This window comes from Candidatus Nitrospira salsa (assembly GCF_965152625.1).
Genome location: NZ_CBCUCO010000002.1, coordinates 574498 through 632168 on the forward strand (window position 1 = coordinate 574498; position 57671 = coordinate 632168).

Here is a 57671-nt window from a genome sequence, read left to right on the forward strand (position 1 = left end):
CGAGAATGAAATAGTTGGTCATCACCACGAGTGCGATGACGCCAATGGCACCGAGCATTGGGATGAACAATGTCAGAACAGTCAGGAACATCACGACGGTTTTGGGACTCTGTCGATATTTGAGGGGAAGACTGTCTTTGCCCAGTAATCCGACTGCTAGACTCACCATGATGTGGAGAATCAGGAGACCCATCGAATCGTTCTGGTAACGATTCGTGAAAAGGAGGTAAGGAAGCGCACCTCCCTCAAGCAACGCCGCTAAGCACAGGAATATTTTTGCGATCATAGTTCCCTACAACAAGATCTTGAACAATGGTAGATGGATCATGTTCATGCAGCCCACGAATACTCACTTGAATCTCAGTCTCCTGAAATCCTTTGCCGAATCGTTCTCGAAGTAGCTGTTGAATACGGCTAAGGTAGCCTTCGATTGCCGCGTCATCGGTAAATGGAAGCAAAATGCAGAGCCGGCGTAATTCATCTTGTCGGATATCCCAGGTGACATCCAATCCTCGAGTGTGGTGAAGAATATGAAAGACGATTTCTTCTCGCATCGATGGGGTGCCGACATCAAAAATCACCACACGGCTATCGAGTCCCAATTCATATTGCAAGCGAACTAAGCGTGGTAATTCTCGAGCAAAGGCCACCGGACATTCCGGAAATTGTTCCAGAATCGGGCGTGCAAGAACTGCGGCCTGATGTCCATCGGCGAAATAATGTAAAAAGATTTTCAACATATGCAGGCTGTCTTCGTGAAGGTTGAGAAAGCGCATTCGCTCAACGACAAACCATCCCGCAATGGCGCCGTTGCTGGCCATGGCTGGAGCCACAATTAAATACTGGGTATTCGCCACCGATACCGATCGGGACATCATGACATGCGAAAATTCTTTTGTGGTTCGCGCATGGTGGACCAATGGATCATCGTTCTGGAGGCTTTCCATCGATCCGACTGAGGCTAATGGCGACTCTATGAGATGTGGCGGTAGAGCCCGATAGAATGCTGCGACTTCTAATTGAAAGAATTGCGTTAAGAGTTCGAGAAAGCGTTCGGCTGCAGCAGCCGGAATCTCATCGTCTTCATCAATGAGCATCCCGCGTAATCGCTTGAGCGCATCACGAAGTGTGAGCGGTTGACTGATTAAATGTTCTTCCAAGCTATGATGAGACATGCCGAGTAAATGGTAGGCGCGTGCGGTTTCCTGTAATCGTTGATCCAGGTAATCGTTGCGTTCTTCCATCTGTTGTAAATACATATTCCATCGGCTTCCAAATTCACCACAGATGGCAATAAACAATACGCCTCCAATAACATAGGCTTTGAGTACAGTTTCGTCGCTCAATAGACCGAATTGGATTTCAAGAAACAGACTACTGAGAAGGATTCCGACCGAGAGAAGACCTGCCCAGGTTCCATACCGCAACCCCAACAGGAGGGAGCCGATCCACAACCAGGGGAATGCCATGTTCGTTAAATACGGATCGCCTGGCACCATCCAATGACTGAATCCCAAGATTGCACACGTCAGCAGGCAGGTTTCCACCCACTGCCAGGGTTTGGGTACGGCGCGTAAGTGAACGGGCAATCGCATTTAGGAGACCCTCACTTCCTCAAGTAAACGTTTAATCAGCTTTTGTGCCACGGCGCTCACCGCTTCGCGGCTCCAGCCAGTTTGACCTCCAACTGCAGTCCACACGACTTGATTCGTATTGAGGTCGAGAAGCTGTAGACTGACGCCAACGGCCGGCTCCCCGTCGATCCCCACTTTATAGCGCCATTCGTCGACGGTCCCCGTCATGGCATAGCGGATCTTCTGATCTTTGGCCCAGCTCAATGCCGAGTCATACAATTTATGATCCGAACCCAATAACAACGACTCGTCCTGGAGAGTCGACGGATAGCGGAGTAAATGGGTAATGCCTTGACTGTAGAGCAAAGCTTCGGTAATCGCCTCAGCGCGGCGACCGGCTTGTGGAGTTTCGGTATGATTTACGATCGGCAGTAAGGCCCATGAAGCATGCGGCTCGATGAGCGGATCGCGAGAATGATCAATGACCGTGCAGCCATATGTCATGAACAGGCTTATTCCAAACATCACCAAGAAAAGTTTTTTCATTGTGTCACCTATTGAATTAAAACCAACGTTGATATTGAAGATTGATTCGCGTGGTTGTGGCATTCTGCCCAAATCCACCTCGGATATTGCTGCCAGACAGTGAAAGTCGATCCTGACCGAATAATCGTGCGGCCAGACCTGCCTCAAGGCTATGCCCAATTCCCGTCGCGCTGTTGTAATTCAAGCCAAGGAGGCCGAAGGGACGGATGCCTTTAGTGTAGATGTCGCGTATGGAATCCCCTAGACTCAGATTGATCCCGCCTTGCATGAAATTTTGAGGAATCACTTGAAGAGGAGTCGGCACTTCCTCCGTATGCGGAATAAGGCGGCTCATACTTCCCGGTAAGGTATTGACACGCCAGTAGCGTTGTACGATTCCGACCAGACGAACCGTCACATCTGGATATTCTCGTCGAACATGATGACCAATGACGCCTTCTACGCCAACTCCACGGCCAAGATCGTCACGCGTTTGGCTAAAAAACCAAGGAGCATCTAATTGAAGAGACATGAACTGACGTTTTGAGAAATAGTAGAGACCTTGTCCTCTGACAAAATCTTTCACGCCTCCGATCTGCAGTACAATAGAATCGTCAGCCTTTTGATTACGTCCCATGGTGACCGTCGTTGAGAAATGTTCGTTCCAGGTTTGTTCATAGTCGATGTTCAATCCAAAGACATTTGAGAGTGCGTTTCGATGAAACCCTGTTAAACGTACCGTTCCTGTCGGCCATTGATAGCCCAGCGATAGTCCGAATTGACGGTCGACTCGTGGGACTCCGGTTAACGCTCTTGAATCGACACTTTTCTGCCAGGCGATAGAAGCTTCTGGTTTGACTTCAACGCGTCCTAATTGAATCGGCATTGCGGTTTTTGAGACATAGCTCGAAAGAGGTCGCCGTTGTTCAAACATCACGCGTGAAGTGACTTCATCTGCGGCGTTCATGACGGCTTCTTGGAATTGAACATGTGCGGCATTCTGATCTGGGTGGCGTGTCAATGAATCAAAGGCTAGCTCTTGCGCCATCGTCTTCCGGTCAAGTCTGTTCGCGGCTTCAATATGATCGGATGTCGATAACGTGTCTGTATAATTATGAGCGATAGCTTCGATCTCCACCCAGTCATTTTCTGCAAGTGCAATGGCAAGTTTGGCCCAACCCGGTTCATGAAATTGCTGGGCATACGCATTCCAGAGCCAACGTTTGGCAGCGTCAAAGGCTTCTTGAGAGAGAAACCATGCGACGACGAGTTCTTTCATGACTGGTGCTGTCAACTGAGTTCGTGCATTTCGCAACAGGGAAAGGAGTGTATCCCCGGGGTCTTTTCTCTGTGTCAATATGGCGAGCGCCTCAATTGTTTCAGAAGAAGGGGCTTCAGATGGGTGAGACAAGAGCGACTGGCGAATGACCGTCCATGCATGTTGGCGAACTTGCCATGCCAACACGGTTTGGGAGGATGCCTCAAGAGCTGACGCGTAGTTCAAGAGCCAAAGATAATCCTGTTGTCGAGTCTTCAGTTGCCGAACGAAGTATGGGAGGGCTTGTCGATGCTGATCGAGGACGACATATGCAGCTGCGACGGGACCCCATAGTCTCGAATCAGACTCAATGGCAGCCTGCCATGTATCAAGATAGTATTTCAGTGCCGTTCGATTCTGGCGTTCGACCAAAAACCACAACACCGCTTCTTTCGTTTCGTTCGATTCCGGATTGATAGTCAGGGCTTGTTCATAGGCGCGAAGGGCTTGAGATGGTTGGCCGATTTTCCACATGATTTCTGCACGAATGATCCAATACCGTTCCTGATGAACAACGAGATCCTCTTCCCATGGCAAGAGCCCTTCTAAGGTCGATTGCACCTGTTCAAATTGTTGTTCTTGGAGTTGGAGATCCAATGCGTGCATCAAAAACTTTGGGCTATGAAATGTCTTCCATCCTGCAAGACTGACTTGAATAGCTTCTGATGGTTGTGTGTGACGTAAAAGTAGAATGAGGCGTTCCTGAGCTTCACCTGTAAGTTGCTGCCGAGCGCGTAATTGCTGATAAGCGTGTTCAGCTTCTTGATCATCTTCGAATATCCACGCTAAATGTCCAATAAATTTCCAATATTCGTCATCGTCTTCTTTCGCGTGACTTTTCACGCTCCGCAATAAGGCATAGGCATTCTGTAAATCACCACGAGCCGACAAGAGCCGTGCTTGCTGGGTTGCCCAGGTGAGCTGTGACCCGTATTGTTCTTCGAGCTCTCGATAGTAGCGATAGGCTTTTGTGACTTGGCCCATTCGTTGGTAGAGGTTGGCAATATGTTCAAGATAGGCCTGATTCGGTCGACGTTGATAAAGGTGAGTCAAATAGGCGACAGCCTCTTCCGGTTTTCCTATCCGCTCGAATCCATCCGATAGTGCACGCCATTCCGACTCCGATAAGGCTCGCAATTTCCCCAACCCCAAGAGGGCGAACACAATATTCTCGTCATCATAGGCACCTGGGGCTAATCGCAGTATTTGTTCAAAAGACTTTCGGCTCGGTTTCTTCTCCGCAATCGTTCGCCATTGTGTAAGTGCAACCTGTTGACGGCCTGTCCACTCAGCGACTTGAGCGAGTTTTTTTCTCCATGCTAATCGATGAGGAGCTTGTTCGACGGCGGCTTTGGCTAATTGATAGGCATCGTGTAAGTTCTGATTTTCTAAGAAGACCGCATATCCAAGCTGATACATCTGATCATCAAACTTCCGAAATTTTCTCTGCCTTTCCGGAAGTGTGTTCTTGGACGATTGGGTTTGAGTGGCAAGAGTCCGGTAGCGGGAGAAGTTGTTCGTTGAAGACCAACTTGGGGCATATTCAAAATCTGTGATCTTCGCAAGTACCGGAGCGAAGACGAATGCGTACTCATCTTCGTGATCTTCAAAATCTGCACGGACTTGAAGGTTTCGAAAGATAAGGCTAATCGAAGCAACCTGCAATAAATCCTTTACATATTTTTGAGCAAAGTCGCCATCTCCTGCGGCACGGCCAAGTGACACCAAAAATAACAAGGTTGTTTCATCATGTCGTAAGTCGCCCAGATGTTGTTCAGCTTGTATGATGGCTTGTGTGAGTAAATTTCCAAACTGTAACGCTTTCAGTGCTGCGAGATAATAGTCACGCTTATGCACTTGACGAGTTTCCTGACTCTGAGCAGAAAAATACAAGGTTGCAGCTTTTTGATACGCCCCCTGCCCTAACGCCAATTCGGCAGCTTTCGCATACCACTGTGCAGTCTGAGGGGTTGATTGCTGTCCGAGTTGTTCATACATGGATTGTGCGAGACGCTGATCGCCAACCATCAGCGCAAATTCTGCAAATTGGGAGAGTGTTTCACTGTCATATTCCTGGGATGTTTCTGCTAGCCGTGTAAGATATTGTCCAATTTGCCGTATGCCCTGACGACGGGCTGATGATGTTTCTGGGAATGAAAAGGTTTGAGTTTTGAGCATCTGGAGATTGAATAGCTGCGCATTCATCCGCACATGTGGGTTGTCGCTCGTGAGTAATGGAGTGACAGTTTCTTGGGCATGTGTCATGTTGCCGATCGCAAACTGATGTTGAGCAAGCATAAAACGAAGGTCAGTATCCTCGGGTTTGGCTTTCAGAAGATTGAGGAGAAAAAATGTACTGACCGTCGATGCTTGGCTGGCTTGAGCGACTTGATTAAAGATCCGTTGCTTCGGAAACAACACCATCAACACTAAAACGATCCCAACAGCAAATAACGAGATCGACCAGAGAGAGAACAATCGTTCCCTGGTTTGACGATCCGAGCGTCTAAGAACATGTGATGCTGATGGGTTTTTCACGTTGTTGTGTGACAAAAAGGTTCAATAGCTTCCCTTCTTGTCGGTTCTCAACGTGTCCAACATTAGCCGTTACCGCACACTTTGTTGCATTTCCCACCGAAACGATAAGCGGTTGGTAGCTTTTCAGCGTTAGCTGCAAGGTGTTCTCCTTCTGTACCCAATTCAGTAATTGCCCATTCGTGTTATGTAAATATGGAAGAGTTGGCCTCGTCGGCTTCAATTGCAGAGTGACTTCAGACTGGTCAGCGACATGGAGATACCGATGCGTTTCATGATCAGAAAATCCGGCAATTCCTTGACTCTTTTGCAAATCTGGATACCCCAATGTCTGCGGGATTCGAAGTTCTTTTAAGGAGGTCGTTCCACGAATGTTCCAAGAAGTACCGGCTTTTGCGATGACAATCTGATTGAAATTATGGACTTTTTGAATGTATTCAGAGACGTAGATCGGATTGACGCCTTGCTGTAATGCCCATGAATAGACTCGATGGAGCGCTGTTAGAGAGGCTTTTTTACTTGCAGAGTAGGTGTGATAATAAATATTGATGGGTTTGAGTCGTCTTGGACGATCGGTGAGTTGAAAGGTTTCAATCACACGCTCAAATCCGTAGTAGGGACCGGTCCATTCATTCGTATAAATATTTTCGTTTTGATTCGGTGCATAGATTTGGTAATGCTTACCCTTTTGAATTCCGAATGCGGCTACCGCTGTCAAAGAGTTATGTTGTTTCGTCATGATGGTATCCCCGCCGTTCATATTTCCGACCTGAATCTCGTAGGTTAAATCTACGGCTTCCGCGGCAGGGTTACAGTCACCTGTCCATAAAAAAACTTGAACCCGTTTATCTGGCGGGGCTAACGTCGAATTGATGTAATCAATCGAACCTTTGATTTCTCGCGTGAGACTTTCAGGACCGTATACATAATCTGGTATGTTCAAATTGTAATCGCCGGGACTATTAGGACCAGAAATCACAAACTCCCGCCACACGAGTGGGTGAGAGTACGAATGGCTGGCCATTTCGACATGCTTTAAGGCAAACATCGCTCGGGCTGTTTTTTCAAATCGTGGAGTCAGTTTCGGATAGAGCCCTTGAGCACCAATCTCCCCTTCTATGACTGAGAGCGTTGTTGGGACTTGGTACTTTTTCAGGATATTTCGATACAGCACTTCTCCGGCATACCGTTTCCCAGGAAATTCGGCTAAACTCGGAAATCCATCCCCATCAATATGTGTCAAGAGTAGTCGACGTCCATTCTGAGTTGTCGTATCGGGAACAGGCATAGGCGCTAACCGAAGCGTGTCTTGTAGAAAACGAATCGGGTCAAAAACCCAACGAGAATGTTCTAGGTTGGGAAGCTGGATCACGGCATACGGAAAGAGGGCATAGCCTCCCCAAGGCGTAATCGCAACAACATCCTGGCGTTGCCCATCAAGTGATTCCACCTGTAACAGCGATTCCCCGAGTTCAAGCGTTAGTGAAACAAATCCACGTCGCTTGGGAATCGGGTCGATCTCGTAACCCATTCGAGGGTCTTTAATTGAAAAATGCACGTTCGTTACTGGTTTACCAAGGGGATCGACGGATAAATCTAGTGGAGTAAGATATGGCTCTTCTAAGGGAAATCCAAATGAATCGAAGAAGACAATTCGGATGCCTTGATGAATTTGCTTCTGCACCCATAGGTGGAATTCCTGGCTCCAGGGATGTTGGTCTCCTGATACCCACACCACAATCCCTGCGTACCGACCAGTTAATGGATAGTCCGGTAATGGTGATCTGACATCATGATGTGTTGACACATAGCCCAGGTGATTTAACGGAAAATCAATGAAGCGATGCAGGTCGCTATGCACAGGTTGAGGATCACGGGCACTATCATATACCGCCAAAATTTTTCGCGGCATGACCTCAACGGCTCCAATGCCTAACAAATTCAATTCAGGTGTGCTCACCCAGGGAATCATGCCGAGGTCCTGAATCTTTCGGGCCACGTCTCGTGCGTCTTTTCGGCTCTGTGGTGGGAGGTAATCGATGACAATGGCTGGTATATCATGGGATTGTTGTATCGTCTGTAATTGTTGTACAAGCCATTGTCGATCGTTTTGTGATACTTCGACGTAGCGACTCCTCTGTTGATCCCATCCTCGAAACACTGATTCTGCGGCCACCGCAAAAACATGGTCAGCTACGGTAGGAATGATTTCAAACCCTCGATTGAAAATCAGCTTTGCGTCAGGATAGGTCCGTTTGATGGCACGTATCACTCGACTCAACCCCTGTTCTTGATGCTGTTTTTCTTCTGCCGTGCTTGCGACGAGGTGATAAGAGTCGAGCGTATCAAGGAAAAAGCCTCGAAAACCTTGCTTCCAGAGCGGCCCGATAATGTGTTCGATCACGAAGGTTGGCCAGGCCTCCTGACTTTGATCAATGATCTGCGAATCCCAAATGGAGTTTTTCCCTAACACCCATTGTTTGGGAACCGTCTGTGCGTAGGCGCGAGACGAGGCAAATTCCCCTAAGCTCACGTATGCGAATAATTCACTTTGTGATGTGCGATAGGCATTGGGATCATAGTGATGATCAGGCTCAATAACGACGACATCGAAAGCGTGTAATTCATCAAGAGGGGCATGTTCGCCATAAAAAAATGCCACACTGAAATTGGCGCTCCATCCTTGAGCCGCCTGGGCCATGACGATGCATGCCAGGCAGAGAACAACACGGATACGTTTATGGATTGAACGACGATCCACCCCTAGCCTTTCGATCCTAAGACTTCTTTCAATAAAATCCGCAAGCCATCTTCAAAGCGAGTGGAGCATTGAACGCCTAAGGCTTGAGCGAGCTTTTCAACATGCGCAGCGGAATGCGGAATATCTCCTGCTTGCGCATCCTGATGAATCACCTGGAGTTCACGGCCGATGCAGGTCGAAAGGACTTGAATCATGTCTAATAAACTTCGACTCGTTCCAGTGGCCACATGACAGACTCCTGTGGCATCAGATCTGAGAGCTGCGACATTAGCTTTGGCCACATCAGACACAAAGACAAAATCTCGAGTTTGACTTCCATCCCCAAAGACGGTCAGCGGTTGTTGCTGTTCAATGAAATGTATAAACTTACTGATGACGCCGGCATATGGGGATTTCGGATCCTGTCGTGGTCCATACACGTTAAAATAGCGTACGCCAAGCATGGAACAGTTAAACAACGAATGAAATAAGTCAGCGTATTGATCATTGACACTTTTTTCTAACCCATAGGGTGAAATGGGATGAACGGCATCGTCTTCTGCAATGGGTAGTTGTTGAGGATATCCATAAACGGCTGCACTTGAGGCGTAGACCATTCGGTCAACCTGATGTTTTCGTGCAGCTTCGAGTACATTGACAAACCCTTGGATATTGATACTGCATGATTTGGTTGGATGGACCAGAGAGTCCTGAACGGAAACTTGCGCCGCTAAATGCAGGATATGCGTGACATTTGCAACGGCATGGCTGATGTCTTTGACATCTTGAATATCTCCAGACAAGATCTCTAAATTGGGATGACTAGGTAAATTTTGCCGTTTTCCGGTGGAGAAATTATCTAGAACACGAACTCGCGCCCCAATCTTTAATAGCGCTTCTACTGAATGGGAGCCAATAAAACCGGCTCCACCTGTGACAAGTACATACATAAGTCAATTTCCTTCCTAGAGTGAAATGAGCAAGTGGAATGCCAAAGTGGATACTGGAAACCTGTCGATCCACGATGTTCGAATGAACGTATTTCACGTAATTATATTTCTTTTCCTTGAAATCAGGCATGTGGTTGTTCATCAGAAAGTTGATTCTCTATAATACGGTTGACACTTTGTCATATGAGATCTGGTTCAAATGTTTATTACTTACATTATGAGGAGACGATAGGTATGGAAATGTATACTCGCGAAGAGAACGCAACAACTGTTCAAGACGATCCCAAGGCCAAAGATTTACTGCGAGGCGCGTTTGAACGGACCGCGCGTTGGCAACCAGATTTTAACGGGTTTCAGGCCGATCTTCGAATCAATGTCGACGGGAAAGAAACGAAGGGCACCGTTACTGTCAAAAATTCGAAAGATGTGACCGTAGATATTGCCGATGAAGACTTGAAAAAATGGGCACAAAACCAAATTGGGATGATTGCGACTCATCGCGGACCACGAAGCTTTGAAGAATCCGATGGCAAATATGCCTTAACCTTAGAAGGCGACGACAGTCATCCGATGGGACAACGCGTCACCATTAATGGAGATGGCATGGGTTCATGGTATCGTGTTAAAGACAATCGCATTACTCAAATTAATCGAAAGATGCCCTATGTAGCGTTTACGATCAATGTTGAAGATAGTGCGATTACTCAAGATCAAAAAAATCTGACGACCCGATATACGGTGTATTACTTCTCTCCCAAAGATGGATCGTTAACGAATGTTGAAAGTTTCTCCGATACTCACACTCGGATTGGGGCATCCGATTTGCCGGCAACCCGACGGATTATTTCTTACGAAAATAATGCGATTGTGACGAAGACTTTAACCTTTGATAACCATAAAATGCTGTAGGCTTACACGCAGAAGCGAGAAAAGTCGTCTATAGGACTTTTCTCGCTTCTGTTTTCTTTCATTGTTTTTCTCTCCTATGGATCTTCGCACTCAGTATCCCAGAAGTCTAAAAGAACGATTAGGACCGTACGTTCACTTACCACGTATCATAGATAAATGTCGCGCCAAGTGTGCCGGAACACTTGGCGAGTACATCTATCCTTGTCCGCTGGACGCGCGGTTTCTCGATTTCACTGGAATTTCAGGGGATGATCTGCTTGCTGCTGTAGAAATGCGAACAGATGATGAGATCGTTCAGTGGATCTCGCAACATGCGACGCCTCGGACCGCACAAGAAATTCAAGACTGGAATGTCATGATGTTGAACCGGGGTCCGGACTCTGAAGAAAAGTGGGTGTTCTTTCGAGAAGTCAGAGACTCGCTTGATCCAGGACGCCAGGATATTAACGCATGGGCTGACTTGCTGGATTTAGAGGAAGGAAGAAACGTACCTCAGAAACACGGCAAGACATGACTATTCAGATTTTTTCCTTGACAGTTTCTCGAACGTTCGATCCGCTTTCTTTTCTCCGCGCAGTGTCCTGATGAAATGCTGTGACGGAACGATTCTGCTTCATATGCTCATCGCGGTCTGATTGACAATTACCGATGAACTTCTTTTCGTTTTCTTTCAAACAACATGTCCGCCGAATCGCCGATAGGTTAACGTTCACACACAAGATTGCGGATGCTAAACGTCATATCCTTTTCGGCGTGCCCGTCTTTCTTTTGCTAATCGTGAGCGGAGCACTGTCCGGTTGTGGCGCTGAGCATGTCAATTCATCGGATATTATCGACAATCCAACATCTGCCATTATTGTCGTTCCTGGGTACTACGGCACGCGCTTGCTAAGAAGTTCAGATGAACACCTAATTTGGATATCGGCAAGCGAAGCCTTGTTCGGCAATCAACCGTTGACGCTTCCTGTTCCAGGTCTCGAATTAACCAATGCCATTGATTTGCGTCCCGACCTCATACTGGATCAGGTTCCAATCGTTCCGTATATCTATGAAGTTGACGTTTACGGTCCCTTGATCGACATCCTTCGTTCGGAGACTGATCGTGACATGGAAGTCATCGCCTTCTCCTATGATTGGCGAAAAGACTTGATGGATTCTGTGATACGTCTGGATGCCATGATCCAACAGCTCCAAGCAAAAGGGACGCACGATATTGCACTGGTTGCACATAGCCTTGGCGGATTGATTGTCAGTTACTACCTGCGTTACGGCACCCAGGAGATGGGCACAGCTGTTGAAACATGGGAAGGCACAGGTAATATTACAAGAGTGATCATGGCTGGAGTCCCGTTTCTTGGAGTCATGAACTCGTTGCGTAACATGAATTTTGGCGTGACGGTGAAGTTCAATACGTCGATGCTCACGGCAGAAGCCTACTCTTCATTTCCTTCTAGCTACTATACATTACCGTTTCTTGATACCGATCAACTTCTCTCCCCTACCCTAGAACCGTTAACACAGATGATTCGAAATCCAGAGAATTGGAAGCAGTCTGGATGGGGGTTACTGAGCAAGCCTCAAAACATGTCTGCTGAAATCATGAGGCGTCGTGCTGACTACACTTCGTTTTGGCTTCGTCGCTCACAGCAGTTCCTTGGGTTGCTTCGTACTCCGAGGCAATCTTCAACCCCAAACCGCCTCCCTCTGTTGTATTTGTATGCGAAGGGTCGACCGACCTTAGCGAATGGAGTATGGATGAAAAAGAATGGGCAAGGTCCTAACTCACTGTATTTTGATAATGGAAACCCAGAAAAACTTCCTCGGGCGATCGATCCGGCTATATTATATGAGGATGGTGACGAGACGGTCACGGTCCGTTCAGCGTTGCTCCCCGCGGCCTATCAGGAATCATTTAGTACAACAGTTCGAGAATACGATGTTGGTCATACCGAATTCGTGACCGATACTCAGACTTTACAAGATATGATTTCATTTCTTAACAATCCTTAGTGCTGTCAGTCCTGATGTGCTGTTCCTGATAGGGCTTTTGGCTTAAGGATCTACGTATTGTTTTTCTGCTAGAGTGCGCTTCTTATGGAAATTGGTATCGTTGGTCTTCCAAATGTGGGTAAATCCACAATTTTTAATGCCCTGACATCCGGCACCGCCGCTGCGTCGAATTACCCCTTCACCACCATCGAACCAAATGTTGGAGTCGTCGGTGTTCCCGATGCTCGTTTAACCCGTCTCACCGAGATCTTTCATCCCAAAAAGACGATTCCTGCTTCGTGTCGCTTTGTCGACATCGCCGGATTAGTGAAAGGGGCGGCTCAAGGGGAAGGTCTTGGGAATAAGTTTCTTGCGAACATTCGAGAAGTGGACGCGATACTTCATATGGTGCGTCTTTTTGAAGATAAGGAAGTCGTCCATACCATGGGGAGCGTGGATCCGAAGCGCGATATTGAAGTCATCGAAACTGAGCTAATGCTTGCAGACCTCGACAGTATCTCTCGGCAATATGACAAAGTGTCAGGGAAAGCCCGTGCTGGAGACAAACTTTCAAAAGACACACTTGAAATTCTGGATACGCTCAAAAACGGGCTTGAAGCCGGGACGCCCGCGCGTCAGCTTGGCCTTGACCCTGAATTGCTGAAACCCTACTTCCTCTTAACCACACACCCAATTTTGTATGTTGGCAATACTGATGAAAGCCCAGATGCGGCTGTTATTGCTGACTTTCAAGCATTTGCAGAGGCACGCGGCTCAAAATCTGTGGTCTTGTGTGGGAAGCTGGAAAGTGAAATTGCTGAGCTTTCCGGTGAGGATCGAGAAATGTTTATGAACGACTTGGGGATGGAACACAGCGGCCTCGAAAAAGTTATTGTTGCCGCCTATGTGACGCTGGGACTCTGCTCGTACTTTACGGGAGGTCCCCAAGAGGTTCGCGGGTGGACGATTCCTGTTGGAACGAAAGCACCACAAGCCGCCGGTGTTATCCATTCAGATTTTGAGAAAGGGTTTATCAAGGCGGATATCTACCACTATTCCGATATCGATCAACATGGCTTGGAAGTGACGCTTCGTGAAAAAGGATTGATCCGTTCGGAAGGCAAAGAATACGTGGTCAAAGATGGAGATGTCTGTCACTTTAAGTTCAATGTGTAAATCGTCTTTGTCGAGGCTGCAACTTCTACATTGTCGATCCCAAATCGGTCAATCCGTCGATTCTCTCTACATTACAAATCAAGCATGTCGCAGATGTTTTGGGCTCAATCTTCAAAATAGTCTCAGGTTTTATTCAATAAGAGGACTTTGGGTTGGCGCATTGAGATCATGACGGGCTTGATCTTCGAGCCAATTGGCTTCGGCCACCCGATTCAGATGCCGTAGGAGTTCCGCGTACTGCATCCGTATTGATTGTGTTTGATGATGCGCGACAGGCAATTCAGTTTTCCCAATCTTCAAGGCACGCTTATAATATTTTTCTGAACGCTCAAACTCTTTTTGTGCTTGACTGACATGTGCTAAATCCAAGAGTGCTGGAATGAGATGGGGATGGCTGTCTCCTAAGACCTGTTCCATAATTGTCAGACTTCGTTGGTACAGACGTTCAGCCTGAGCAAAGCGCCCACGCTTTCGATGAAAGATTCCCAGGTTCGTGAGACCGAGAACCAAATCTGGATGATTGGGACCTTGTATCTGCTCGACAATCGTTAGAGATTGGAGATAATGCAATTCCGCTTCATCGTATCGGTTGAGTCCTTCATAGGCGGCTGCCAGATTATTTAAGGTGATGGCTTCTTGTGCGCGAGGCTGGGTGTCGGTCTCTAGACTTGAAATGGCATCGTGGAAAAGCTGAATGGCTTGTTCGTAGTGTTGTTGTCGATAGGCTTTGAGGCCTTCTGCATTTTTGGTCGTCCAAACATCGTGACTTGATCCAACCGCACTGTGACCATCTGCCACACTCATAAATACGATTAGAAACGAGACTAGCAATACTAAGTTTGGATGAACTCTCATCTCGTCCTTTCAGACAAATCGTCATCATCATGAGCATGCATGGGTCATACAGACAATAGGCACTCGTCAATTGTAACAGATCGTGAATGAGGTGAGCTAAGTCAAGGGTGCAGGTGAGGACAGTTGAAACATCCATTTCCACATCCCGACCCCTATTGAGGCACCAATACCGTCAGCCAACACATCCCACGCATCGGCTTGACGCAATGGCACGAAGGCTTGATGGATTTCATCAGTGATGCCGAACATCGCTGATGCCATAATTGCTAGGAACGGGGCATAGCGCATCCAATCGGCGGTCGCAGTGTGGAGAAGGGCTCGATAACAGAGAATAGCGAGAATGGCATATTCGATGGCATGGATGATTTTATCATCAAATCCGGGAAAGATGGTAATGAAGTCAACTCCAGGGGAGGATAATGACGAGAGAAAGACGATCAAGCCTGCATAAAGGATGATCGGAAGCCAGTATGTCCAGAAATGTGTCCGTGATTTTTTTTTAGTTATAACGGTCATTAAGGAAATCTTAATTATAAACAACGAGTACGTGTATCAAGTGATCATTTGAAAGAGAATTGTATTCTTGTTCATGCAGCTGACGTAAACTGTCTCGTGAACATGTGGGAGATAAAAAGATTGAGCAAAGTCAATGCATATAATTTACCACTTGACTGGAAGCAGTGTTTTCGCTAGCTTGAAATACGTAACACAGCAATCGTCTAGTATTCAAGGTCGAAGGCGCTCCAAAAGGATCGTGCGGGTTCACTCGCAGCCTCTTTCCAACTCATGCTACCTAAACTGAATCCAGGTGTTCGTCTTGACGAACTTGCCCAATGCATTCAAGGCCACGTACATGGGGATGGAGACGTGCTATTGACCGGCGTGGCAAGTCTTGAACAAGCTGAAGCAGGAGATTTGGTGTTTGTCACTGACTCGAGTCTTTCTTCGTTAGCTCGTCAATCCCATGCATCAGCTTTTATCATTTCTCAAGCCGTTGAAGACGAATCTCGTCCCCAACTGATCACGCCTAATCCGCTCTATGCCTTTGCCCTCCTCACTCAGCGGTATTTTCTTCCCTCCATAGCTCGCCACGGAATTGCTGATACGGTGGTGAAAGGTCACGATGTTCGTATTGGTCCAGACACATCCATCGGCGCGTTTGTCACGCTTGGAGATCGCGTTCAACTTGGGGCACGTGTGACGCTCTACCCAGGCGTGGTGATAGGACATGATGTGGTCATTGGTGATGATTCGATTCTGTATCCGAACGTGATCGTCTTAGATGGTTGTCAGATTGGCGCACGCGTCATTGTGCAGTGTGGCTCTGTTATCGGTAGTGATGGATTTGGATATGTGGAACACCAAGGACGACATCAAAAAATTCCACAACTAGGCAGTGTCGTGATTGAGGATGATGTTGAGCTGGGAGCCAATGTCACGGTTGATCGCGCAACATTTGGCTTTACCACTATTAAGCGTGGCACGAAGGTCGACAATCAAGTTCAAATTGCCCATAACGTACATATTGGTGAAGATTGCATTCTTGTGGCACAGGTTGGAATTGCTGGAAGTACGACGGTGGGACACCATGTGCTCATCGGTGGACAAGCGGGTCTTACTGACCATTTGACGATTGGAGATCAAGCCAAAATTGCAGCTGGTTCTGGAGTCAGCCGATCAGTCAAAGCAGGGAAAGCCGTTGGTGGCTCTATGGCCTTTGACTATACATCATGGCTGAAAGTTCAAGCGCTCATTCAACGATTGCCGGAGATGCGCAAAGAAATTCAAGAACTCAAAGCCAAACTGGCTGATCGTGAGGCAACTCAGTAACAAGCCTCTTCGATACTTATATTTTACTCTTCTTCCCCTTTTTCCCGGGAGGAAGAATAATGCCTTTCCAAAAAAACATTTTAGCCCAAAAGTATCCAGCCCAGGGTAAGGCAAATGCCGGAACCGGGTCGACCAGACCGGCCAATACGGTCACGATGGATAGACCAATAAACAGAATAATTCCTAATATGTACCAGAGCGGAATGAGACCGCGTCCCCGGTGTTCAACCGGTGCCTCAACTGTTGCTCGTCTGGCTTTTTGAACAGACCGCTGTGTGGCCGTTTTCATTCGACTGGCAAAGAAAGCCGGAAACTCACGCAACAGAAATTGGTGATACTTGGTTTGCGCCAATCCCACCAGCACTCCAATCACCAATAGGCCTGAACTTGAGGTGAAGGTTTCCCATGAATAGCCTCCATTCCAAAGTTGCACAAGAAGTCCAATAACTCCTACGACCATCGTGATCAAACCGGTCATGCCTGCAGGAAAGAGAATGTGGGTTCGCACATAATCGTGGGCCCTTTCGACTTCGCCTTGCACTTTTCGTGTGGTAATGACTTTGGCCATGACTCCTAGATCCTTCTAGCCTGAATGCCTAATTGTGTGAGCGTGATGCACATTGTACCCAATCGGTATGGATAAACAGATTTCTTGGGTGTTCTCTTGAGATGAATGTGTGCAAAGAGGCATGTCATGAATCTGAGTGTTTTCCATTGTTCAAGTCAGATTCATCGATCAGTGAATCCTCTTCCGGAATCCGGTATTGCTCAGTCAACCATCCGTTCAAGTCAAGAAAACGGCATCGTTCTGAGCAAAATGGACGAAAAGGATTGCCGTTCCAGGTTATTGGATTGTGACAAGTTGGACAACGCATCGTTCACCCGTTCGTGCTTTTTGTTCTCTGAATGATCAGACATGAAACTGCGCTTCATATAAATCTGTATACATTCCACCTTGCTCAAGAAGCTGTACATGATTCCCCTCTTCGACAATTTGACCATGCTGTAAGACCACAATGCGATCAACATTGTGCAAAGTCGACAATCGATGGGCAATCACAAAGGTCGTTCGTCCTTGGATGAGGTGCGTTAAGGCTTCTCGGATTTTGACTTCCGTCTCAGTATCAATATTGCTAGTGGCTTCATCAAATATCACAAGAGGCGGATCTTTCAGGAGCACTCGTGCGATAGAGACCCGCTGTTTTTGACCGACCGACAGTTTGACGCCGCGTTCGCCTATCCAGGTGTCGTAGCCTTCCGGAAGCTCGATGATAAATTCATGCGCTCGTGCGGCCTTCGCAACCGCTTCAATCTGCTCCTGTGTCGCATGCAGATCGCCATAGGCAATATTCTGTCGAACCGTCCCATTAAATAAGAATGGCTCTTGTTGAACCAATCCAATTTGGTTTCGTAGATACGCAAGCGGAAGATCCCGAATGTCATGTCCGTCCATCGTAATGGCCCCTGCCTTGACATCATAAAACCGCATGAGCAATTTAATGATGGTACTTTTTCCTGCGCCACTGTGGCCAACCAAGGCCACTTGCTGACCGGCGGCCACCGTTAAAGAAATATCTCGCAAGACCGGAACATCCTCACGGTAAAAAAAAGAGACGCGTTGAAGGGCCACAGTTCCTTGCAACCGAGTGGTCGTGGGGTGAACGGATGGTTGGTCAATCACCTCCGGTTTAAAGTCTAAGACTTCAAACACTCGCTCACTGGCGGCCAAGGCATGCTGCAATAAATGATTGACTGAATGAATTTGATTTACGGGAGTATAAAATAATACCAAGTACGATAAAAACATGACCAATTCACCCAAGGTCAGTTGCCCCTGCATCACTTGTTGAGAGCCATACCATAAAATGAGGACCGTTCCGAGACTCCCAACAAAGATCATACTCGGAGAATACACCGACCAGAGATACATGGCCTTCAGGTTTGAACGACTGTAGTCATAACTTCGTTTGGTGAACCGTTCCTGTTCATAGGTGTGACGGTTAAATCCCATCGTTTCTCGAATGCCTGATAAGGCATCTTGCAAATACGCATTGAGGTCAGCGGCATCTCGACGGATATCGTGGTAATAGCCATGAACCCGTTTCGTAAACCAGATCCCCGCCATAATAAGGATTGGCACAGGCACGAGCACTAAGCATGCCAACTTCCAATTGAGAGTAAAGAGAATGATGGTGATGCCAATTAACGTGAGTGAGGCTGTCAACATTCCTTCAAGTCCATCAATGAAAATACGTTCAACGTGTTCGGTGTCATTGGTCACTCGCGACATAATTTCCCCTGTTGACCGATTTTCAAAGTAATTTAATGAGAGACGTTGTAGGGCAGAAAACACTTGCCCGCGTAATTCAAAGACTACTTGTTGTTCTAATTTATTATTGAACCTGATTCGTAGCGAATTAAAGAGGTTTTTGAAGGTATAGGCCAAAAATAATCCAACGAGGACTTGCGGAAGCAAATCAATATCATGATTGGGAATGACCTCGTCAATCACAATTTTTATGAGCCAGGGAGGAAGAAGGTCAAGAGCTGTCGCGAGCGTGGCACAGAGAAATGTTCCAAAAACCAGTGATCGGTGCGGAGCGAGGTAGGAAAGAATTCGGGCTAAGGGTTTCACAAAGACTCAACTATTCTTTCCAGCATACGCGGTTCGTTTACGGTCGGGACAACAGGTACAACAGAGTGATTGGGTGTTCGTTCGTACGAACTGAGGTGTTTAAATGATTGTGGCAGGCTCTTTTTGCCAATAGGTTTCAAACTCTTGCAATTGCGTCAATGTTGACATGTCGGCCATGCGATCGATAAACAGTTTGCCGAGCAAGTGATCCATTTCATGCTGTATACACACCGCATAGAGGCCATGAGCTTCCCAATCCTGTAAGTTGCCATGTTGATCGAGGGCTTGTACGCGGATCATGGAAGGACGAGTCACCTGGCCCTGAAGCCCATCAATGCTCAGGCAGCCTTCCCACATTTCTGTTTGTTGTGGTCCATAAAAGACAATTTTCGGATTGATTAACACGGTCCTGGGAAAACCATTGTCCCCCCCACATTCCATGACGACCACCTGCTCTGATCGTGAGACTTGGGGGGCGGCCAATCCAATGCCATTATTCTCAACCATGGTCTCAAACATGTCAGCAATAAATTCCTGAAATTCCACACTTTTAATGCGATTGGTCTCTACGGGTTCTGCAATCCTCCTCAAAATCGGATTTCCGACCTTGGCTATCGGTAGTAAGCCCATTCTCTTCTCCCTATGGTGTGGTCATTTGTTTACTTGCACGTCTCTATTGGATCACGTGTTAGATGAGTATATCAACTTGACGGTGAAGCAAATGGATGTTTTTGAGATTTCGATGGCTCCAATCGATTTTCATTCTCTTTTAACCACGCTGACCATTCCTTGCTCCATGCCTTCCGGTCCTTTTCAGTAGACATTTCCCAATCATGAGAGGTTCCAGAAAATCCTGTGAGTCTCCAAAAGGATTCTAGCGCCGTGATTGAGACAAACTTTTCAGGGTCTCCAATGGTTTCAATTAAAATTGGAAGTACTTCTTTTTGTCTCACGTTTCTGGCTTCAAACGCGGCCGTCCTGCGAATAGTCGAATTATCATCTTTGACCATTTTCTTGAGGGCCGGATGAACTTTTTGAGAATCTAGGCGAGTCGCAACCCGTATCGCGTGGCTTCGCACACGAGAAATATCCTCTGAGTTTGTTGCAACGTCCAGAAGCGCTGGTACCGCTGAAGGATCTTTGATCATTGAAAGAGTTTCAATCGCATTATATCGTATACGTGGCCCAGGCATCTTTAAGGCTTTGACGACAAATGGCACTGAATGTTTGGCATAATGCACAAATTCGCCCATCACCCAGAGTTCCTGCTTCCCGGCTAACAGCGGAACGAGCGAATCCAAACGGTCACGATCCTTCTGGGTTAATACCTCGGGGGCCGGGGTCGCTTTCGGGATGTCTGGAAATTCCGCTTTGGGAGGTGGGGCATAGCCCTGGATAAGAATGCTTCGTGCAGACTGTTGTTCTGTTTCCGCGCTCGCCCAACCGCAAAAGGTTGCAACACTGGCCATGAGGAGTATGAGTATTGGCCATGTTGTCCACTTAGTCCTTATCAACATCGTGCGTCCCCACTTGAAGTCTCATAATTTGAAAGAAATTCATCTTTAATGATAATTAGGCCAGTCTAGTAGGTTCGACCTAAAGTGGTCAAGATTGAACGAAACACCAACGATAAGGCACACCTCCGATGCTTCCCCACAAACTCGGACACGGGGTTCAGCTGCCTTCTCAAAGACTATCAAGATTCGATGTCTCTAGCCGATTGTCCTAGGTTTCAATGTACTCAAAGAGACTGAATTTGGCCATGCGCCATGACATGTATCGTTCGTATGGACGAATGTGACTTTTGGGGAGTGCCAGAAGCTCTTTGTGACGGCAATATCTTAGCAATTTGTTTTATGACCCATAACCACAGCGTAGCCTATGATTTCTCAGCAATCTCTGATAGCGTTTTGCCCAGAACTGACTGCCACGATCAGAGGGGAGGATCGTGGTTTCTGGGAAGAAGTGGTGCCGAAACAATCCCATCATCAGGACGTCACACATCAGTTGGTGTGTCATCCGACGGTTCATTGCCCACCCCACGATGGCTCGTGAGTAGGGCTTTATTCCCAACCCCACGACCTTTTGCTTCAACTCCTGACTGGGATGTCTGCATGTTTATTTCATGTAACACTTCGTTGCGAATCGATATATATTTCTTAATTCGGTATTCGATATCGTGAGGGGAAAATCAAATTGATTGCACTCAACTCCCTAATACATACCGACGCCTGCATCGGGTCCACAGGTGTTGTGATGTACATTGGAATTAGCGATATGTTTTTATTGCAAATTTGCTTACTGAATAAGCAGGAAGCCTGAGCTTGCCCACCTTATAGTATTGGTGTTCGTCTTTCGGAAGCCTAGCAATGCCCGTTTACACAATTGACGTTTGATGTCATCACAACTATGCTGAAAAAGTCAGCAAGATTTTAAAAGCGAGTAAACGATGACCTTCTCATCCTTTTGAATATTTGAACATGAATCGCCAATATACACACTCAACCGTATCTTTACGCGTGCGTACGGTTCGTTTCACATCACAAGTTATTCGTTTTGTAACGAGCGTAGGCTCGCACGACCAATGAAAATTCACGATGAAAGGGTTGCTCACGAATGATTGCGGGACTCATTATCACTCTTATTTTCTTCTTAGCTGCCTGTTCGCCAAGTGTTGTCGTGAAAAGTCCAACATCGGTTGGCTCACCAGGGACAACGGTTGGTCAAGTTGGACCAACGCTTATGAAGGAGTACATTATTCAACCAGGCGATGAATTAGACATAAAATTCTTCTACAACCCTGATTTAAATGAACTTGTGACAGTGCGGCCAGACGGTCGTATTTCCTTACAATTAGTTGGAGAAACCATTGCTGCGGGACGTACACCTTATTCACTGACGGAACTCTTAAAAAAAGAGTATGATCGAGAGCTGAAACAACCTGAAATTACTGTCATTGTCCGTTCCTTCGGTGCGAGAATTTTCGTTGATGGGGAAGTGGAAAAGCCTGGAGAGCTCGAGCTCACGGGTCCGTTAACCGTGATGCAAGCAATTTCACGGGCTGAAGGGGCCACCGATGAAGCTTGGGATCAAGCGTTAATCATTCGACGGATTCAAGGCAAACAGCCATTCGTCATTGCCATAGACATCAAGTCCGTCCTCTCAGGTGAGGATTTTAGCCAGGATATCGGACTTGTGCCATTTGACATTGTCTATGTCCCTCGATCTCCTATTGCGGACGTTAATCTTTGGGTTGATCAATATATTCGTCAAAATATTCCAATAAGGTTTGGGGCCTTTTTCCCACTTAATTAAGCGGAATAAAAAAGTTTTGAAGCTATTCATATTGGAGCGAAGACGGAAAGAACTCATCGATACATGCGGATAAGTTCCTTCAAGTAACAGGAGGGGGGGGAGCTTACAGATTTATGTGAAATTGGTTAGAATCAAGATAGTGACTAGACAAATATCATAAGCGATTATCAGAAATACGTAATAGTACTGCATGTTCTTGCCTTCACTTCAGGCTTAGAAAGTAGTAGCCATAGTGATGATTGTTTATTATAATTTCTATAGTTTCAAGTCATAAGGTTAGACCTTACCCTTAAGGTATATTCATTGCATCTGAATATATAATCCTGTTGTGTTTCAGAAATGTTCGAACAAAACACGATGTTTGCTTTCACGACAGGTGATCGAATAGGTCAGTGTTACTCGCCGTGGCTAAGTCTTGTGCGCTTATAACCTTGTCGTTCCTACTTACCTTGGCAAAACATCATAATCAGAGACTTGCAAGTCTTTAACTCACTCATTCTGAATATGTATTGCTTAAGCATTCTCAGGTTAAAACTGCATTTGGAGCTTGACGAAGAAAGGACCGTTTACGAATGATTGCGGGACTAATTTTTATTATTTTTACTTCATTCACCGCCTGTTCGCCAAGTGTTGTCGTGAAAAGCCCAACATCGATTGGCTCGCCAGGGACGACGGTTGGTCAAGTTGGGCCAACGCTTATGCAAGAGTATATTATTCAACCAGGTGATCTATTAGATGTGAAGTTTTTTTATAATTCAGATCTCAATGAAGAAGTCACCGTTCGACCAGATGGTCGTATTTCCTTACAATTAGTTGGTGAGGCCATTGCTGCGGGACGGACGCCTCATGCACTGACGGAACTACTAAAAAAAGAATATGATCGCGAACTGAAACAACCTGAAATTACTGTCATCGTCCGGTCCTTCGGTGCGAGAATTTATGTTGATGGGGAAGTGGCAAAACCTGGGGAGCTCGAGCTCACGGGTCCGTTAACTGTGATGCAAGCAATTTCACGGGCTGAAGGGGCCACCGATGAGGCTTGGGAGGAAGCCTTAATTATTCGACGAATTCAAGGCAGGCAACCCCTGGTCATTCCGGTGAATCTCAATGCTGTGCTTTCAGGCGAGGATTTCAGCCAGGATATCGGACTTGTGCCGTTTGACATTGTCTATGTCCCTCGATCTCCTATTGCGGACGTTAATCTCTGGGTTGATCAATATATTCGTCAAAATATTCCAATCAATTTTGGAGCATTATTTCCGTTATAACGAGTCGATACAGTCCTCAGTTTCTGATATTTTTTCATGCACACCCAGTAAGGAAATCGATGAACGATGCAGACTTTTAAGAAGAGCATAACCAAGACGGCACTTAAGCATTTTCATTTTTATTCTTGTCAAATATGTACTCTACTTCTGGGTTTGTTTGTTATGATGATTAGCGTAGGGAACACTCAGCCTCTCGATCCAATCGCAGGCAGTCAAGAAGTTAAAAGAAATGATATTTCAGCGGGTAACCCTCCCACTAGCCGTCTTCTGAAACCTTCATTTGTCGAGGGCCAACTCAATGCGTATAAAAACAAACTTGCTCATGCCGAAGCTCAAGTTCAAAAATTTAAAAAACAACATTCCTTCACTTCACTTGAAGATCAACAACAGCTTCTTTTAGAGCAGAGAAAAGAATTAGACACGCTCTTAAAAGAAACCGCAAACAATATTAGTGGGCTTGATACAAAGTTGAGCTGGCTCAAGAAGCAAATCACTAAAATTCCAGCAAAAGTTCCCCTTTCGAGTGTCACGAATCAACAACAAATTCTTCAGGAAGCGCAAAAGAATCTTCTGGATCTTGAAATAAAAGAACAAGAATATCTCACGAAATATCACGACAATAGTCGTGCGCTGCAGAGCGTGCGAAAGGAAATTGAACTTGTTGAGAACTTTTTAACAAAACAACAGTCTGCGGAACTCGAAAACATGGTGACAACAGGAAAAAACCCTGTCTACCAGGAACTCGAGATTGAGATTCTTCGTACGGAAGCTCAATTGGTTTCAGAAGTGGCTCGACGGGAGGTCACTCAGAAGCAGATCCTTGAAATTGATCAAGAGCTTCAACGTCTTAATCATTTAGAAAAAGAATTTCGAGAGTTGCTTCGCACGGTCGAAGCCAATGAACGAAACTTTGAAGATTATCTTGCGATGGTTGGCACGACACCATCAGAAGACTATCGCGTCCAAGTAGGAGACCTTCTTGATGTCAAGTTTTTCTTTAATCCCGATCTCAATCAAGAAGCAAGCGTACGACCAGATGGAAGAATTTCACTTCAGCTTATAGGGGAAGTCATGGCATCTGGTCTGACCGTTGAGGAATTGAAAATTCTTTTAAAGCAGCGCTATGAAAATGAATTGAAAAACCCTTCAATTACAGTCATCCTCCGTTCATTCAACACGAATAGTGAATCATCGAGTCGAAGGGCTGGCTTACGACCTCGTTAGGCACATAAATATCATCTTATGATATATACTTAAAATTCCTACGATTGATACACTTAAACTTATTCGGTACTTGAAAAGTAGGTTCTTCTCATGAATTCCCAATCTGAACAGCAAGTTGTGACTAATCAGCCAGCAATGCCTCAAGTCAGCATAAGGGATATCTTAACAATTTTCTTTAAGCATAAACGGAAAATTTTAGGAGTTTTTTTGGGTACGGTCACCTTGGTCACATTAGGTTCTTTCTTGTTACCGCCAACCTATGAGGCCTCGTCAAGTTTAATGGTCAAAATGGGCCGAGAACACATTTATAGACCCGAGGTGGGAAGCGTCAATCCATCCGTTTCATTTGATCAGGAACGTGTTATTGAATCAGAGCTTCAAATTATTTTAAGTCGCGACCTTATGGAGCAGGTTATCAATGCGATTGGCATTGAACGCATGTATCCAGACATTTTTGATTCTCCACCGTCCGATATATCCATGCTTGAAGCAAGCTTTATCGAAATGCAAGACAATTTTAGAGCAACTGGGGTCAAAGATTCCAATGTCATTAACCTCAGCTTTCAACATACAGACCCTGAGGTTTCAGCTCAGTCTATTAATCTCTTAGTCGAGCTCCTTCTGGAAAAACACTTGGAAATTTTCAGTAATCCTCAATTCAATTTCCTCGAGAAGCAGGTGCGGGACTATCAAGATCGATTGAATACAGAAAAAATAGCCCTTCAGGATTTTAAGCGTCTCCATGGCCTCTCCTCACTCGAAGAAGAACGCCATCTTCTTCTTGAGCAGCGGAGAGATCTTGATGTTTCTCATAGAAAAATTAAAAATGAACGAGACGGGTTAAAGAGTAAATTAGAATCTCTTGAGAAGCAGATTTCGGATATTCCTGCGGTCATTTCATCGACGAGTATCTCAGAGCGTCAAAAGGTCATTGATGAGGCCAAATCGAATCTTCTGAAATTACAACTCGAAGAACAAAACCTTTCGACGCGGTATAAAGATACCAGTCGATTCCTCATCAATATTCGAAGTGAAATTCAGATGATTGAGAAATTCATTCACGACCAGGAATCCATTCTCACTGACAGAGTGACCACAGAGCGAAATCCGGTCTATCAAGAACTTTCAATTGAAATTCATAAAGCAAAATCTGAACTTCGGTCACTTGAATCTCAGGCAGATGCCATCACCTTGCAACTTAAAGAGCTTGATGCAAATCTCTCTAAACTTGACACTCTTGCCAAAGAACTTGAAGAATTACAGCTTCAAGTCGAATCGGCAGAAAAGAACTATACGATGTATTTAAGTAAAGTCGAAGACGCTCGAGTTGCAGAAGAAATGGACCACCTCAAATTGGCAAATATCAGTGTGATTCAATCCGCCGTTGTACCGGCTGAACCAATTCGTCCGAAGAAAGCACTCAATGTTCTGATCGCCATCATACTTGGTGGAGCCGCTGGGATCTGTCTGGCTTTACTTTCTGAATATTTTCAAGGTGGCTATACACGGTCAGAACAAGCTTCACATGCGCTTGGTCTTCCGACCCTCACAAGTGTTCGTTATTATCATGATCTTCCTTAACGCTTATGTACCTAACTTTTTACGGTCTCAATAAAAAACCATTCCATACGACACCCGACCCACGTTTTCTTTTTTCGAGTTCGACACACCGGGAGGCCTTATCCTCTTTGATTTATGGAATTGAGGAACGGCAAGGGTTCATTACGATCATTGGCGAAGTCGGTGTTGGCAAAACAACCATTCTTCGTACGCTGCTTGAGCGACTTGATGCGTCTCAAGATCGGGCGATCTATATTTACAACCCAAATTTGACGTTCAATAGTTTATTGAAATGCCTCCTGAATGAGCTTGGCCAGCAATCAAATAATGATGAAAGTAGCGCAATGGTTGAGCAACTTCAGAGTGTCTTAATTCAAGAATATCAAAAGGGCGGAACGATTGTGTTGTTGATTGATGAAGCTCAGAATATGCCGCTCGACACACTTGAAAATTTACGTATGTTGTCGAACCTTGAAACTACGACTGATAAACTTCTCCAAATTGTGTTGATTGGTCAACCAGAATTAGAGTCGTTACTTAATCAAGATGCGTTGCGTCAGTTAAAGCAGCGCATCACGATTCGAGCCACGATTCGTGCCCTGACAAAAGCCGAAAGCTTTGACTATATCCAGTATCGTCTGGCAAAGGCTGGAGCAAGATCGTCAACAATTTTTTCAAAACCAGCCTTAAAACTCATCATTCAAGAAGCTCAAGGGATTCCGCGACGATTGAACATCCTCTGCGACAATACCCTTTTAACTGGATATGCGTATCAACTGAAACCCATTCCAGGAAAAATCGCCAAGGAAGTGATTTCTGATTTAAAGGGTGCGCAGACAAAAAAACGAAAACGGTGGATTGCTGCAGCTGTGGCAGCGGGAATCTTTATTATCGCGATTCCCTGGATTCGAGCTAATCCTCAACTGTTTTGGTTTGAGTCCTATGAATTGAAAGAAGTTTCGCAGATAACCCCACAAATTGATCGTTCGCCTCTGAGAAAGGCACAAACCCCGTTGCCGTCTTCTAAGACGATGCCGTTAGATGTTCCTGAACCCATACGTTCCCCGGTCATACCCAAAGATGTTTTACTGGAGAAGTCATTAGACGAAAAGTCTATCATACCTCGTGCATCACGGAATAAACTTCCTGCTGCAGAAACATCCCAAGATACTCAAAAACTAGAAATTCAGAAACAACCTCCTGATGCACCGAAGATGAAACTTATGACTCAAGCGGTTCAGGAGATGACGCCTCGTCAACAGGCTAAACTGTCGATTCGTGCAAAATCATCTGAGCAAGTCTCGGCTCAGGAACCAACGCAAATCCAATCAACCAAGGTGCGTCCTCTTGAGGCGCCAGTAAAGGTCTATCATATTAAGCGAGGAGATACCCTTGAGAAATTGATTCGCTCAACGTACGGAAGGTCGAGCCCTCATCACATCAGACGTGTCTTGGAGCAGAATCCGCATATACGAAGTGCCAAATGGCTATTCCCTGGGCAAACCATCACATTCCCACGGGTACTTCCAGAGTCAGCAAACGACTAATCAGTCAATCAAACGAGTTCACGTTATTTCTATACTTTTATACCTACTGAGTGTGACCTATGAGTAAAGTTTATGAAGCATTACAGCAAGCTCAAACTGATCAACTTCAGGGGAAAAGCCGGCCGCGAGAAGAACGACCCGAAAAAGAAATTCCCAAGATTCTTCCTATACGGATTGTTGACCAACCGAAACCGGATGACATCTTTCCGCTCTATCTTGAGCGTGAAATGCTCCAACTTCATCAAAATTTGTCAAGTGTGATTGGGGATGTCAAAAAGAGTATCATCCAGTTTCTCGGCTCTCAAGATCATGACGGTACATCAACAATTGTCCGAGAATACGCCAAGGTGTTGTCAACGATTCATCGCAAGTCCGTTCTTCTTATTGACGCCCATGGTGATCAAGCACAATTCAAATACTTTGGGATTCTTCCGACGCATTCTCTTGAACAAGCCATTCTGGATGATCAAGACATTCGTGAAGCTGTTTATCAAATTGGAGAATCCCAGTTATTCATTGCTTCCCTGTATTCACAAGCTAGGTCAATCGCGAATCCGGAAATTTCAGAAAAAGAAGAAAAGGTTTTGACCAGTGCTCAATGTCGGTTTGACTGTATTCTTATTGATTCGCCAACCATTCATTCATCAATCGAAGGGCTTGAGTTGTGCAAGCGGGTGCATGGAGTGGTCCTAGTGATACAAGCAGAAGAAACACGCTCTGCTGTTATTGCAAATGTCAAATCACAAATCATGAAAAATGGAGGAAATCTTATTGGTCTTGTCTTTAATAAGCAACGACACTACATCCCAGATTGGTTCTATAAGCGGCTATAAGATACGAGCTGCAGACAGTTCTTATATTCTCGCATGACACAAGTGATACCGAAGGAGTTCTGAGATGGGGTACTCTTAGGCAAGTTTATTTAAGATGCCGCATTTCTCGAGTGATGCTCTCAGAATTCAAGCTTCACTTTGATGATGTCCCGGACATTTCCATCTCTTTTATACCTCCGCATTATTCTCTCATTCCTATCATCTGAAATATCAAGAATTCTGGTCAGCGAATTTGTCATCATATATTTTAAGGTAATTCTGTAATTGAACCCCCAAAATCGCTTATAGCCGCCACAGTGTTCGCACTAACTATACAGTTTTTCGTGATTCTTATTTTGAAGTGTCACTGATAAAGTCACTAGGACAGTTTCACAAAGGAGATTTATCAATGATTGTCGAACAACCTCTTCTTCGATTAGCGGAAAAGCTAACATCAACCTTTAGGCAAAGATCTATTGCACGTGGTGCGACTCCACTATCTCACGTTGTTGCCATGATAACACTCGTACAACAAACCTCATCATTAAACACTTCTAAGGAATCTGAGCATTCACTTAATTCTACGAGAATGAGCATTGCAAAATTATCTATAGTCATTCTACTAGCAATGTTGCTAACCCTTATTTGCCAAACCTCCTTTGCCAATCCTGGTGCACCAAACTGGTTAGGTCATATAACCCCTGATCAAACCCTACATGTCAACACACAACATCCAAATGCCAACGACAAGAACTCCGGGTTGAAGAAAACTTTACCGTTGAGAACGATAACAAAAGCGGCTCGACTCGCGATGCTCAATCGTAAGCGAGGAGTAAGCTCGGAAATTCTAATTTACCCTGGCACATATCGTGAAACAATTGAAATGGGTTTAGCGGAACGGAAAGATGGCCCGGCTATTATCATGCGAGCTCGGCGCGATGTTACTCGTAAAACGATTATCTCCGGGGCTGATATTTGGGGTAATTGGCAGAAGACTCAGAACAATATTTACACTCATCCGTGGCCATATACTTGGGGATTGCAGCCTGTTCCTGCAATATGGTCTGAACGAGTCCCGATTCATCCTATCATTCAACGAAAAGAAATGATTTTCGTCAATGGTTCGCCTATAACTCAAGTTCTTTCTTTGTCCGATCTTCGTCCAAAAACCTTTTATGTGTCAGAAAAGACGAAAACCGTGTATTTATCGCCTCCGCAGGGAACGACATTGGCTAATTCTATCGTCGAAGTCGCTACTCGCTCACGACTCTTAACAGTTTCCCGTATCCAGAATTTCGTGATACAAGGTCTTCAGTTTCAACATAGCGCTACAGCCATAGCCCAGAGTGCGGCGGTTCAGATTTCTGGCTCCAAAAATATTCTTATCGAAGATAATCGATTTGTCTGGAATAATTGGTCCGGATTGGGGTTATCACGTGTTCATAATGTCACGACACGTCGTAATGTCATGAATCGTAACGGTGGCATAGGATGGAAAGGGATATGGGGAAAATTTTTATTATCTGAACATGACACAAGCTCGTTTAATAATTGGAGAGGGCAAAAAGGAAATTTTTTTCGATGGGATGCCGCAGGGATCAAACACCTGCACATGCACGATGCGACTTATAATAATTTGACCGCTACAAACAATCTCACTCGCGGGTTCTGGCTAGATACGGACAATAGTGACATTGTCATTAAAAACGCCTGTCTGTGTGCAAATTTAACGGACGGACTCAAGATCGAGACAAGCCCAGGACCCATTAAAGTTGAAAATAGTAGGATTTGCCAAAACCAAGAATACGGTTTAATGGCAAATACGAGCCAACGCATTCTATTACGGAACAATCTTTTCGTAAACAATGCTGTTTACGCAATATTTATCACAGGAAAAAAAGTCCGAACCGCAATGAATTGGGAAACCATTGAGAAAGTTGATGTTCGTACTCAAAATTGGACGATGATTGGAAATGTGATGTTTAGTGACAACAAGATGCTTTTCGCCCTACCGAATTGGGATCACTTTTTTAACACCCTCTATTCCAATGATAATGTCTGGAATGCCAAAAATACCGTTAAAATATTCGGACTCGGTAGAGAAGGAAATTTTCTTCTTCTTTCCCTGCGCGAATGGAAAAGACAATTGCAAAAGGGTAAAGACTCCCACACCACTATACCCAAGAGTTTCAGTCAACCAACATGCCAGTGACTGCCACAGCCAAAAAATGTTTTTTGTATGGAGTCGAATAAAGTCCGATACTGTCTTGACACCCAAGATGGTATCGGACTTCATTTTTGGGGAAGGATTTCTTGCAGAGATCAACCCCTATACCGCAACCGACTCCCAACTCACTAATTAGCTACTTATCTCATTTTGAAGTCAAAATTCGAACTCACATTTGTAATTTGTCAATCTGCTATTGGCAAATTCCTTGAGAGCCCATATCCAATCGCGAATAGGTACAGTCCAATTCATTACAATCCGTTGTATGTCGAGACACAACACTTTGAGAATGGCTTCGTCCGGGGAAACGAGCGTCGTTTTTTCAACACCTTTCGCAACGAACAATTCAGCGACTCAATCGCATTGATTGTATAACTCACTTTCCGAATGTCGGGTCAAAGAAGGCCGTCAGTCGATCTCAGTCCTGCCGAAAATTCGTGTAACTCGTCGGATTGTTGCGAATCCTAGGTGCGTACCACAAATGGACAGGAGAACTCGAACCACTGCCCGCCGACTTTTCCAGACGACATAATCGCTGTGTTTGTCGCACATTATGAGCAATATAGAGAGTGACTTGTGTTTGCGGAATCCCGCCTCAAAACCTTCTGGTAGGCTGGCCAGTCAATCCAGGCATGGAGCAAAACCATTTGGGACGCTTCGTCGTCGAAACTCGGTAGACACGGCGAGCAAAAACTTCGCGCTTTCGAACTTTTTCTCCCACAGGACTAGAGTTTTTTCTCCCCCGTGAGATGACGCCTAATGTCATATAGACTCCTTTGGTCTTGACCGCGCCCTCATGCCTAGACTTCACAAACAGACAACTGAATATAGAGAATCGGATAGACTCTCACTAAAGGGCGATTCTGTCAGAGCGGCATGTCGTCCAAAGCCATATAGAAATCAACGTCGGGGACACCTCGGTCCCCCATAGAGTTCTTTTAGATGCCTTTGAATTTCTCGAGTGGTTAGCCCATGAGCATAGAGAGTGAGCACCTTGTTAGCCATTAATCTGCCCCTTGACGTTTCTTATCCACCGTCGGCTCAAAGGTCCAGCTTGATCTCGTGGAATGGCAATAGCCAATGGGCCTTGGTCTGTCTGAATGGTCTTGGCACTGATGCCATTGCGAGTATTGTCTGTATGGGAGTTCGTTCGGACATGAGGAGCATACTCGAAAGGACTGTTCAAATCAGCGGCCAGTTTCGTTCTAGCAGTCGTTTTGTATCACTTTTACTGGATATGATCCCTAAGAATGTCTTGGAGCGATTCAGACTTCTTTGACTATATCATACTGTTCTCTCACCCCTAGCGGTAGCCCTCCTAGTCCTGCGGCTTGTCTCCTAAAGCAGACGCTGAACAATACTCACAAATATTGAGAAGATCAATCGTAAGGTCCCTTGATGATTAATGGTCTTATACCCCCTAATACTACCCACGTTTCTTTATCTTCTGAGCATCTCCGTTTGCACATCATTTTTTCAGTTCTTTTCTTACTTTTCTAAATATTCTCCTACTGTAAGTATCTGTTACTGAAAAATTCTTCCTGATTCATCAGTCAAAGGACAATATCGCTACATCATCAGTTAGTAAATTTAAGCAAACTCCCTATCTGACCGATGAGATTCTAAGAACAAAAAAGCTCACACGGAGAGGCAAACTATATAGTCAATGTCTTGAGAGTATATTTGGCTCCTGACAACTTAGGACATGATTCGAGCACCTTTGTCCTCGGAAAAGAGACTTCAATATGACATCAGAGCAGTATAGTTCTCAATCACAACCCGTCAAAATAGCAAAGACGTATTGTCAAGAAAAGAGTTCAAGAACTTTTACTTTTCTGAGTCACGTTCGTACAAACTTTGAAAGTGTGCAACTACCAACACAATTCACCACTGTCAATTTTCTCGACTCCGTACTTTACCCTCCCCAACTCAAGATCATGAAAATCCTCTCAATAGGGTTACTCTTTACATTCATGACTTTTGAGAGTCAAATCTCATTTGCTAATACCGGAGCATCAAATTGGTTAAGTCATGTAACTGTTGATCAAACTCTGCACGTTAATAACCGGCATCCTAACGCAAACGACGAAAATTCAGGATTAGAGCGAACATCTCCATTACTAACAATCGCCAAAGCTATGCGATTAGCGGTGGTCAGTCGTCACCAAGGTGTCAGTACGGAAGTGCTTATTTACCCGGGTACTTATCGAGAAACAATTGAAGTTGGACTCGCACAGAGAAAAGGTGGTCCACCGATTATCATGCGTGCACGTCAGGATAATCCAGGGAAAACAATTATCTCAGGGTCTGATATTTGGGACAATTGGAAAAGAACTCCCAACAATATTTACACCCATTCCTGGCCATATGCGTGGGGATTGCAACCAGTTCTTGCGACATGGCATGCGGCAGTGCCTATTAATCCGATCATTCAACGAAAAGAAATGATTTTGGTAAATGGTGAACGTCTTGAGCAAGTTCTCGCGTTATCGGAATTGCGCCCCAATACGTTTTATATCTCAGAAAAGACAAAAACTGTGTTTGTATCTCCCCCCCTGGGAACGATCATAGACAAATCGATTATCGAAGTCGCCACAAGGTCACAACTTGTACAACTGTACCGAATGGAGAATTTTGTCATCCAAGGGTTGCAGTTTCAGCATGCCGCTTCTGCCATCGGCCAGAAAGGAGCCGTCCACATTTCTGGATCAAAAAACATTCTTATTGAAGACAATCGCTTTGTGTTGAATAATTGGACAGGATTAGGATTCGCACGGATCCAGAATGTCACCACACGCCGAAACGTCATGCATCGGAATGGCGGAACGGGATGGAAGGGGATATGGGTAAAATCTTTATTGTCCGAAAATGACACCAGTTCATTTAATAACTGGCGCGGGAAACAAGGTAATTTTCTTCGATGGGATGCTGCAGGGATCAAGCACTTGCATATACATGATGCCACCTACAATCACGTTATCGCAACAAACAATCTGACACGTGGACTTTGGTTGGACGCTGATAATATTGACATTGTCATTAATCGAGCCTGTCTATGTGAGAATTTAACGGACGGACTTAAAATCGAGGCAAGTCCAGGCCCCATACGAATTGAAAATAGTAGAATTTGCAGTAACCAAGGATATGGTCTCTTAGTGAACACCGGCCGACGCATTATGCTACGAAACAACGTGTTAGCGAATAATGAAAATTATCCTATACATATTACTGGCGCAAAAGTTCGGACCATAGTCAATTGGGAGTCTGGTGAAAAAGTTGATGTTCGTACAGAAGATTGGACAATGATTGGGAATGTGATGTTCGGTGCAACGCAGGCGCTTTTCTCGCTGCCTCATTGGGAGCACTTTTTTGAAACGCTCTATTCTAATGATAATATCTGGCATGCTAGAAACACCGACAAGGTGTTTGGATTAGGAAGAGAAGGTAATCTTTCTCACCTTTCTCTTTCTGAATGGCAACAGCAAATGCAAATTGATGTCGACTCGCACTCAATCCTGCCCTTGAATCTGAATCAACCAACATGTCAGTGATGGACGCATGAGCAGGAGAATTAAAACGAATTCCCCAAATTGATGATCTAGATTAACCCTCTTCATGCCCACGCCTACCTCGACCATCCTTCTACAGTCGAAGACCTTTCGTTATAGTGATGACTTAAACCCTTGTAATTGAAGTCTTACTATACGCACAAATATCAACACAATTTGTACCGTATAGTCCCAAAAGTGTCTCGGCAAGCCAGAACAATTAGTTGAAATTTTTAATGAGGCCTCTTTATCCTCTATTTCATGTTTTTAATGTACGTATTTTCTCATCAGAAGAACATTAACCCCAATTGCTATTCTTTCTGACATCGTTCTACACTGTTAAAACATTCATATGTAAGCCTTATACCCTTGTACATTTTTGATGTTTTCTAATTTAGGTTCGCAACAGAAGTATTCATTTATTTTTTGGATTGCTCTTGGAGGCTTACTTGGCTTCTTACAATTACAATTCGACTATTTTATTGTGTTCCTGGCTGGTGGGACCATACTACTTTTCCTGGTATTCTGGGCATTTCCACTTCTACTTTCAAAACTGAAACATCTATGGACCTGCCTCAATCTCTGGCATTGGTTATGGTTTCTATCGTTATTGAGTGGACTTGGGTTTCGAATACGCGATGCAACATCTTCCTCAGAAAATCCTCTTGATGCTTGGGCGCTCTATCGCATCTTTTTAGTCGCAATTATCGGAATTATTGTCATTTACCAATTAACGTTCAAGCACGTCGATTGGCCTTCCACTCTCTCACGAGGCCCGTTAGGGCTTTTAGGTCTCTATTCTTTATTTTCTTTGGCTTCAACTATCTGGTCAGTCTATCCTGGCTGGACGCTCTATAAGTCTATTGAATATTTTATCGACCTTGCGCTGCTGGCTTGCATCGTGAATCAGTTTCGAACGTATCAACAAATGAAAAGTTTATTTGATTGGACATGGTTATTATTAATTGGCTTACTGTGCACGACATGGGTCGGTGTTTTGATTTGGCCAACAGAAGCTCTTTCTTTGGATGTTGGTTCTTCAGGGATGCAAATTAAAGGTGTTTTCCCGATGATCAGTTCCAATAATGTTGGAGAACTTAGTGCTATAGTCGCTTCAGTTTTCTTGACCCGCTATCTGTATTATTCCCAAAATTTTTCACAAAGAAAAACTATCTATCTTCTTATATTTGGATTCGGACTTCTTACTCTGATTGCCTCTCAAACGAGATCAGCTTTCGGCGGGTTTTTTGTTGCAATTTTCTTACTACTACTTGTCCAAAAACGGTTTGGAATTATATTTCTCTCGCCTCTCATACTTGCAATCGTGTTAACCCTTACCCCTGCCACTTCGATTTTGACAGACTTTTTTCAAAGAGGACAAAGCACCGAGCAAGTCAGTTCTTTGACTGGACGAACCATTTGGTGGGCTGGGGCCTGGGACGCATTTCTTGAACAACCGTTTTCTGGATTTGGTGCCTATGCGGCTGGACGATTTCTCGTCTTAGCGAATCAAGGGTTTGAAAAAACTGCCTCACTCCACAGCACATGGATGGAACTGCTTGTAGGACTGGGAATACCAGGGATTCTACTCGTACTGGGCTCTGTCTTGTGGCTTTGGAAAATTCTTTTCTTTCAAGCGCTTTCTTGGAATAACCAATCTGCTTTTACACTGTTAACGACAGAGGCGATTGTAGTATTTGGAGTAACATCGGTAAGATCGATATTTGAATCTGCCTTTATTTGGCATCCTTCTCTGCCATTTTTGTTAATAGTCGGCTATAGTGAATTTTTACGAAGGTCGAAACCCTCTCAAAATCATGAATGTCCTACTCATTCACAATTACTATCAGCAAGCCGGCGGTGAGGACCAAGTTTTCGCTGCTGAAGCGAATCTCCTAAAAGAAAACGGACACCGTGTTGTACAATACACGGTGCATAATGATGTCATTCATGACTACTCCAAGTTACGTCTTGCACGCTCAATGTTTTGGAATAGTCAAACATACCAAGAAATTAGCAATTTAATCCAAGAGCATCGACCAGACATTGCGCATTTTCACAATACATTTCCTCTCGTATCACCGGGATGTTATTATGCGGCTCAATCTCACGGAGTTCCAGTTGTCCAAACGCTTCATAACTTCCGCTTGTTTTGCTTAAATTCAAATTTTATTCGGAATGGCCAAGTCTGTGAAGATTGCCTGCATAAAGTCATCCCTTGGCCTGGGATCCTTCATGCTTGCTATCGAGATAGCACACTCACAAGTGCTGGACTTGCTGCGATGCTTACGTTTCATCGATTTCGGAAAACATGGTTGCGAAAAGTCAATATGTTCATTACCTTAACAGAGTTTTCACGCTCAAAATTTATTAGCAGTGGGTTGCCAGAAAATAAAGTTATTGTTAAAGGTAATTTTATTTCACCAGATCCGGGTTACTCAATTTCTCCACCGCAGGGAAGGTATGCTCTATTTGTTGGGAGACTCTCAACTGAAAAAGGTGTAAAAACGCTTTTAGAAGGATGGGAAAGATTACAGAATGCATCATTACCATATTCGCTTATAATTGTTGGAGACGGACCTCTTGCAGAAATGGTACAGTCCTTTGTTGAGCAATGTGCAAATATTACATGGCTTGGCAAAAAAACTCGCAGCGAAATATTTACACTTATGAAGGACGCATCCTTCTTAGTTTTTCCTTCAATTTGCTATGAGAATCTTCCCATGACAATTCTTGAGGCCTATGCAGTCGGACTACCAATTGTATCCAGTAACCACGGTAGTATGGCGTCGTTGGTCAAAGATCGATACACTGGCGTTCACTTTTGTTCAGGTGACCCGGAAGATATGGCCAGAAAAGTCGAATGGGCATTTTCTAATCCAAAGATTCTTCAAAGTATGCGAGAACACTGTCGCAGAGAGTATGAAGAAAAATACAGCGCCAAAACAAATCACGATCGACTTTTGAGTATTTATCAGCGTATTTTAGACTCTCAGGTTTGCCCTGTTCATATACCCTAGGAAAGATTTAAGTGGCAGGCTGCCTCTGTGTTAAGACATGAATTTCTACTGCTAAGCCGCGAACTCAAACTGATCAAGTAGATTTACGTATAGAGACTTTCAGGAAATTCCATTTGTCAATCACACATCCATAAGCAGTTGACCTGAAGTCCTTGCTTGGCAAGACCCTCCTTGTCGAAAAGCATCCGTCTACGGCTAGTGGCTGCAAACCGCTGAGACTTTGATAGTTGATCAGTCGACATAACTCTCTTCTATCGTTTTTATCAGGACCATGATTATGGACAATATCGATCCCACGAAAGTTCTCTACATAGCAGGCGCAGGAAGAAGTGGAAGTACGCTTCTCGGAACGATATTAGGAAGCATTCACCAGTTTTGTGATATTGGCGAAGTCCATTATTTATTGGATCGTGGAATTCAATTAAATCAGTTATGTGCCTGCCAAGTCCCTTTACAAAACTGTGATTTTTGGAGCCATGTCATTGGTAATCATCCAACAACATTTGACGAACAAACAATTAGTCATCTTCTTGACCTAAGAAATTCAGTGTCGCGTTTTCGTCACATTCCTCTTCATGCCCTTAACTGTTCAATGAAATTTCAGCAACGTACGAAAACTTATGGAGAATTTCTTGGGCAGTTATATTCGATAATTCGTAAATCAACTGGTGCGACCGTAATTATCGACTCCTCTAAGCGGGTCCATGGTCATGTGCTTGCTCAAATTCCAAATGTTAAGCTTTATACGCTCCACTTAGTTCGCGATAGTAGAGCCTCGGCTTATTCATGGACAAGACAGAAGGCTTACGAGCCAACGGCGAAACAACTTTCCTACATGCCCACGATATCGACACATTCAAGTTCTGTGCATTGGATGCTCGATAATCTGTCAGCAGAATTATTAAAATCTAAAACAGCACATTATTTTTTCTTACGATATGAAGACTTCGTCATGAACCCTCAGTACGAAATCAAAAGAATATTAACCTTCATTGAAGAGGAACCAGATCAACTCCCATTTGTGAGCGAACGGGATGTTCGCTTAGCTATCACACATAGTGTCTCTGGCAATCCTTCTCGATTTCACGATGGTGATGTTCATATCAAAGAGGACGAGGTCTGGAAAATAAAATTAAGTCAAAAAGATCGAGCTATCGTAACATTTTTGACTTGGCCGCTTCTTAAGCGATATGGCTATATTTGATTCTTGCATGTGGGAGGCCGAGCACACGATCTCTTTCTCTATCTAAAACTGTATACCGTTGATCGCTATTTCCAGAATACATGCTATTTTTTTGTTACATATAAGCATGTTGGGCAATGATCCACAATCAATGAATATTCAACGCCTAACAGTGTTCGTGATTAAATGATTTTGTGATATGCCCGACAATGTTACGGGCAAGCCTTCCTTTTCGTTCTCTGAGCATTTATTCCATGATTTTTTTTAATGAATTTAATTCTAGTTTTGTCTTGCCATGTCCCCATTGACATTTGAGTCTTGCCAATTGAAAAAACTTCTTTAGCACTTCCCTCTAGCCACACATTATTTGCTGCATGCAATGACCCAAGAAAATGCTTCCATTCTGGCGTTGAAAGAAGCGCTGATTTTTGACTTTGAAAAGTATTATTCGCAATAGTCCAATCTTTTGTTTTGACAAGCATTTCATCATTGGATTCCCAATTTTTTGATTTTCTTTGAACTGAGCCTGTGATGAAGATTTGTGACTTTCCATTGTTCGTTATAGTGTTTTCTTCTATCGTGACGGAACTCGAACTGTTTGCCACAACACCATAATCACCATTGTCACAAATAGTACTATTTCGAATCGAAATTGGTCCTTGACTTAGTTCAAGGAACACGCCATCCGTTAAATTCTTGCACCAACAGGCATCTTTGACTTCGATGCCACTGTTGTCTGTATCAAGCCAAAATCCTCTCGTGGCATTACCAATAGCCTTCTGTCCCTCGTACGTTGCATTATGGACATGCATGTGCTTGACACCTGCGATAGACCAACGCGAAAACCCACCCAATGCTCCACGCCAATTATTGTAAGATGTTTCATCATCGACAGAACTCAGATTTTTAATCCAGATTCCTCCCCACCCCATTGCCCCATTGTAGTTTAAAACATTTCGTCTTGTTGTTATATTTTTAACACGTGCGAGACTTAACCCAGACCAATTGTTGAAAATAAATTCACAGTCTTCAATCAGAACATTGCGTGAGGACATTATGCTTACTGCGCCACCCTGTAAGCCTGTTGTATCATGTTGAAACCTCAGTCCTTTCATAACAAAATTTTCGATTCGACTGACTCGCAATAATGCGGAACGGACGGCAACCTCAATGGTAACCTGCGAGGCTGGCATTTCTTTTGAGAGTTTGATATACACCTTATGGTTTTGTTCATCGACGAAAAACGAACTGGGGCGAAGTTCAGAAACTGATAAGACCTGATTTAGTGGTGTACCATTTACAAATATCATTTCGCGTCTTCGTACAATTTCTGAAATATTAAGACGACTTGGCCAACCTTCTGGAACAGGACGCATGCCCCAGTTATGAGGCCAGGTATGGGAAAGTGTATCACTGCTGTCTTGATGCCAGTCAGTCCAGATATCGGACCCTGAGATGACACTTTTCCCATTTTCTTTGGCTATCAACATAATTGGAGACAGTCCCTCAGAACTTTCTTGAAACATCAGAGAGAGGTTTTCCCTGTATATACCAGGATAAATGAGAATTTTAGTTCCAAGCCCTTTCTTTCGATTCTGGATCGCAATCTTGAGTGCAGGTTTTACTGATTTCAATGGAAGTTGTTTATCAAGTCCAGTATGTGTATTTGATGCGCGCGGATGTTGTAGGTTAACATGAACTGTTATAGACGGAACGGCTGTCTCCAACCAACCGGGAGCGCCAGTTTGAGCAGAAATCGCAAGAACTGAAAATCCCAAATAACCTGCAACAATAATAGCTAAAAACCACTTATGCTTCATAGCAGAATGAGCGTGTCCCACCGGGCATATCAGTATATTCTTGAAAATACGCTGAAGAGATTGCTTGTTCATCGGATCCCCTTCTTTTTCGAGGTTTCATAGCTAATGCACTAGACCAATGAGTGATTGACTCAACACAGTTGCTCGATACACTAATGGAAAAACCGTTCGTAATTATTCACGTCTCAGTAATACCAATATTCATTCTATGACACCTTTAAAGTTTATCACATTACAGGCTCGCTACTGGCTTGGGGCCTATCCTTCCATTATCCTTCCATTATTATCGCTAAAAGAAAAAAATCGCCAAAGACTTGTAAGGGCTGACTCACATATTGTCATTGAAGGATTTCCTCGGTCTGGCAATACCTTTGCCGTTGCAGCCTTTGCAATCTCGCAACCCCATCCTCTGCATATTGCGACACATCTTCATTTATCAGGTCAGGTTATCAAGGCGGCTCAACTCAAAGTCCCGACCTTGCTTTTAATTAGAAACCCTAAAGACGCGGTGTCTTCACTCGTAATACGTGATCCTCATATTTCCATATTGCATGGGTTGAAATACTATATAAAGTTTCATTTAGCACTTCTCCCGTTTCGAAATTCTTTTCTGACAGTGACTTTTGAGGAGGCCACCACTGATTTCGGTCAAGTTGTGAGTCGGTTAAACGAGAAGTTTGATACGTTGTTTATTCCATTCGATCATCGGGATGAAAATGTGAGAAAAGTTTTTGATGATCTCGACTCTCGCGATCAACGTGATACAGGGAAAAAACACGTTACTGAAACCCATGTTGCACGTCCATCTGAGGAGCGAGAGAATAAGAAAAAAGAAATTGTTGAGCAACTAAACAATGAAGTTGTTGGCCGTTGGCTGACAAAAGCTGAACGACTGTATTGGGAGTTTCTTGATACTTCGCCTTCTCGAAGAAATTGAACGACAAGTGTATATACTTCTTGAACCCTAATCTTCTCGCGTGGAGGCTTATTTACTTTGGTCCGCTCTGATCTTTGCCCTGAGTTAAATAACCCCATCATATACTTGTTTCGAGAGGAGTTCACACTTTGGCATAGCTCTCTTGTTGCGCATTTTCAAGTTTTTTATTCTTTACAAAATATAGAACCAACACTTCCACAACTGAGCTTACAAGCAATCCTAACGCTGCGCCACCAACACCCCAATAGGTGATTAACGTCCAACCTCCAAACACACTCATAATTGCACCAAAACATCTTGCCTGAAAAACTCCATAGGACCATTCTACAGCTTTTAGGAGAGTACTCCATGCCTGATTCAATCCTCCGATCAAAGCGACAACCACAAATATCGGAATGATATGTGCAAACGAACTATAATAGTCTCGTTGATATAACCATTGAAGAATGTCTTCTCCCCAGTAATATAGGGGTAGCAAGTAGGCAATCGAAAACACGGCATTTATCAAGACTAAAAATTTTCCATTGTTCTTGATGAAATTTTGAGATTTTGTTTGTTTGTTTTTGGAATACCAGGGAAGAAAAAAAACGCCTAGTGCGACTAAGGTTTGTTGGACGGGAAGGATAAGATTTTGTAACGCACGGAAAGCACCCGCTTGAGGTAGTCCAAGAAGCATTCCAATTAAAGGAATATAGGACACTTTATTGATCCAGTTAGGTATAGCCCCCATCAAAATCCACTTACCAAAGACGTAATGCTCGATCCAGATTCGCCACTGTGATGCGTGGCTTGATAAATCTAAAGCTAAGTCAGAGCTTTCATGGATCTTACTGTGATTAAGATACAACAGATATAATCCAGCAATGGCTCCACTTATTCCCATTGCTAGAAATGCCATGAATGGGGAAAGCCAATCTCGAACATTGGCGACTAGCAATATTAAAAAAACGAGGATGGTATAGACAAGACTGCCAACGACTGCCAGGGAAGGACTTCCGTGTAAATAACACGCTCGTCGTGCTAGCCAAAAAAACAAGATAAACGGACTAACCATGGCTACCACAATATAGTCACTTGCAGCCTCAAGTCCACAGAAGTATAGAATGAATAAGATACTCAAAAACAAAGACGATAGAGCACCATGAAGAACAAAGTGAATCCTGACCACAACTGAAAGATAGGATCGAAGAGAATGAGAATATTTAGATGCACCGACCACGCTCATTGGCTCAAGAATTAATCCATTCGAAAAACATGACACAAGTAAAAACAGTGAAAACATTACGACAAAGGTTCCAAATTCGGTTGCCGAGAGCCATCTGGCCAATAGAACTTGAATGAAAAAACTGCCCCCTGAATTAAGTACTTGATCCACCACACTCAGCGACAACTTGGGTATTAAACTTTGTAGATGTTTCATATAGTTTTCAAAAGAAAAAATGGCAATTAAATGCTTACGTGCTCAGCAACAGGCGACGAAACTGGATAGCTCTTCGAGAATACAACGTGGATGGAAAGAAACGTTCAGAGTATCGTTGGTTGCGGGAATCGATTCATCGATAACTTACAATTAGATTCAACGATATGATCATCATAATCGACGACCACTATAATATGGTCTACCTGTAGCAAATGGTTCGTGAGAAGTGCCCCGGTGAATCCTTGCTTGCCCAAGCTTAACCGTTTTGGGGACTCACCATTTGTTTACTCTACTGTAAACAGTGCAGCATTCCTCTTACGAAGTAGGTTTTCCTCTGAAAAGTAATGCGTGCAAAACTTTTCGAATAAAAATCGTATTCGTGACTAAATACCGACGCCACAATCTCTTAGGTTCACAATATAACCTAAATAGCCATTCTATCCCATGTCGTTGCATCCATTTGGGAGCCATTTTCTTGTTACCGGCGATGAAGTCAAAGGCCGCTCCAACACACAACTGTACTCCATGAATACGATCGCGATGGTTATGTGCAAAAATTTCTTGCTTTGGACATCCTAAACCCACAAAGATTAATCCTGCGCCACTGTGATTTATACGACTCACCAATTCCTGATCTTCTTGAATGGTTAACGGACGAAAAGGAGGAGATTCGTATCCTTCTATCTGCAATTTTGGGAAAAGCTGAAGAAGCTTAGAACGAAATTGCTGAAGAACATACTCAGTGCTTCCTAAAAGATAAAGTCCTATACCTTTTTTAGCTGCACGTTCACAGACTCTCAAAGTCAGTTCTGGTCCATACACACGATCTTTTAATCCAGTGGCGTGGAAATGATTCAACGCCCATCGGATCGGTTGACCATCGGGAACGACCATTTGAAAGTTGTTAAATTTCTCCTTAAGCTCTGGATCACGACAGGCCTCTATCAAACCATGGACTGGCATCGGATCAATGATCGCTGCCTCCCTATTGAGCGCAGCTCGCGTGATAAGTTCAACTGCCTTTTCATAATTGGTGGCCGTGACATTGACCCCAAAAATATCAAACTTCTGTGGCCAGGATGTCGGTGTATTTGAGTCTAATGTTTGATTTAAGAACAACAAATTTTGAAAAACCTCTTTTCTTTATTTAGGATTCATCACCAGTAAATTGAAAGATACTAGAGTCCACTGAGAGACTAGTCCTGGCTCACATAACATCAGATTGAATAAGTGTTCTCTTGAGTTATTACTTCCAATAATTCCATATTTCATCGGTTAACTTGCATTAAATTCTGCTTGGCCATTCCTAGTTTCTGGTGACAGTCTCTACTCGTAAAAAACGTTAAAGAGATTGCGTATTTAGAATTTAGGGAAGAGGTGGTTAGACAAGAACTATGTTTCTTACCATGTTGGTTCTTTGAAACAGCATGTCATTCACGGAATTTCATGAGAAAAACGTTCTAAGTACGAGATTTTGGTTTTTATTGTTTTATTAATTTTCAATCAAATAATTTCAAAAGTTGTGAACATACTATATTATTGTCTTTCAGAAAGATAAACCATTTTGGGAATCTCATAAAGTATTAATTCAACTCCGGTTGAATTAAATTTGCTCGTAGGGGAAAAAAAACTTTCCAAATGTGACTTCAAATGTCCGGTTGGGTCAGCATGGAAAATTCGACTAAAGAATACCCAAAATCGATTTCGTCCGGCTATGATTTTCTGAAGATCCTCAGGAATTTGTACCGGATCTACAAAAGCGTTATCCTTTGGATACCCGACAACACTGAAATTATTGGCAGATGACAGATAATGGAGAAGAGTTGTTTTTGTATAGGGAGCCATGCAGATGATCAAGTCTCCTTGTATCGCATGTTCCGCCAAAAATTGGCTGGCTCCTCGACTATCTTCGCGATGATAATGGTCTTCGAAGTAATAATTATTTAAAGAAACGATACTGATGATTGTGAATATACATACGCTTACAATCTGGAATGATCTTTTTTGAAAATTCTGAACTCCCAATGCGACAAATACTAAGAATGGAAGCAAAGAAGGAATGATGTACCGAGTGTTAAAAGGCCCAACATTGAGTATGGCTGCTAGACCTACAAAAATTACTGGTAAGAGAAACAATAAGGCAAGGATGAGAAGAATGGCTTTGTCTTTCCGAAACAATTTCCACACACCAAAAGCGAATATAGTCACGACGTACATAAAGATTGGAACAATAATAGGTAAATATTGGACGATATATTTCATTTTATCTGGCTGATGCAATTCAATGAGGTTTGGTCCTAGAGAAAAGCCAGTTGAAAAGGCCCAAAGTATATAAAGAAGATACGGAGCCTCAAAAGATCTAGCACTCTCCCAGCCTACTTGAATTGTGTAAATGCGATACAAGGCCGGAAGAAGTAGGATACCCAATCCAAGAAATGTCGGAATCCATTCACGCCATTTCTGCTTAGGGAGCGTGATCATGATATAAAGCCCTAAAAATACTAAAAAAGGGACTGCCGTTGTATGGCAATAGAACGTAGAGGCAGCCGCAACAATGAATCCCAATTTCAACCAATGATTGTTTTCTCGATTTAAACATTGCTGAAGCAAGTAAAGCGCCAATAGACACAGAAATAAATACAACGCATAAGGTCTCGCTTCTTGACTATAAAAAATATGAAAAGGTGAGATGGCCAGCAGAAATGAAGCTATAGTACCTGTCAATGAGCCTAGCATGTCTCGAACCACCATGAAAAAAAGTGGAATTGACAGTGTCCCGAATATCAAAGATGGGACTCTTAAGATTATATCTTCTTCACCCAAGTATAAAAATGCATGTACGAAAAGATAGTATAACGGGAGGATGCTGGTATGTACCTCTGTCTGAAAAAGGACGTGGGCGAGTGTACCATTAGAGCTTAAATACGTCAGTACCTCATCCATCCACAAACTTTGATAGCCCAATCTGTAAATTCGTAACGCTGCAGCAATAACGGTAACGGAGATGAGTAAGACGCTACTCACGGGAAAAGCATAGATATCTTTTCCCTTTTCGATATCATCTTTTTTCAGCACATTATTTTCCGGTTCTGACTAATGTAGTGTATGTTCGGTGAGAAGGGATTCGCCTGACGAATATGCTTCACTAACTCGCATTATCAATACGCTGTATTGTTCGGTGAATTACATCTGATAGATTTAAGAAAATATGGTTTCTACTCTCGAAACCTTTTTAACTGCCTCAATTAAATTTCGAGAACCGCTTACAATAATGGCACTGTTAGAATTTTCCCAAATGGGTAAATCTACTCTGCTGTTTCCGGCATAATCAAAACCTCCTTTTCCATATCGTTTCACTAAAGCACGTGACTTTCTCTTGCCAGTAAGGTTGTCAAAGTCACTACTGGCCAAAACTTGGTCAAAACAATTTAAATGCTTTGCAATCTTTGTAGCAATCCGATAATGAGTTCCGGTGGCAAGTACGACGTTTCTTCCAGTTTTCCGCTCACTCAAAATGTAATTGAGCAAAAGATCATGATAGGGAAGTGCAACAATATTTAAGGAGACCCTTTGAGAAACCTGCCCTTTTACGAAAGCCTTACCTTTCAATAACCAAATTGGCAAAACCAATAGATAGAACACATTCTTTTTCAACAATGCACGCAAAGATTCCCAAAATATATCATTTTTTATAAGTGTTCCATCTAAGTCGATACACAAAGGAATACGCTCCTTTATTACTACTTCCTCTTGGTTAGGCTCCAGACACATCTCTTCCTCACCGAATTATCAGCTATAACAATTACCTTGTCTTTACTGTAGATCCCACCTTCCCAGGAGTGGCTTCTTTCCGGAAGACACCATTGGCTATCCGCTTTGTCCCGGACTGCCATTCCTCTCCCACTTCCAGCTTGAGATTTCCAGTAGACTTGGGAGTAAAATTTGGTCAGTTTTTTAATGGGAGTGACTAGAATGAATAGCGGTTCTAGGGAAAACGAGTCTCTCGTGTAAGCCCATTGACGGATAGGTGTCTAAAAATCCTTGTCGCTATCCTACGTGTAAATCAAGTAATTCTCTATGCAAGATACAGGTATGGACTTCAATCTATCAGGTTCTCCCCCTACTTGTTCCTCATTCATCTCTCGAAACCTGTCTAATTTGTCAGATATGTGGCAATAGATATAGTGTTTCGGCATCAAAATTTTGCTAATAATCACAGCTTAAACAGTATTTCGTACATCATCAAGACCTTTAAAATTTCCATAATGGGCTGACTTGGTTTGATAAAACATTAAACCACTCATACAATTGAGGAATGTCAGTAAATAGGAGGAAAAATACAGTCACGACACATACCATCCCACCAAAAACAAGCCATTTTTCCTTATAGAGATGTTCTGGCGCTTGAACTGTACTATCTTCCTTGAAACCGATATGAAAATAATATGACGTAAAACCTAATATGAATGGAGCGGACAGTATCAATTCAAAATGATACTTCATAACAAAGACGCCAAAGCACAATGCAAAGAGTGAGAGATAAAATACCATACTTGAAAGTAATCGTGGCTCTGAGTAATAGCCAAATGATTTTCGATAATGTTCCGCAAGTTTAGGGTCATTAATTGTGCGGTATTCTGCAAATCGTTTTGTGGCCATAAAAAATGCACCTAAGAACCAAAAAGCAAGTAATAGTGAGAGAGAAGGCAGTTGATCGGGAATCATTATGAACCACCCTAACAAAAGGCGGATAGGATTGTTGACAGATTCAGATAATACATCGAGATAAGGCAAATCTTTGAGTCGAAAAGGTCTCACATTGTAGACAAGCCCCATAAAAAATAAGGCGGCGCCAGTATACAAAAACCAGCGATTAACAAAGGCTGCGAGAACTAGACCGAGAATGGCTAGAATAACCCATTCAGCATATGCAATATGAATTTGAACAGAACCAGATGGGATAGGACGGAATTTCTTCTTTGGATGAAAACGATCATACTCAGCATCTTGAATTTCATTGAGAACATAATTACTGGAAGCAAGTATGCAGGTAGCCATGATGCCAAGAATCAATACAGGGAAATTATCCAACCTCAAGACGTGTGGATTATGAAAGACCGCCAAGAATACCCCAACAAGCATAAACACATTTTTAAACCAATGGTCCACCCGCATGATCGCAACATAGCTACGCCAGCTAGCAGGGAAATCCCAAAAATCTAATGTATCTGAAACTCGTCTTGACTTCGACATGCTTTAGTACACCTCATGTTTCATTTGAAACGAATTGATAACTCCCTAAGTACTTATCAAAAATAATTATAAATTATGACCAGATATAGGGCTGTTAGATGATCATCTTGTTCAACAGACTATTGAGATATTGTCCTGGATTATTGCCATCGCCATTCAGATTTTTAAACTCTGAGATAACATAGAACAAAACAGTCCTGATGTATTGCTGTGAACTGTGTTCATGCAAATTTAATTCACTTCAGCAACCCGAATAAGTTTTATTAGCCCATACCCACCGACAACCGTGTACTAGAAAGGTATACACTTGTCAGAAAGTCTTGTTTGTACCCTAGTCACCGAACGAGAATAATGAGTAGTAAGGCCTGCTTCTAGCAAATCGAGGCTGTTCTTGCCTCTATCGCTTGCATTCCATTGTGATGTTGCTGGTACCAGTTGTAGGTTTTTTGAATACCGTCCTTTAGAGAAACATTAGGTCGCCAACCTAATTCTTTGAGTCTCGAAACATCAAGGACTTTCTTCATCGTCCCATCGGGTTTGGTCGTGTCCCATTTAACTTGCCCCTCAAAGCCTACGATCTGCATAATCTTTTCAACCAACTCACCAATTGTTAGTCCCTCGCCAGTGCCAACATTAATGACGGGACCAGCTTCATGAATAAGGAGTTGAGAGTAGAGCCCAGCAGGCAGATTCATTAAAAAGACACAGGCTTCTGCGCAATCATCGATGTAAAGTAATTCACGTTGAGGACGCCCAGTTCCCCAAATAGTGACTGGTGTGTTTTGTTCACGACCTTCGTGAAACTTCCGCACGAGCGCGGGTAAGACATGACTTGTCTGTAGATCAAAATTGTCACCTTCTCCATACAGATTCGTCGGCATCACGCTGAGGAATTGCGTACCATATTGTCTGTTATAGGCCTCACACATTTTAACACCAGCAATTTTTGCAATTGCATAGGGTTCATTTGTCGGCTCAAGATATCCGCTCAGTAAATGCTGTTCTTTCATGGGCTGTGGGCATTCTTTCGGGTAGATACATGAACTTCCCAAGAAAAGTAACCGTTTTACGCCATGACGATAGGCCGAATTGAGGATATGTGTTTGGATCGTGAGATTCTGGAAAATAAAGTCTGCTGGATACGTATGATTGGCCAAAATTCCGCCAACTTTCGCGGCGGCAAGAAACACATATTCAGGTTTTTCAACCGAGAAAAACTGTTCAACGTCAGCTTGACGAGTCAAGTCTAATTCTTGACGGTTTTTAAGAATGAGGTTTGTATATTTTTTGGTGTGCAGATTACGGACAATAGCAGACCCAGCCATTCCATTATGACCTGCCACATATATTTTACTATCAGGGTTCATGAACACTTTCGATGGCATAAGTTGATTTTCCTTGACGTGCCGAGGCTTAATTTTCCTTGATTAATCATGTGAATAGTCAGAATCAAATTCTCTCCATCATTTAATTGAGCAAGGCCTATACCAAAATACCTTAATGCTTTGGAGGCATTACAGACACAGAATTAACACTGACTTTACGGAAAACTCGACGTATCAATGTTAAAAAAATAAGTAGGCTGAGCGTATATGCTCGCCCTAGGCTGTGCGAAATAATGTAGGTATTATCCAGACCAAACAATCAATGAGTTGTCGTCCGTGCGAACAATCATATATTTTACCGTCGCAAGATTCTAGGGAAACGAATGGTTGAATTGGCTTATTGAGGATTTTGGTGGCCAACTCAGGTATTTCAACGTTCTCGTGATTCATCACTTGTGGCGATAGAATAATATCTAGACTCCTCAAGCGACTCCTTACTCATTTACATTAATCACCCTGCCACCATTTTTCAAGAAACTTCTTCTGGATAATAGTATCACCTTCACCTTTGGCGGTAATGCCAGCTATTCTCATATCAGCATCAACCATAATTCTGACAAGTTCGGGGAATCCAATTCGTGCTTCCCAGTTTAATTCCTTTTTGGATTTTTCCGGTTGTGCAATGAGCACATCAACTTCGGTGGGTCTGAGGTACTTTGGGTCTTCCTTGACAAAATCATGCCAGTCGAGTCCGACATATCCGAACGATTCTTCAACAAGCTCACGAACGGTATGAGCCTCTCCTGTTCCGAGGACAAAGTCTTGGGCATCATCAACTTGCAACATGCGATACATGCCTTCAACATATTCTGGTGCGAATCCCCAGTCCCGTTGTGCATCAAGATTTCCTAAGTACAAATCCTTCTGATTTCCTGCCACGATATTCGCCACGGCTCTAGTAATTTTGCGTGTCACAAAGGTTTCACCGCGCCTTGGGGATTCATGATTAAATAAAATTCCATTGCAGGCAAATAGCTGGCTAGCCTCTCGATAGTTTACTGTCATCCAATATGCATAGACTTTAGCCGCACCGTAGGGACTTCGAGGGTAAAAGGCCGTGGTCTCACTTTGCGGAGGAGCAGAATTTCCAAACATCTCACTCGATGAAGCTTGATAAAACTTACATTTCACCCCGCTTCGTTTGATGGCTTCAAGTAATCTTGTCGTCCCTAATCCAGTAATGTCGCCTGTGTTCTCTGGTATATCAAAACTCACTCTGACATGACTTTGAGCTCCAAGATGGTAGACCTCGGTTGGCTGCAGATTATAGATCAGATGTGTGAGCTGACTCGAATCCACAAGATCGCCATAATGGAGAAAGAGCCGAGCCTGAGGGTGGTGCGGATCTAAGTACACATGGTCAATTCGATTGGTGTTAAAGGTGCTGGCTCGTCGAATCAATCCATGTACTTCATACCCTTTTGAAAGCAGAAGCTCACAAAGATATGATCCGTCTTGTCCCGTGATTCCGGTAATTAATGCAACGTTTGCCATAGTATTGTAAGGTTTCTCTTTGGTTAATTATGCGGCCCCTGTTCCTCTGAGCACAACGGGAATAGTTTTTAGCAGGATTTTGAGATCAAGCCACAGCGTCCATTGATCAATATATTGCATGTCAAGCTCCATCCATTTTTCAAAAGAGAGCCGACTTCGGCCATTCACCTGCCACAAACATGTGATCCCAGGGGGAACACTAAAGCGACGACGGTGCCAATCTTCGGTGAACTCTTCAAAGTCACGAATAGGTAATGGACGAGGACCCACTAAGCTCATATCGCCTTTTAACACGTTCCATAATTGCGGAAGCTCATCGATGCTAGTTTTTCGCAACAATCGTCCTATCGAAGTGAGTCGAGGATCATCTTCAATTTTGAAGGCTGCCCCTTCGACTTCATTCAGATGCTCAATATCCTTGAGCATCTTTTCTGCACCAGGGACCATGGTTCGAAATTTAAATAGACGGAATTGGCGTTTATTCCGACCTATTCGGTTTTGAGCAAAAAAGATTGGACCTTTTCCCGATATCTTAATCGCAATAGCGATGAGGACAAAAAATGGAAGCAACATCAACAGAATAGGCAATGATACGAGAATGTCGATAATTCGCTTAAAGAAAAAAGCTTGATCTCCAAGCGCTCCGGGTTGGAGTGTCAACAGTGAATGCGTACCAAAATGTTCGACTCGTTCGTGTGCAAACTTTGGCGAAAACATATTTCCCAAGACCCGAATGAGTACGCCCTGCTCTTCACATTGCTCGACGATCTGCGCGGCCTGTGCATAGTACGATTTCACTGGGAGCGCGATCATCACTTCATCAATGATAAAACACCTCAGAAAACTTTGAAAATTCTTGAAATCTGAGACAATGGCGTTACCCGTTTGCTTGAAATGATCCGTTCCAGCCCAGGGTTCATCTAAAAATCCAACAAGATTATACCCCAATTCAGGTTTCGCTTGAATATCCCGTGCAAATTGTATTGCCCGGGGGTTTGTTCCGGCGATCAAAATGTTCCGAATGTTTCGTCCATTCAGCCTCGCTTGTTTTAAGGCAAATCTGAGGACGAGCCGACTGCCAACGATGAGGATCAATCCACTACTCCAAAATGCTAGAACAAATCCTTGCGTAATGATCTCAACGTTAAAAATTACAGATGCTGTCACCAAGACGAAGGTGGCGAGTGACATGGCCTTGAGCAGGTCAAGGCATTCATCCTTCAGGGTAGAAAGTCGTCGAGATTCATAGATTTGAAAAAACGAAAAAATACTGTGCCAGAGAATAACCATGGCACTGACGAAGATAATGTTTTCAACTTTGACTCGAATGGCAAAAAAATCGCTAAAAGAAATATTTCCTGACGGGGTATAAGCAATGGCCACTGAAAGAGAGAAAGCGAGGCCTAAGAGGATAAGGTCAATACCCTTAAGGCTGTCAATTAATATTTTTCGTCGGATTTGCATCTGTTACATTCATCTTTCTTAAGCAACTCAACTCACGCGTTGGCATGAATAAAGTCAATTGCGTATGGCGATTAAATCGGCTACGGCATTAGTTGAAGCGGGCATGTAATCTTGGATGTAAACTAGGTGATTTGGGACTTATTCGGCTCTTGTACGGCATTAAATGTTCTTGCAAATTACGAGCCTTATTTTCTGTGAATTAAAAAGTTTTATTTCATCTTTACATTCAACAACATAGATGAAATGTAGTGTTTCACTTAATACATGAGTGAAGGGGAAATGCTACAGTATTTCTACTTTACTTTGATTCTTCGAATTGCACAGATTGTGTTGGTCTGGTTGCAGTCCAGAGATTCTCCAATAATCCGAAGTACTTTCTCGAGTATCTCGCAGTCCAATTGGAAGAAGGTATGGAATCGGATGTGTAATGTTTTAAATAGCCTCAATTGAAAAAACCCATTCACTTCTGCCAATTAACTCACGATCACATTAGACAGAAACCGAATAGGCAAAGACCTTCAGAGTTCTTTTAGGGATACTATAAAAATACAACATATTTTGGCTAACACAAGGGGGAAACAATGGAAAGTTCAAATTTTCATCATCGATAATCAAAATGCGGCTTGCTATTTGATTGAATTAACCTTGTATTGTAAACAAATTTCCAGAAGGTAGATGAAGTGCTAGCTTGAGACCTGCATCACAGAGTTGATAGAAGAAATCTCCATGAGGAAGCAACAAGTGACGTTAGGCTGATTTTTTCAATAATTGGGGTGAAGTTTTTCCTTCTACCACCTCGTGATTGATCACCACCTCTGTGACTTCTTTGAGTGCTGGGACGTCATACATCAAGTCCAACATCAAATCCTCTAAAATGCTTCGCAGTGCGCGGGCTCCGGTCTTCATGGACACGGCTTTTTCCGCAATAAGCCGTATAGCTTCCGGCGTAAACGTGAGATGAATCTGTTCTAATTCAAACAAGGCCTGATACTGTTTGATTAAGGCATTTTTGGGTTCCGTCATCACTCGAACCATGTCCTCAACACTTAAGTCCCGTAAGGTCGACAGAATGGGAAAACGACCGACGAACTCCGGAATGAGTCCATATTTAAGTAGATCTTCAGGACGAACTCGATCGATTAAGTTGTCACGATGGTTCGATTCAATCGGTGCGTTCTCGGTCCCAAATCCTAACCGTTTTTGATTGGTGCGTTGAGCGATAAATTCATCCAATCCAACAAATGCTCCACCGCAGATAAATAAGACGTTGGCTGTATCGACCCGCAAGAATTCTTGCTCAGGATGTTTGCGTCCACCTTTTGGAGGAATATTACAAACGGTACCCTCTACAAGCTTGAGCAGCGCTTGCTGGACCCCTTCTCCCGAGACATCTCGTGTAATCGATGCACTCTCTGACTTCCGGCTAATTTTATCGATTTCGTCAATATAGATAATGCCAACTTGGGCTCGTGAAAGATTAAAGTCACTCGCTTGCAACAATTTTAAGACAACATTCTCAACATCTTCCCCGACATAACCAGCTTCTGTCACAGTTGTCGCGTCGGCAATGGCAAAAGGGACTTGAAGAATTTTGGCAAGGCTCCGTGCCAACAGTGTTTTTCCGGTTCCTGTTGCACCGATTAACATCACATTGCCTTTTTCTAATTCCACATCTTTCAGTTTTTGACCGCTGAAAACACGTTTGTAGTGATTATGGACGGCGACCGACAGAACTTTTTTTGCGCGTTCTTGTCCAATCACATATTGATCAAGCACGGCTTTGATTTCTGGAGGAGTCGGGAGTGGACCTTCAGGAACTGCAACGGGCTCATGCAGATGCGGTTGTCCAGCAAGAAATTTCGAACAATGCTGGACGCAATCTTGACAGATGAACACGTGTCCTTGCGCTTGACACTGCGTACAGGTGTTGTCTGTTGGCGATTGGATGAGCGTTTTACCTGAACTTTGCGGTTTGCCACAAAATGCGCACGTGATGTCTTTCAAATTCTGGCCTTGAGTAGAATCGCTCACTGTCATCGTTTCCTTATCAATAAAAATGTCAGAACGTCCATGCAGGTCATCTTTGAAAACATCGCATCATAATAGCACGGCTAGCAATTATCAAATACGCTCACTGTCTGGATGTTTTGCTTTAACCTTCCTGAACAATTAATGGAACTGGTTCCCACGAGCCTCCACCATGCCGACTGCGATATAATCCACTCCCATTCGTTCCAACATAGAGTAATGTAGAATCAAGTGGACTGATGGCGAGTGCACGGATATTTAGGTTTTCCAATCCTTCGTTCATGGCTCGCCATGTTAATCCACCATTTGTTGACAGGTGCACACCTTTTCGGCTTCCCACGTAAATGGTACCAGGAATGGATGGATCAACAATTAAGTCACTGAGCATGTGATCAGGAAGATCTTCTCCAATTTTCTCCCATGCCTCTCCACCGTTCGTCGTTTTATACAGACCGGTGAGTGTTGCCGCAAAGACCGACTCAGAATGGTGCGGATCAATTTGTATTTTTGTGACTCCCAATGCCCGTGATGATTTCAAAACCTCTGGGTCCACAAGACCATTATTAACTTTTACCCACCACCGACCACCATCCAAAGACTTATACACGCCACCACTTGTTCCGGCATAGAGAGTTTGAGGTTGCTGTGAATCAATGGCAAGAGAGATGACCATAAGGACTTCTTTCATTCCATCCATTCGCTTGATCCATGTCTCCCCTGCCGTTTCAGATTCAAACACGCCCATGGATGTGGCCGCAAAAAAGCGTTGACTTGATCCAGGGACAAAGACGAGTTGATGGACCACTGAAGAGATCGTGACATCTTCAAGCCCGGCTCGTTTCGATTCCCAATTTTGGCCACCGTTGTAACTTCGAAATACCGCATCACCCTTGGTTCCTGCATACACATTGGCTGGGAATAGAGGGTCAATGGCTAAGGAAATCACACGAGAATGGGTCATGCCTTGTGACATATTTTGCCATGTGGCTCCTTCATCTCGTGATTTATAAAGATAGGCGTTGGTCGCAATGTAGAGGATATTGGGCTTTGTTGGATGAAGCGCAATTTCCACAACGGGTTCACTGCTGCCGCAAGCTCCTAACACAAGGGCGAACAGTACAGTTGGCAGATAGAGCCATTTCCCATTCATCATGTTTGTAAGATATGTGAGAAGTCGTGAAAATTTGACCTCGATGCCCGGGTAAGATTTTACTAGATCTAGCGACGTAATGGTGCTTTGTCCTAAGGTGATTTTTCTTCGGCCTTCGGCGGAGCAGGCGTGACTGGCGGTAAATTTTTCACCGGAGCCTTAGGTGCCGGTTGATACAGAGCCAGGGCTTCCGGCATCCATTTCTTTAAATCCTCAATTCGTGTCCCATGAGCCGGATGCGTTGAAAGAAATTCAGGGCTCGCACCTTGCGAGGCTTGCGCCATCCGTTGCCAAATGTTGATTGCTTCCCGCGGATCATAGCCAGCATCAGCAGCCAATAAGACGCCCACATAATCAGCTTCGGATTCATGACTTCGGCTAAAAGGCAGCATGACCCCCACTTGAGTTCCCATCCCAAGTGCTTGCATGGCCAGTTGGTTCATTTGCGGGCTGAAGCCTTGAGTGGAAAGGGCCACAGCTGCGGCGGTCATACCGAACTGCGAGACCAAACCTTGACTCATTCGTTCACCACCATGTTGTGCCAAGGCATGAATTACTTCATGTCCCATAATGGCAGCGAGTCCAGCCTCGGTTTTGGCCATCGGAAAGATTCCGGTGTAGACCGCAATTTTTCCACCAGGCATTGCCCAAGCATTTTTGGTGTTGTCGTCCTTAATGACAGAGACTTCCCACTTAAATTGCTTTGCCGCCTCGGCATACTTTGATCGTTTCGCCGCTTCAATAATGCGGGCGGCTACCCGCTGAACAGGCTCAATTTCTTTAGGGTCTTTCGAGAGTTGCACTTCAGGGTCTTGAAGCACCTGGTTATATTGTGTCGCAGCCATTTGTGTCATATACGAGTCCGGGAGCAAAAGAAGTTGAGAGCGCTCGGTGTACGGATTGGTTTGACAACCAGTCAACCCCAGACTCAACACAAGCGCACACAGACCGAACTGTCCTCTTTGTTTCCAAGCTATCGTTCTGTTCATAGAGACATCCAATTCATCATACGAAGGCGTGTTCTAAAAGATTTAAAACTCTTATCAGTTCAGACCAGGAATGCCAATCCTTTAACTTGGTTCCGGAATGGTGATATCCACCTCCTGAATGCTATTGTATCGTGCTAACGCTGATGCCGTGCCCTTTCGAGGGCCGACGACTAAGATGGAGAAACCTTGGGGCCGCAAATGCCGGCGAACAGCTTCACGGACTTGCTCAGTCGTTACTTGTTCGATGCCCTTTCGAAACTGGACAAACCAATCGGCAGGATATCCATAATATTCATGAGTGACGTACTTGCCAAGAATTTTGGCTGGAGAGTCCACGGAAAAGATATAAGAATTTAAAATGGCAGCTTTCGCCTTAGCCACCTCTTGATCCGTTGGCGGCTCCGTCACCATTTTTTCAGATTCAGCAATGAGGGCATCGATACCTGCCCCGGTCGTTTCAGTTTTCGTTGACATCATTAAACTGGCCAACCCAGGGTAGTCCCATTGGAATCCCACTCCTCCGTGCACATCATACGCCAATCCCTGTTTGGATCGAACATTTGAAAAAAGCCGGGCCCCAAAAGATCCAGACAATATTTGGTTAACGATCACCAATGGGTAATAGTCCGGGTTTCGTCGCATCACCCCCAAATGTCCCATCATAATTTTAGCTTGAGTCATATCATTTTTTTCGACGTAAAAGACTTTTGCAGGATTCGACTCTTGGTAGGGAACATTAATATCTTTGACTGCGGGACCTATCGGCCAATCTCCAAACACTTCTTTCACCATCTGTAGTGTTGAGTCTGACTGAAAGTCTCCAGTGATACCCAAAATAATTCGATTTGGATGGAAATATGATTCATGCCAGGCAATCAGATCTTTTCGAGTAATCGCACTCACGGTCGCATAGGAAGGCGTACGGGCATATGATGAGTCTTGCCCATAGACAAGTTTCTTAAATTCACGACTGAGGATAGCATCTGGATTA

The 57671-nt window shown here is 43.9% G+C and carries 45 protein-coding genes and 1 pseudogene (2 of these 46 only partly in view); 17 read left to right on the plus strand and 29 right to left on the minus strand.

Going from position 1 to position 57671, the window contains the following annotated elements:
- The 6 genes in view from ACWQXP_RS04385 to ACWQXP_RS04410 are tightly spaced (at most 28 nt apart) and all read right to left on the minus strand, a layout consistent with a single transcriptional unit that may run on beyond the window.
- Positions 1-286, minus strand: the beginning of a protein-coding gene (locus ACWQXP_RS04385; RefSeq protein WP_454061628.1) for a hypothetical protein. The gene continues 740 nt to the left of window position 1, outside the view; only the first 286 of its 1026 coding nucleotides appear in the window; its start codon is at positions 284-286; its stop codon lies off the left edge, out of view.
- Positions 246-1595, minus strand: a complete 1350-nt coding sequence (locus ACWQXP_RS04390; protein ID WP_454061629.1) for a PelD GGDEF domain-containing protein — start codon at positions 1593-1595, stop codon at positions 246-248. The genes ACWQXP_RS04385 and ACWQXP_RS04390 overlap by 41 nt, the downstream gene beginning before the upstream one ends.
- Positions 1596-2120, minus strand: a complete 525-nt coding sequence (locus ACWQXP_RS04395; RefSeq protein WP_454061630.1) for a penicillin-binding protein activator LpoB — start codon at positions 2118-2120, stop codon at positions 1596-1598.
- A 16-nt stretch (positions 2121-2136) separates the two neighbouring features.
- Complete coding sequence (locus ACWQXP_RS04400) at positions 2137-5895, minus strand: tetratricopeptide repeat protein (RefSeq protein WP_454061631.1); 3759 nt, start codon at positions 5893-5895, stop codon at positions 2137-2139.
- A 28-nt stretch (positions 5896-5923) separates the two neighbouring features.
- The gene (locus ACWQXP_RS04405) at positions 5924-8713 is read right to left on the minus strand and encodes a bifunctional glycoside hydrolase 114/ polysaccharide deacetylase family protein (protein ID WP_454061632.1); all 2790 of its coding nucleotides are present in this window, start codon (positions 8711-8713) and stop codon (positions 5924-5926) included.
- 2 nt (positions 8714-8715) lie between these two features.
- Positions 8716-9642: an NAD-dependent epimerase/dehydratase family protein gene (locus ACWQXP_RS04410; protein WP_454061633.1), complete on the minus strand. Its 927-nt coding sequence runs from the start codon at positions 9640-9642 to the stop codon at positions 8716-8718.
- A 234-nt stretch (positions 9643-9876) separates the two neighbouring features.
- Here ACWQXP_RS04410 and ACWQXP_RS04415 point away from each other — a divergent pair, with 234 nt between their 5' ends.
- From ACWQXP_RS04415 to ychF, 4 genes are all read left to right on the plus strand, one after another.
- Positions 9877-10551: a DUF3386 family protein gene (locus ACWQXP_RS04415; protein ID WP_454061634.1), complete on the plus strand. Its 675-nt coding sequence runs from the start codon at positions 9877-9879 to the stop codon at positions 10549-10551.
- A gap of 76 nt (positions 10552-10627) precedes the next feature.
- Complete coding sequence (locus ACWQXP_RS04420) at positions 10628-11065, plus strand: DUF5069 domain-containing protein (protein WP_454061635.1); 438 nt, start codon at positions 10628-10630, stop codon at positions 11063-11065.
- Positions 11066-11199: 134 nt separating this feature from the next.
- Positions 11200-12561, plus strand: a complete 1362-nt coding sequence (locus tag ACWQXP_RS04425; protein WP_454061636.1) for a lipase/acyltransferase domain-containing protein — start codon at positions 11200-11202, stop codon at positions 12559-12561.
- A gap of 84 nt (positions 12562-12645) precedes the next feature.
- Positions 12646-13716: a redox-regulated ATPase YchF gene (gene ychF / locus ACWQXP_RS04430; protein WP_454061637.1), complete on the plus strand. Its 1071-nt coding sequence runs from the start codon at positions 12646-12648 to the stop codon at positions 13714-13716.
- Between the two features lie 129 nt (positions 13717-13845).
- Here ychF and ACWQXP_RS04435 read toward each other — a convergent pair whose 3' ends face one another.
- Positions 13846-14571, minus strand: a complete 726-nt coding sequence (locus ACWQXP_RS04435) for a tetratricopeptide repeat protein (protein ID WP_454061638.1) — start codon at positions 14569-14571, stop codon at positions 13846-13848.
- Positions 14572-14667: 96 nt separating this feature from the next.
- Positions 14668-15087, minus strand: coding sequence for a VanZ family protein (locus ACWQXP_RS04440; protein ID WP_454061639.1), 420 nt, complete (start codon positions 15085-15087; stop codon positions 14668-14670).
- Positions 15088-15357: 270 nt separating this feature from the next.
- On the opposite strand from ACWQXP_RS04440, the gene lpxD reads away from it, so the two are divergent.
- Positions 15358-16401 (plus strand): UDP-3-O-(3-hydroxymyristoyl)glucosamine N-acyltransferase, encoded by a 1044-nt coding sequence (gene lpxD / locus ACWQXP_RS04445; protein WP_454061640.1) that lies wholly within the window; start codon positions 15358-15360, stop codon positions 16399-16401.
- Positions 16402-16417: 16 nt separating this feature from the next.
- Here lpxD and ACWQXP_RS04450 read toward each other — a convergent pair whose 3' ends face one another.
- The 6 genes from ACWQXP_RS04450 to ACWQXP_RS04475 all read right to left on the minus strand — a co-directional run bounded on the left by ACWQXP_RS04450 (position 16418) and on the right by ACWQXP_RS04475 (position 21067).
- On the minus strand, positions 16418-16969 hold the full coding sequence (locus ACWQXP_RS04450; protein WP_454061641.1) for a hypothetical protein: 552 nt from the start codon (positions 16967-16969) through the stop codon (positions 16418-16420).
- A 124-nt stretch (positions 16970-17093) separates the two neighbouring features.
- The gene (locus ACWQXP_RS04455) at positions 17094-17276 is read right to left on the minus strand and encodes a DNA gyrase inhibitor YacG (protein WP_454061642.1); all 183 of its coding nucleotides are present in this window, start codon (positions 17274-17276) and stop codon (positions 17094-17096) included.
- A 35-nt stretch (positions 17277-17311) separates the two neighbouring features.
- Positions 17312-19036, minus strand: a complete 1725-nt coding sequence (locus tag ACWQXP_RS04460) for an ABC transporter ATP-binding protein (protein ID WP_454061643.1) — start codon at positions 19034-19036, stop codon at positions 17312-17314.
- A 99-nt stretch (positions 19037-19135) separates the two neighbouring features.
- Positions 19136-19666 carry a peptide deformylase gene (gene def, locus ACWQXP_RS04465; protein ID WP_454061644.1) on the minus strand — a complete coding sequence of 177 codons (531 nt, stop codon included), beginning with the start codon at positions 19664-19666 and terminating at the stop codon, positions 19136-19138.
- Between the two features lie 71 nt (positions 19667-19737).
- On the minus strand, positions 19738-20553 hold the full coding sequence (locus ACWQXP_RS04470) for a HEAT repeat domain-containing protein (RefSeq protein WP_454061645.1): 816 nt from the start codon (positions 20551-20553) through the stop codon (positions 19738-19740).
- A gap of 337 nt (positions 20554-20890) precedes the next feature.
- Complete coding sequence (locus ACWQXP_RS04475; protein WP_454061646.1) at positions 20891-21067, minus strand: hypothetical protein; 177 nt, start codon at positions 21065-21067, stop codon at positions 20891-20893.
- 585 nt (positions 21068-21652) lie between these two features.
- Between ACWQXP_RS04475 and ACWQXP_RS04480 the strand changes: the two genes are divergently transcribed.
- The 7 genes from ACWQXP_RS04480 to ACWQXP_RS04510 all read left to right on the plus strand — a co-directional run bounded on the left by ACWQXP_RS04480 (position 21653) and on the right by ACWQXP_RS04510 (position 30974).
- Complete coding sequence (locus ACWQXP_RS04480; RefSeq protein WP_454061647.1) at positions 21653-22351, plus strand: polysaccharide biosynthesis/export family protein; 699 nt, start codon at positions 21653-21655, stop codon at positions 22349-22351.
- A gap of 572 nt (positions 22352-22923) precedes the next feature.
- On the plus strand, positions 22924-23619 hold the full coding sequence (locus tag ACWQXP_RS04485) for a polysaccharide biosynthesis/export family protein (protein ID WP_454061648.1): 696 nt from the start codon (positions 22924-22926) through the stop codon (positions 23617-23619).
- Positions 23620-23781: 162 nt separating this feature from the next.
- Positions 23782-24843: a polysaccharide biosynthesis/export family protein gene (locus ACWQXP_RS04490; RefSeq protein WP_454061649.1), complete on the plus strand. Its 1062-nt coding sequence runs from the start codon at positions 23782-23784 to the stop codon at positions 24841-24843.
- A 90-nt stretch (positions 24844-24933) separates the two neighbouring features.
- Positions 24934-26424, plus strand: a complete 1491-nt coding sequence (locus ACWQXP_RS04495; protein ID WP_454061650.1) for a GumC family protein — start codon at positions 24934-24936, stop codon at positions 26422-26424.
- 5 nt (positions 26425-26429) lie between these two features.
- Entirely contained in the window at positions 26430-27950 is a 1521-nt protein-coding gene (locus ACWQXP_RS04500; protein ID WP_454061651.1) for an AAA family ATPase, read from the plus strand.
- 59 nt (positions 27951-28009) lie between these two features.
- Positions 28010-28783 carry a hypothetical protein gene (locus ACWQXP_RS04505; RefSeq protein ID WP_454061652.1) on the plus strand — a complete coding sequence of 258 codons (774 nt, stop codon included), beginning with the start codon at positions 28010-28012 and terminating at the stop codon, positions 28781-28783.
- 568 nt (positions 28784-29351) lie between these two features.
- A complete protein-coding gene (locus ACWQXP_RS04510) occupies positions 29352-30974 on the plus strand; it encodes a right-handed parallel beta-helix repeat-containing protein (protein ID WP_454061653.1) in 1623 nt (540 codons plus the stop codon).
- Between the two features lie 915 nt (positions 30975-31889).
- On the opposite strand, the gene ACWQXP_RS04515 is transcribed toward ACWQXP_RS04510, so the two are convergent.
- Complete coding sequence (locus tag ACWQXP_RS04515) at positions 31890-31994, minus strand: transposase (RefSeq protein ID WP_454061654.1); 105 nt, start codon at positions 31992-31994, stop codon at positions 31890-31892.
- Positions 31987-32193, minus strand: a pseudogene (locus ACWQXP_RS04520) (transposase); the annotation flags it as partial. The pseudogene ACWQXP_RS04520 and the gene ACWQXP_RS04515, both read right to left, overlap by 8 nt.
- 769 nt (positions 32194-32962) lie before the next feature.
- On the opposite strand from ACWQXP_RS04520, the gene ACWQXP_RS04525 reads away from it, so the two are divergent.
- The 4 genes from ACWQXP_RS04525 (at position 32963) to ACWQXP_RS04540 (ending at position 38761) form a co-directional block, all read left to right on the plus strand.
- The gene (locus tag ACWQXP_RS04525; protein ID WP_454061655.1) at positions 32963-34540 is read left to right on the plus strand and encodes a right-handed parallel beta-helix repeat-containing protein; all 1578 of its coding nucleotides are present in this window, start codon (positions 32963-32965) and stop codon (positions 34538-34540) included.
- A gap of 379 nt (positions 34541-34919) precedes the next feature.
- A complete protein-coding gene (locus ACWQXP_RS04530) occupies positions 34920-36401 on the plus strand; it encodes an O-antigen ligase family protein (protein ID WP_454061656.1) in 1482 nt (493 codons plus the stop codon).
- Positions 36355-37557 (plus strand): glycosyltransferase family 4 protein, encoded by a 1203-nt coding sequence (locus tag ACWQXP_RS04535; protein WP_454061657.1) that lies wholly within the window; start codon positions 36355-36357, stop codon positions 37555-37557. The genes ACWQXP_RS04530 and ACWQXP_RS04535 overlap by 47 nt, the downstream gene beginning before the upstream one ends.
- Positions 37558-37834: 277 nt before the next feature.
- Positions 37835-38761, plus strand: coding sequence for a sulfotransferase domain-containing protein (locus ACWQXP_RS04540; RefSeq protein ID WP_454061658.1), 927 nt, complete (start codon positions 37835-37837; stop codon positions 38759-38761).
- A gap of 191 nt (positions 38762-38952) precedes the next feature.
- Here the strand turns inward: ACWQXP_RS04540 and ACWQXP_RS04545 are convergent, their stop codons facing one another.
- Positions 38953-40632, minus strand: coding sequence for a right-handed parallel beta-helix repeat-containing protein (locus tag ACWQXP_RS04545; RefSeq protein WP_454061659.1), 1680 nt, complete (start codon positions 40630-40632; stop codon positions 38953-38955).
- Between the two features lie 136 nt (positions 40633-40768).
- On the opposite strand from ACWQXP_RS04545, the gene ACWQXP_RS04550 reads away from it, so the two are divergent.
- Positions 40769-41497 carry a hypothetical protein gene (locus tag ACWQXP_RS04550; protein WP_454061660.1) on the plus strand — a complete coding sequence of 243 codons (729 nt, stop codon included), beginning with the start codon at positions 40769-40771 and terminating at the stop codon, positions 41495-41497.
- 121 nt (positions 41498-41618) lie between these two features.
- Here ACWQXP_RS04550 and ACWQXP_RS04555 read toward each other — a convergent pair whose 3' ends face one another.
- The 12 genes from ACWQXP_RS04555 to ACWQXP_RS04610 all read right to left on the minus strand — a co-directional run.
- Complete coding sequence (locus ACWQXP_RS04555) at positions 41619-42917, minus strand: hypothetical protein (RefSeq protein ID WP_454061661.1); 1299 nt, start codon at positions 42915-42917, stop codon at positions 41619-41621.
- A gap of 315 nt (positions 42918-43232) precedes the next feature.
- Positions 43233-44039 (minus strand): WecB/TagA/CpsF family glycosyltransferase, encoded by an 807-nt coding sequence (locus ACWQXP_RS04560; protein WP_454061662.1) that lies wholly within the window; start codon positions 44037-44039, stop codon positions 43233-43235.
- Positions 44040-44453: 414 nt separating this feature from the next.
- Positions 44454-45992 (minus strand): glycosyltransferase family 39 protein, encoded by a 1539-nt coding sequence (locus ACWQXP_RS04565; RefSeq protein WP_454061663.1) that lies wholly within the window; start codon positions 45990-45992, stop codon positions 44454-44456.
- Between the two features lie 123 nt (positions 45993-46115).
- Positions 46116-46688, minus strand: coding sequence for a hypothetical protein (locus ACWQXP_RS04570; RefSeq protein WP_454061664.1), 573 nt, complete (start codon positions 46686-46688; stop codon positions 46116-46118).
- Positions 46689-47168: 480 nt separating this feature from the next.
- Entirely contained in the window at positions 47169-48170 is a 1002-nt protein-coding gene (locus ACWQXP_RS04575; protein ID WP_454061665.1) for a UbiA prenyltransferase family protein, read from the minus strand.
- A 371-nt stretch (positions 48171-48541) separates the two neighbouring features.
- The gene (locus ACWQXP_RS04580) at positions 48542-49537 is read right to left on the minus strand and encodes a GDP-L-fucose synthase family protein (RefSeq protein ID WP_454062979.1); all 996 of its coding nucleotides are present in this window, start codon (positions 49535-49537) and stop codon (positions 48542-48544) included.
- Between the two features lie 465 nt (positions 49538-50002).
- On the minus strand, positions 50003-51049 hold the full coding sequence (gmd, locus tag ACWQXP_RS04585; RefSeq protein ID WP_454061666.1) for a GDP-mannose 4,6-dehydratase: 1047 nt from the start codon (positions 51047-51049) through the stop codon (positions 50003-50005).
- A gap of 27 nt (positions 51050-51076) precedes the next feature.
- A complete protein-coding gene (locus tag ACWQXP_RS04590) occupies positions 51077-52513 on the minus strand; it encodes a sugar transferase (protein WP_454061667.1) in 1437 nt (478 codons plus the stop codon).
- 747 nt (positions 52514-53260) lie between these two features.
- Positions 53261-54544 (minus strand): ATP-dependent Clp protease ATP-binding subunit ClpX, encoded by a 1284-nt coding sequence (gene clpX / locus ACWQXP_RS04595; RefSeq protein WP_454061668.1) that lies wholly within the window; start codon positions 54542-54544, stop codon positions 53261-53263.
- A 121-nt stretch (positions 54545-54665) separates the two neighbouring features.
- On the minus strand, positions 54666-55694 hold the full coding sequence (locus ACWQXP_RS04600) for a WD40/YVTN/BNR-like repeat-containing protein (RefSeq protein ID WP_454061669.1): 1029 nt from the start codon (positions 55692-55694) through the stop codon (positions 54666-54668).
- Positions 55695-55783: 89 nt separating this feature from the next.
- A complete protein-coding gene (locus tag ACWQXP_RS04605) occupies positions 55784-56680 on the minus strand; it encodes a M48 family metallopeptidase (protein WP_454061670.1) in 897 nt (298 codons plus the stop codon).
- Between the two features lie 81 nt (positions 56681-56761).
- On the minus strand, positions 56762-57671 hold the 3' portion of the coding sequence (locus ACWQXP_RS04610; protein WP_454061671.1) for a M16 family metallopeptidase. 545 nt of this gene lie beyond the right edge of the window; 910 of the gene's 1455 nt are visible here — the last part of the coding sequence; its start codon lies off the right edge, out of view; it ends in the stop codon at positions 56762-56764.

Coding starts and splice junctions, on each gene's coding strand:
- ACWQXP_RS04390 (WP_454061629.1), bottom strand. CDS start 1,595: ATGCGATTGCCCGTTCACTTACGCGCCGTACCCAAACCCTGGCAGTGG.
- ACWQXP_RS04395 (WP_454061630.1), bottom strand. CDS start 2,120: ATGAAAAAACTTTTCTTGGTGATGTTTGGAATAAGCCTGTTCATGACA.
- ACWQXP_RS04410 (WP_454061633.1), bottom strand. CDS start 9,642: ATGTATGTACTTGTCACAGGTGGAGCCGGTTTTATTGGCTCCCATTCA.
- ACWQXP_RS04415 (WP_454061634.1), top strand. CDS start 9,877: ATGGAAATGTATACTCGCGAAGAGAACGCAACAACTGTTCAAGACGAT.
- ACWQXP_RS04420 (WP_454061635.1), top strand. CDS start 10,628: ATGGATCTTCGCACTCAGTATCCCAGAAGTCTAAAAGAACGATTAGGA.
- ACWQXP_RS04425 (WP_454061636.1), top strand. CDS start 11,200: ATGAACTTCTTTTCGTTTTCTTTCAAACAACATGTCCGCCGAATCGCC.
- ychF (WP_454061637.1), top strand. CDS start 12,646: ATGGAAATTGGTATCGTTGGTCTTCCAAATGTGGGTAAATCCACAATT.
- ACWQXP_RS04435 (WP_454061638.1), bottom strand. CDS start 14,571: ATGAGAGTTCATCCAAACTTAGTATTGCTAGTCTCGTTTCTAATCGTA.
- ACWQXP_RS04440 (WP_454061639.1), bottom strand. CDS start 15,087: ATGACCGTTATAACTAAAAAAAAATCACGGACACATTTCTGGACATAC.
- lpxD (WP_454061640.1), top strand. CDS start 15,358: ATGCTACCTAAACTGAATCCAGGTGTTCGTCTTGACGAACTTGCCCAA.
- ACWQXP_RS04450 (WP_454061641.1), bottom strand. CDS start 16,969: ATGGCCAAAGTCATTACCACACGAAAAGTGCAAGGCGAAGTCGAAAGG.
- ACWQXP_RS04455 (WP_454061642.1), bottom strand. CDS start 17,276: ATGCGTTGTCCAACTTGTCACAATCCAATAACCTGGAACGGCAATCCT.
- def (WP_454061644.1), bottom strand. CDS start 19,666: ATGGGCTTACTACCGATAGCCAAGGTCGGAAATCCGATTTTGAGGAGG.
- ACWQXP_RS04470 (WP_454061645.1), bottom strand. CDS start 20,553: ATGTTGATAAGGACTAAGTGGACAACATGGCCAATACTCATACTCCTC.
- ACWQXP_RS04475 (WP_454061646.1), bottom strand. CDS start 21,067: ATGAACCGTCGGATGACACACCAACTGATGTGTGACGTCCTGATGATG.
- ACWQXP_RS04480 (WP_454061647.1), top strand. CDS start 21,653: ATGATTGCGGGACTCATTATCACTCTTATTTTCTTCTTAGCTGCCTGT.
- ACWQXP_RS04485 (WP_454061648.1), top strand. CDS start 22,924: ATGATTGCGGGACTAATTTTTATTATTTTTACTTCATTCACCGCCTGT.
- ACWQXP_RS04490 (WP_454061649.1), top strand. CDS start 23,782: ATGATGATTAGCGTAGGGAACACTCAGCCTCTCGATCCAATCGCAGGC.
- ACWQXP_RS04495 (WP_454061650.1), top strand. CDS start 24,934: ATGAATTCCCAATCTGAACAGCAAGTTGTGACTAATCAGCCAGCAATG.
- ACWQXP_RS04500 (WP_454061651.1), top strand. CDS start 26,430: ATGTACCTAACTTTTTACGGTCTCAATAAAAAACCATTCCATACGACA.
- ACWQXP_RS04505 (WP_454061652.1), top strand. CDS start 28,010: ATGAGTAAAGTTTATGAAGCATTACAGCAAGCTCAAACTGATCAACTT.
- ACWQXP_RS04510 (WP_454061653.1), top strand. CDS start 29,352: ATGAGCATTGCAAAATTATCTATAGTCATTCTACTAGCAATGTTGCTA.
- ACWQXP_RS04515 (WP_454061654.1), bottom strand. CDS start 31,994: ATGGCTAACAAGGTGCTCACTCTCTATGCTCATGGGCTAACCACTCGA.
- ACWQXP_RS04525 (WP_454061655.1), top strand. CDS start 32,963: ATGACTTTTGAGAGTCAAATCTCATTTGCTAATACCGGAGCATCAAAT.
- ACWQXP_RS04530 (WP_454061656.1), top strand. CDS start 34,920: ATGTTTTCTAATTTAGGTTCGCAACAGAAGTATTCATTTATTTTTTGG.
- ACWQXP_RS04535 (WP_454061657.1), top strand. CDS start 36,355: ATGAATGTCCTACTCATTCACAATTACTATCAGCAAGCCGGCGGTGAG.
- ACWQXP_RS04540 (WP_454061658.1), top strand. CDS start 37,835: ATGGACAATATCGATCCCACGAAAGTTCTCTACATAGCAGGCGCAGGA.
- ACWQXP_RS04545 (WP_454061659.1), bottom strand. CDS start 40,632: ATGAACAAGCAATCTCTTCAGCGTATTTTCAAGAATATACTGATATGC.
- ACWQXP_RS04550 (WP_454061660.1), top strand. CDS start 40,769: ATGACACCTTTAAAGTTTATCACATTACAGGCTCGCTACTGGCTTGGG.
- ACWQXP_RS04555 (WP_454061661.1), bottom strand. CDS start 42,917: ATGAAACATCTACAAAGTTTAATACCCAAGTTGTCGCTGAGTGTGGTG.
- ACWQXP_RS04570 (WP_454061664.1), bottom strand. CDS start 46,688: ATGTGTCTGGAGCCTAACCAAGAGGAAGTAGTAATAAAGGAGCGTATT.
- ACWQXP_RS04575 (WP_454061665.1), bottom strand. CDS start 48,170: ATGTCGAAGTCAAGACGAGTTTCAGATACATTAGATTTTTGGGATTTC.
- ACWQXP_RS04580 (WP_454062979.1), bottom strand. CDS start 49,537: ATGAACCCTGATAGTAAAATATATGTGGCAGGTCATAATGGAATGGCT.
- gmd (WP_454061666.1), bottom strand. CDS start 51,049: ATGGCAAACGTTGCATTAATTACCGGAATCACGGGACAAGACGGATCA.
- ACWQXP_RS04590 (WP_454061667.1), bottom strand. CDS start 52,513: ATGCAAATCCGACGAAAAATATTAATTGACAGCCTTAAGGGTATTGAC.
- ACWQXP_RS04600 (WP_454061669.1), bottom strand. CDS start 55,694: ATGATGAATGGGAAATGGCTCTATCTGCCAACTGTACTGTTCGCCCTT.
- ACWQXP_RS04605 (WP_454061670.1), bottom strand. CDS start 56,680: ATGAACAGAACGATAGCTTGGAAACAAAGAGGACAGTTCGGTCTGTGT.